54 protein-coding genes and 1 pseudogene (2 of these 55 cut by a window edge) are annotated in these 55,756 nt (G+C 72.6%); 28 read left to right on the top strand and 27 right to left on the bottom strand.

Annotated features, from left to right (window positions below; translation table 11 throughout):
- Positions 1-1,583: the 3' end of a cation-translocating P-type ATPase gene (locus ADK65_RS09280; RefSeq protein WP_053669471.1), read on the top strand. 2,749 nt of this gene lie to the left of the window's left edge; the window shows 1,583 of its 4,332 coding nt (coding positions 2,750-4,332); its start codon lies off the left edge, out of view; its stop codon occupies positions 1,581-1,583.
- Positions 1,584-1,640: 57 nt separating this feature from the next.
- Here the strand turns inward: ADK65_RS09280 and ADK65_RS09275 are convergent, their stop codons facing one another.
- Positions 1,641-2,090 (bottom strand): SRPBCC family protein, encoded by a 450-nt coding sequence (locus ADK65_RS09275; protein WP_053669470.1) that lies wholly within the window; start codon positions 2,088-2,090, stop codon positions 1,641-1,643.
- A 148-nt stretch (positions 2,091-2,238) separates the two neighbouring features.
- Between ADK65_RS09275 and ADK65_RS09270 the strand changes: the two genes are divergently transcribed.
- The 3 genes from ADK65_RS09270 to ADK65_RS09260 all read left to right on the top strand — a co-directional run bounded on the left by ADK65_RS09270 (position 2,239) and on the right by ADK65_RS09260 (position 3,649).
- Positions 2,239-2,679, top strand: coding sequence for a phage holin family protein (locus ADK65_RS09270; protein ID WP_107092249.1), 441 nt, complete (start codon positions 2,239-2,241; stop codon positions 2,677-2,679).
- Positions 2,676-3,107: a DUF3618 domain-containing protein gene (locus tag ADK65_RS09265; protein WP_053669469.1), complete on the top strand. Its 432-nt coding sequence runs from the start codon at positions 2,676-2,678 to the stop codon at positions 3,105-3,107. Before ADK65_RS09270 ends, ADK65_RS09265 begins: the two co-directional genes overlap by 4 nt.
- Positions 3,108-3,196: 89 nt before the next feature.
- A complete protein-coding gene (locus tag ADK65_RS09260) occupies positions 3,197-3,649 on the top strand; it encodes a flavodoxin family protein (protein WP_053669468.1) in 453 nt (150 codons plus the stop codon).
- Between the two features lie 17 nt (positions 3,650-3,666).
- On the opposite strand, the gene ADK65_RS09255 is transcribed toward ADK65_RS09260, so the two are convergent.
- Positions 3,667-4,695, bottom strand: coding sequence for a YihY/virulence factor BrkB family protein (locus tag ADK65_RS09255; protein WP_053669467.1), 1,029 nt, complete (start codon positions 4,693-4,695; stop codon positions 3,667-3,669).
- Positions 4,696-5,017: 322 nt separating this feature from the next.
- Between ADK65_RS09255 and ADK65_RS09250 the strand changes: the two genes are divergently transcribed.
- From ADK65_RS09250 to ADK65_RS09240, 4 genes and pseudogenes are all read left to right on the top strand, one after another.
- Positions 5,018-5,650: a GNAT family N-acetyltransferase gene (locus tag ADK65_RS09250; RefSeq protein WP_053669466.1), complete on the top strand. Its 633-nt coding sequence runs from the start codon at positions 5,018-5,020 to the stop codon at positions 5,648-5,650.
- 88 nt (positions 5,651-5,738) lie between these two features.
- Positions 5,739-5,825: pseudogene (locus ADK65_RS37970) on the top strand (cellulose-binding protein); the annotation flags it as partial.
- 266 nt (positions 5,826-6,091) lie between these two features.
- Positions 6,092-8,125, top strand: coding sequence for a DUF1996 domain-containing protein (locus ADK65_RS09245; RefSeq protein ID WP_053669465.1), 2,034 nt, complete (start codon positions 6,092-6,094; stop codon positions 8,123-8,125).
- A gap of 216 nt (positions 8,126-8,341) precedes the next feature.
- A complete protein-coding gene (locus ADK65_RS09240; RefSeq protein ID WP_053669464.1) occupies positions 8,342-9,091 on the top strand; it encodes a sulfite exporter TauE/SafE family protein in 750 nt (249 codons plus the stop codon).
- 11 nt (positions 9,092-9,102) lie between these two features.
- Here ADK65_RS09240 and ADK65_RS09235 read toward each other — a convergent pair whose 3' ends face one another.
- From ADK65_RS09235 to ADK65_RS09225, 3 genes are all read right to left on the bottom strand, one after another.
- Positions 9,103-11,352: an MMPL family transporter gene (locus ADK65_RS09235; RefSeq protein WP_053669463.1), complete on the bottom strand. Its 2,250-nt coding sequence runs from the start codon at positions 11,350-11,352 to the stop codon at positions 9,103-9,105.
- Positions 11,353-11,410: 58 nt separating this feature from the next.
- Positions 11,411-12,373, bottom strand: coding sequence for a DMT family transporter (locus ADK65_RS09230; protein ID WP_053669462.1), 963 nt, complete (start codon positions 12,371-12,373; stop codon positions 11,411-11,413).
- Between the two features lie 93 nt (positions 12,374-12,466).
- Positions 12,467-13,288 (bottom strand): chitosanase, encoded by an 822-nt coding sequence (locus ADK65_RS09225; RefSeq protein ID WP_078955874.1) that lies wholly within the window; start codon positions 13,286-13,288, stop codon positions 12,467-12,469.
- 250 nt (positions 13,289-13,538) lie between these two features.
- On the opposite strand from ADK65_RS09225, the gene ADK65_RS09220 reads away from it, so the two are divergent.
- Entirely contained in the window at positions 13,539-13,721 is a 183-nt protein-coding gene (locus ADK65_RS09220) for a hypothetical protein (protein WP_053669461.1), read from the top strand.
- 22 nt (positions 13,722-13,743) lie between these two features.
- Here the strand turns inward: ADK65_RS09220 and ADK65_RS39165 are convergent, their stop codons facing one another.
- Complete coding sequence (locus ADK65_RS39165; protein ID WP_234352832.1) at positions 13,744-14,157, bottom strand: ankyrin repeat domain-containing protein; 414 nt, start codon at positions 14,155-14,157, stop codon at positions 13,744-13,746.
- A 449-nt stretch (positions 14,158-14,606) separates the two neighbouring features.
- Between ADK65_RS39165 and ADK65_RS09210 the strand changes: the two genes are divergently transcribed.
- Positions 14,607-16,772: a SpoIIE family protein phosphatase gene (locus ADK65_RS09210; RefSeq protein ID WP_053669460.1), complete on the top strand. Its 2,166-nt coding sequence runs from the start codon at positions 14,607-14,609 to the stop codon at positions 16,770-16,772.
- Here the strand turns inward: ADK65_RS09210 and ADK65_RS09205 are convergent.
- Positions 16,744-17,436 carry a GAF and ANTAR domain-containing protein gene (locus ADK65_RS09205; RefSeq protein ID WP_053669459.1) on the bottom strand — a complete coding sequence of 231 codons (693 nt, stop codon included), beginning with the start codon at positions 17,434-17,436 and terminating at the stop codon, positions 16,744-16,746. The genes ADK65_RS09210 and ADK65_RS09205 overlap by 29 nt on opposite strands.
- 106 nt (positions 17,437-17,542) lie before the next feature.
- Entirely contained in the window at positions 17,543-20,086 is a 2,544-nt protein-coding gene (locus ADK65_RS09200) for a SpoIIE family protein phosphatase (RefSeq protein ID WP_053669458.1), read from the bottom strand.
- Positions 20,087-20,235: 149 nt separating this feature from the next.
- On the opposite strand from ADK65_RS09200, the gene ADK65_RS09195 reads away from it, so the two are divergent.
- Positions 20,236-20,826 carry an AMIN-like domain-containing (lipo)protein gene (locus ADK65_RS09195; protein ID WP_053669457.1) on the top strand — a complete coding sequence of 197 codons (591 nt, stop codon included), beginning with the start codon at positions 20,236-20,238 and terminating at the stop codon, positions 20,824-20,826.
- Positions 20,827-20,896: 70 nt separating this feature from the next.
- Here ADK65_RS09195 and ADK65_RS09190 read toward each other — a convergent pair whose 3' ends face one another.
- The 3 genes from ADK65_RS09190 to ADK65_RS09180 form a co-directional block, all read right to left on the bottom strand.
- On the bottom strand, positions 20,897-22,000 hold the full coding sequence (locus ADK65_RS09190) for a GNAT family N-acetyltransferase (RefSeq protein WP_053669492.1): 1,104 nt from the start codon (positions 21,998-22,000) through the stop codon (positions 20,897-20,899).
- A gap of 748 nt (positions 22,001-22,748) precedes the next feature.
- Positions 22,749-23,816, bottom strand: coding sequence for an LLM class flavin-dependent oxidoreductase (locus tag ADK65_RS09185; protein ID WP_053669456.1), 1,068 nt, complete (start codon positions 23,814-23,816; stop codon positions 22,749-22,751).
- On the bottom strand, positions 23,816-24,322 hold the full coding sequence (locus tag ADK65_RS09180; RefSeq protein WP_053669455.1) for an SRPBCC family protein: 507 nt from the start codon (positions 24,320-24,322) through the stop codon (positions 23,816-23,818). The genes ADK65_RS09185 and ADK65_RS09180 overlap by 1 nt, the downstream gene beginning before the upstream one ends.
- Positions 24,323-24,631: 309 nt before the next feature.
- Between ADK65_RS09180 and ADK65_RS09175 the strand changes: the two genes are divergently transcribed.
- The gene (locus tag ADK65_RS09175) at positions 24,632-25,984 is read left to right on the top strand and encodes a diacylglycerol/lipid kinase family protein (RefSeq protein WP_053669454.1); all 1,353 of its coding nucleotides are present in this window, start codon (positions 24,632-24,634) and stop codon (positions 25,982-25,984) included.
- A gap of 68 nt (positions 25,985-26,052) precedes the next feature.
- On the opposite strand, the gene ADK65_RS09170 is transcribed toward ADK65_RS09175, so the two are convergent.
- From ADK65_RS09170 to ADK65_RS38780, 3 genes are all read right to left on the bottom strand, one after another.
- A complete protein-coding gene (locus ADK65_RS09170; protein ID WP_031113632.1) occupies positions 26,053-26,379 on the bottom strand; it encodes an antibiotic biosynthesis monooxygenase family protein in 327 nt (108 codons plus the stop codon).
- Between the two features lie 131 nt (positions 26,380-26,510).
- A complete protein-coding gene (locus ADK65_RS09165; RefSeq protein WP_053669453.1) occupies positions 26,511-27,383 on the bottom strand; it encodes a hypothetical protein in 873 nt (290 codons plus the stop codon).
- 106 nt (positions 27,384-27,489) lie between these two features.
- Entirely contained in the window at positions 27,490-27,636 is a 147-nt protein-coding gene (locus ADK65_RS38780; RefSeq protein ID WP_199825595.1) for a hypothetical protein, read from the bottom strand.
- A 138-nt stretch (positions 27,637-27,774) separates the two neighbouring features.
- Between ADK65_RS38780 and ADK65_RS09160 the strand changes: the two genes are divergently transcribed.
- The 6 genes from ADK65_RS09160 (at position 27,775) to ADK65_RS09135 (ending at position 33,908) form a co-directional block, all read left to right on the top strand.
- Positions 27,775-28,203: a hypothetical protein gene (locus tag ADK65_RS09160; RefSeq protein WP_107092244.1), complete on the top strand. Its 429-nt coding sequence runs from the start codon at positions 27,775-27,777 to the stop codon at positions 28,201-28,203.
- 230 nt (positions 28,204-28,433) lie between these two features.
- Positions 28,434-30,074, top strand: a complete 1,641-nt coding sequence (pgm, locus tag ADK65_RS09155) for a phosphoglucomutase (alpha-D-glucose-1,6-bisphosphate-dependent) (RefSeq protein ID WP_053669451.1) — start codon at positions 28,434-28,436, stop codon at positions 30,072-30,074.
- 235 nt (positions 30,075-30,309) lie between these two features.
- Entirely contained in the window at positions 30,310-30,597 is a 288-nt protein-coding gene (locus ADK65_RS09150; protein ID WP_053669450.1) for a zinc-ribbon domain-containing protein, read from the top strand.
- A 153-nt stretch (positions 30,598-30,750) separates the two neighbouring features.
- The gene (locus ADK65_RS09145) at positions 30,751-31,236 is read left to right on the top strand and encodes an SRPBCC family protein (RefSeq protein ID WP_053669491.1); all 486 of its coding nucleotides are present in this window, start codon (positions 30,751-30,753) and stop codon (positions 31,234-31,236) included.
- Positions 31,237-31,483: 247 nt separating this feature from the next.
- A complete protein-coding gene (locus tag ADK65_RS09140; RefSeq protein ID WP_053669449.1) occupies positions 31,484-32,491 on the top strand; it encodes a peptidase in 1,008 nt (335 codons plus the stop codon).
- Positions 32,492-32,663: 172 nt separating this feature from the next.
- Positions 32,664-33,908, top strand: coding sequence for a glycosyltransferase (locus tag ADK65_RS09135; RefSeq protein WP_053669448.1), 1,245 nt, complete (start codon positions 32,664-32,666; stop codon positions 33,906-33,908).
- Here the strand turns inward: ADK65_RS09135 and secD are convergent.
- The 4 genes from secD to ADK65_RS09115 form a co-directional block, all read right to left on the bottom strand.
- A complete protein-coding gene (gene secD / locus ADK65_RS09130) occupies positions 33,898-36,165 on the bottom strand; it encodes a protein translocase subunit SecD (RefSeq protein WP_053669447.1) in 2,268 nt (755 codons plus the stop codon). The genes ADK65_RS09135 and secD overlap by 11 nt on opposite strands.
- 78 nt (positions 36,166-36,243) lie before the next feature.
- On the bottom strand, positions 36,244-36,744 hold the full coding sequence (locus ADK65_RS09125; RefSeq protein ID WP_053669446.1) for a hypothetical protein: 501 nt from the start codon (positions 36,742-36,744) through the stop codon (positions 36,244-36,246).
- A gap of 52 nt (positions 36,745-36,796) precedes the next feature.
- Positions 36,797-37,480 (bottom strand): response regulator, encoded by a 684-nt coding sequence (locus tag ADK65_RS09120; protein ID WP_053669445.1) that lies wholly within the window; start codon positions 37,478-37,480, stop codon positions 36,797-36,799.
- 2 nt (positions 37,481-37,482) lie between these two features.
- On the bottom strand, positions 37,483-38,436 hold the full coding sequence (locus ADK65_RS09115) for a sensor histidine kinase (RefSeq protein WP_053669444.1): 954 nt from the start codon (positions 38,434-38,436) through the stop codon (positions 37,483-37,485).
- A 356-nt stretch (positions 38,437-38,792) separates the two neighbouring features.
- On the opposite strand from ADK65_RS09115, the gene ADK65_RS09110 reads away from it, so the two are divergent.
- From ADK65_RS09110 to ADK65_RS09095, 4 genes are all read left to right on the top strand, one after another.
- The gene (locus ADK65_RS09110; protein ID WP_053669443.1) at positions 38,793-39,104 is read left to right on the top strand and encodes a TraR/DksA family transcriptional regulator; all 312 of its coding nucleotides are present in this window, start codon (positions 38,793-38,795) and stop codon (positions 39,102-39,104) included.
- Positions 39,105-39,148: 44 nt separating this feature from the next.
- Positions 39,149-39,523, top strand: coding sequence for a TraR/DksA family transcriptional regulator (locus tag ADK65_RS09105; RefSeq protein ID WP_053669442.1), 375 nt, complete (start codon positions 39,149-39,151; stop codon positions 39,521-39,523).
- Positions 39,520-40,344: a rod shape-determining protein gene (locus tag ADK65_RS09100; protein ID WP_053669441.1), complete on the top strand. Its 825-nt coding sequence runs from the start codon at positions 39,520-39,522 to the stop codon at positions 40,342-40,344. The genes ADK65_RS09105 and ADK65_RS09100 overlap by 4 nt, the downstream gene beginning before the upstream one ends.
- A gap of 179 nt (positions 40,345-40,523) precedes the next feature.
- Entirely contained in the window at positions 40,524-41,036 is a 513-nt protein-coding gene (locus ADK65_RS09095) for a hypothetical protein (RefSeq protein WP_324614258.1), read from the top strand.
- Positions 41,037-41,098: 62 nt separating this feature from the next.
- Here ADK65_RS09095 and ADK65_RS09090 read toward each other — a convergent pair whose 3' ends face one another.
- A complete protein-coding gene (locus ADK65_RS09090; protein ID WP_063788002.1) occupies positions 41,099-42,493 on the bottom strand; it encodes a hypothetical protein in 1,395 nt (464 codons plus the stop codon).
- 213 nt (positions 42,494-42,706) lie between these two features.
- On the opposite strand from ADK65_RS09090, the gene ADK65_RS09085 reads away from it, so the two are divergent.
- The 3 genes from ADK65_RS09085 (at position 42,707) to ADK65_RS09075 (ending at position 44,798) form a co-directional block, all read left to right on the top strand.
- Positions 42,707-43,357 (top strand): LysE family translocator, encoded by a 651-nt coding sequence (locus ADK65_RS09085; RefSeq protein ID WP_053669440.1) that lies wholly within the window; start codon positions 42,707-42,709, stop codon positions 43,355-43,357.
- An 81-nt stretch (positions 43,358-43,438) separates the two neighbouring features.
- Positions 43,439-44,002 carry a snapalysin family zinc-dependent metalloprotease gene (locus ADK65_RS09080; RefSeq protein ID WP_053669439.1) on the top strand — a complete coding sequence of 188 codons (564 nt, stop codon included), beginning with the start codon at positions 43,439-43,441 and terminating at the stop codon, positions 44,000-44,002.
- 280 nt (positions 44,003-44,282) lie between these two features.
- On the top strand, positions 44,283-44,798 hold the full coding sequence (locus ADK65_RS09075; protein WP_078955873.1) for a hypothetical protein: 516 nt from the start codon (positions 44,283-44,285) through the stop codon (positions 44,796-44,798).
- A 101-nt stretch (positions 44,799-44,899) separates the two neighbouring features.
- Here ADK65_RS09075 and ADK65_RS09070 read toward each other — a convergent pair whose 3' ends face one another.
- Positions 44,900-45,607 carry a 2-phosphosulfolactate phosphatase gene (locus tag ADK65_RS09070; RefSeq protein ID WP_053669437.1) on the bottom strand — a complete coding sequence of 236 codons (708 nt, stop codon included), beginning with the start codon at positions 45,605-45,607 and terminating at the stop codon, positions 44,900-44,902.
- 201 nt (positions 45,608-45,808) lie between these two features.
- Positions 45,809-46,348 (bottom strand): MarR family winged helix-turn-helix transcriptional regulator, encoded by a 540-nt coding sequence (locus ADK65_RS09065; protein ID WP_053669436.1) that lies wholly within the window; start codon positions 46,346-46,348, stop codon positions 45,809-45,811.
- A gap of 260 nt (positions 46,349-46,608) precedes the next feature.
- Between ADK65_RS09065 and ADK65_RS09060 the strand changes: the two genes are divergently transcribed.
- Genes ADK65_RS09060 through ADK65_RS09050 form a run of 3 tightly spaced genes read left to right on the top strand, consistent with a single transcriptional unit; the run spans position 46,609 to position 51,797 of the window.
- Positions 46,609-48,840, top strand: coding sequence for an FAD-binding and (Fe-S)-binding domain-containing protein (locus ADK65_RS09060; protein ID WP_053669435.1), 2,232 nt, complete (start codon positions 46,609-46,611; stop codon positions 48,838-48,840).
- A gap of 27 nt (positions 48,841-48,867) precedes the next feature.
- Positions 48,868-50,691, top strand: coding sequence for a thiamine pyrophosphate-requiring protein (locus ADK65_RS09055; RefSeq protein WP_053669434.1), 1,824 nt, complete (start codon positions 48,868-48,870; stop codon positions 50,689-50,691).
- A complete protein-coding gene (locus ADK65_RS09050; RefSeq protein ID WP_234352831.1) occupies positions 50,688-51,797 on the top strand; it encodes an enolase C-terminal domain-like protein in 1,110 nt (369 codons plus the stop codon). Before ADK65_RS09055 ends, ADK65_RS09050 begins: the two co-directional genes overlap by 4 nt.
- Before the next feature lie 21 nt (positions 51,798-51,818).
- Here ADK65_RS09050 and ADK65_RS09045 read toward each other — a convergent pair whose 3' ends face one another.
- The 6 genes from ADK65_RS09045 to ADK65_RS09020 form a co-directional block, all read right to left on the bottom strand.
- Positions 51,819-52,007, bottom strand: coding sequence for a hypothetical protein (locus ADK65_RS09045; protein ID WP_053669433.1), 189 nt, complete (start codon positions 52,005-52,007; stop codon positions 51,819-51,821).
- A 128-nt stretch (positions 52,008-52,135) separates the two neighbouring features.
- Positions 52,136-52,699: a dihydrofolate reductase family protein gene (locus tag ADK65_RS09040; RefSeq protein ID WP_053669432.1), complete on the bottom strand. Its 564-nt coding sequence runs from the start codon at positions 52,697-52,699 to the stop codon at positions 52,136-52,138.
- Between the two features lie 153 nt (positions 52,700-52,852).
- Positions 52,853-53,320, bottom strand: a complete 468-nt coding sequence (locus ADK65_RS09035; RefSeq protein ID WP_053669431.1) for an SHOCT domain-containing protein — start codon at positions 53,318-53,320, stop codon at positions 52,853-52,855.
- Positions 53,317-54,249 (bottom strand): YhjD/YihY/BrkB family envelope integrity protein, encoded by a 933-nt coding sequence (locus ADK65_RS09030; protein ID WP_107092243.1) that lies wholly within the window; start codon positions 54,247-54,249, stop codon positions 53,317-53,319. Before ADK65_RS09030 ends, ADK65_RS09035 begins: the two co-directional genes overlap by 4 nt.
- Before the next feature lie 3 nt (positions 54,250-54,252).
- Positions 54,253-55,620, bottom strand: a complete 1,368-nt coding sequence (locus tag ADK65_RS09025; protein WP_053669430.1) for a hypothetical protein — start codon at positions 55,618-55,620, stop codon at positions 54,253-54,255.
- 123 nt (positions 55,621-55,743) lie between these two features.
- On the bottom strand, positions 55,744-55,756 hold the final stretch of the coding sequence (locus ADK65_RS09020) for an HdeD family acid-resistance protein (protein ID WP_053669429.1). The gene runs 650 nt beyond the window's last position; only the last 13 of its 663 coding nucleotides appear in the window; its start codon lies beyond the right edge, outside the window; its stop codon occupies positions 55,744-55,746.

Below are 55,756 nucleotides of genomic sequence, written 5' to 3'. Positions count from 1 at the left end.
CCGTCCTCGCCACGGACGACGAACGGGCCGGACCGATCGTGCGGCTGGCCGCGCGTGCCTGCCCCCCGGAGCAGACACGGCAGGGCCGCCGCGTCGCGCACGCCACCGACGAGGCCGTCCTCGACGTGGCCCCGCCCGACCAGGGCTGGGCCCCCACCGGTGAGCTGCCGTTCGAGACCCGCCGGGGCTACGCCGCCGCGGTCGGCCGCGACGGCGACCCGGACATGGGCGAAGTCCTCGTCGTCAAGGGCGCGCCCGAGACGATCCTGCCCGCATGCCGGGACCTGCCCGGCCACGCCTCGGACACCGCCCACGCGCTCGCCGGGCAGGGACTGCGCGTCCTGGCCGTGGCCCGCCGCGCCTGCCGGGCCGACGACGCCGAGGCCGCACTCGACGCCCCGCTCGCGGACCTGGAGTTCAGCGGCTTCATCGCCCTCGCCGACGTCCCGCGCGACACCTCGCACGCCCTGCTCGCGGAACTGCGCCGCTCCGGCATCCTGCCCGTCATGCTCACCGGCGACCACCCGGAGACCGCCCGCGCCATCGCCCTGCAACTGGGCTGGCCGGAGGAGACCGAGGCGGTGACCGGCGACGAACTCGTCGCCATGGAACGCCGCGAACGCGTCCGGGTCCTGCGCGGCGCGGGCGTCGTCGCCCGGGTCGCGCCCGAGCAGAAGCTGCACGTCGTGGAGGCCCTGCAACAGGCCGGGCGCGTCGTGGCGATGGCCGGTGACGGCGCCAACGACGCCGCCGCCATCCGCGCGGCCGACGTCGGCGTCGGCGTCGAGTCGCGCGGCTCGGCGGCCGCCCGCAACGCCGCCGACCTCGTGCTCACCACCGGCGACCTGTCCGTCCTCGTGGACGCGGTCACCGAGGGCCGTGCCCTGTGGCGCAGCGTCGCCGACGCGGTGAGCATCCTCATCGGCGGCAACGCCGGCGAGGTCGGCTTCAGCGTCCTGGGCACCCTGCTCGCCGGTGCCTCGCCCCTGTCGACCCGTCAGCTGCTGCTGGTCAACCTGCTCACCGACATGTTCCCCGCCATGGCCGTGGCCGTCACCCCGAGCAGTGACCCCGCGACCGCGGAACACGCGGCGACCGGCCCGATGGGCCTCGACGTCCTCGGCGCGCCCCTGCTGCGCTCCATCCGCCGCCGCGGCATCACCACCTGCTTCGGCGCGGTCGCGGCGTACCTCATCGGCCGCCTCACCCCCGGCACCGAACGCCGGTCCACCACCATGGCCCTGTGCGGTGTCGTCGGCGCCCAGCTCGTGCAGACCCTCTCCGGGCGGCGCCACAGCACACTGGTGTGGGTCACGGCCCTGGGCTCCGCCGCCGTCCTCGCCGCCCTCGTCCAGACCCCCGGCGTCAGCCACTTCTTCGGGTGCACCCCGCTCGGGCCCGTGGCCTGGGCCGGCGTCGCCCTGGCCATCGCCCTGTCGGCCCTGGCCCCCCGCCTCGAGCGGTTCCGGGCCGTCCACACCCTCTACGACGCCGCGGCCCGGCTCGCCCTGCGTTTCGACGACCTGAGCCGCCAGGCCCGGCACCTTTTCCGAAGCGGGATCGCCGCACCGGTGGCGTCGTAGCGCACAACACGAGGAGGCCGCCACCACGAGCAGTGGTGGCGGCCTCCTCACACCCGGTCAGACCTCGCCGCGCCAGGCGCCGGTCTCCGTCCCGCGCGCTTCCATGAACTGCTTGAACCGCTTCAGGTCACCGGAGACCTGCCGCTTCACGAAGCCCAGCTTGTCGCCGACGTTCTCGGCCACGCCACTGGGGTCGAAGTCCATCTGCAGCATGACCTTGGTCGTGTCGTCCTGGATACGGTGGAACGTCACCACACCGGCCTGCCGCGCCTCGCCGCCCACGGTGGTCCAGGCAACCCGCTCGTCCGGGACCTGCTCGGTGATCTCCGCGTCGAACTCCCGCGCCTGTCCGCCGACCTTCGTCACCCAGTGCGTGAGGGTGTCGGTGCGCTGCTCGATGCGCTCGACGCCGTCCATGAACTCGGGGAAGGACTCGAACTGCGTCCACTGGTTGTACGCGGTGTGCACCGGCACGCGGACCTCGATGGATTCCTCTACCTGCGACAAGGCGAAACCTCCCTCTCTCGTGTGTGAGCGACGGACGGGTACCAGATCTCGCGCCGCTCACTCCTCGTCATCACAAGTTGTCCGACCAGGTGTTTTTTCCGCCGTCGCTGGTACTCGGCCAGGAACTACGGACCGGGAGGTGATCGTCATGGCGGACACGCACCGCACGGCCCCCGCCGCTCCCCGCGCGGGGAGCGCGGCGGCAGGGGAGGAGCCTGTGGGCGAACTGGTGCAACGGGCCACCGAGCAACTGACCGACCTGGTGCGCGGCGAAATGCGCCTCGCCCAGGCGGAGATGACCGAGAAGGGCAAACGCTTCGGGAAGGGCGGCGGCTTGTTCGGCGGAGCCGGCGTACTCGGCTTCGTCACCCTCCAGGCCCTGGTCGCGACGGCGATCGCCGCCCTGGCCGTTCCGCTGCCGGTGTGGGCGGCGGCGCTGATCGTCACGGGCGTCCTGGCCGTCGCCACGGGCCTGGCGGCGCTGGCCGGCCGCAAGGAGATACGCAGCGCCACTCCGCCCGCCCCGCAGCAGACCATCGACAGCGTGAAGGCCGACGTGGCCGAGATCAAGGAGAGTGCACAGCGATGACCCAGCCTCCGCACGACGAGCCGACCGCCCGCAGCCAGGAGGAACTGCGCGAGCAGGTCGAACACACCCGCCACGAACTGGGCGACACCGTCCAGGCCCTGGCGGACCGGGCCGACGTCAAGACGCGCGCCCGCGAGAAGGCCGTCGCGGTCAGGGAACAAGCCGGGGCGAAGGCTCAGGAGTGGAGCGGGCAGGCGAGGTCCAAGGCCGCGCACGTCGCCCACACCGTGGAGGAGAAGCTGCCCGAGCCGGTCAAGCAGAAGGGCGCCGCCGCTGCTCAGAGCGCCAAGGAGAAGGCCGCACAGGCCGAGCAGGTCTGGCAGGACAAGGCCCCGCAGCAGGTGCGCGACCACCGTGCCGCCCTGCTCGCGGGCGCCGGTGCCGTCCTCGTGGCCTGCCTGCTGATCCGCCGCCGCGGAAAGCGCTGAGCCACAGCCACACCCCGGGTCCCTGCATCGCGCGCGGTGCAGGGACCCGCGCTTGCGTGGCGGGCTCCCGGACGGCAAGGTCGGGTGCCGTGGCCACCTTGCTGATCGTTCATCACACGCCCTCGCCGAACTGCCAGGCGCTGTTCGAAGCCGTCATCTCCGGCGCGACGGACCCCGAGATCGAGAACGTCCGGGTCGTCCGCGTGCCCGCGCTGTCCGCCACCGCTTCCGACGTCCTTGCCGCCGACGGCTTCCTCCTCGGCACCCCCGCGAACCTCGGCTACATGTCAGGAGCGCTCAAGCACTTCTTCGACCAGGTCTACTACCCGTGCCTGGACGCCACCCGCGGCCGTCCGTTCGGATACTGGGTGCACGGCGGCAACGACGTCACCGGAGCGGTACGCGGCATCGAGTCGGTCACGACGGGCCTCGGCTGGCGCCGCGCCGCCGAGGCCGTGACCGTGACCGGCGAGCCGGACAAGGGCGACCTCGAGCGGTGCTGGGACCTGGGCGCGACGGTGGCCGCCGGCCTCATGGGCTGAACGGCCCGGGCCGGCCGTCAGCTCTCGTCGGTCTCCTCCAGCCGGCGCCGGTCCTGCTCGTCCCACGCCCGGGTGTCCCGCGGCTGGGTGTACGGCTCGGCCTCGGGCGGATGCCCACCGGCGATGGCCCGCTGGCGCACCGTCTCCGCGTCGAACTCCAGGCCCAGCAGGATCGCCAGGTTGGTGATCCACAGCCAGACGAGGAAGACGATGACACCGGCCATCGTGCCGTAGGTCTTGTTGTACGAGGCGAAGTTGGCCACGTAGACCGCGAAGCCGGCCGACGCGACCATCCAGATCAGCAGGGCCAGGCAGCTGCCCGGAGTGATCCAGCGGAACCCCTTCACCTTGGCGTTCGGCGCCGCCCAGTACAGGATCGCGATCATGCTCACGACCAGCAGAACCAGGACGGGCCACTTGGCGATCGACCACACCGTCAGCGCGGTGTCGCCGATGCCCAGGGCGTCTCCGGCCTGCTGTGCCAGCCCGCCCGAGAACACCACGATCAGCGCGCTGATGACGGCCATCACCAGCAGCGCGACCGTCACGCCCACCCGCATCGGCAGCAGCTTCCACACCGGCCGGCCCTCGGGCATGTCGTACACGGCGTTGGCGGAGCGGATGAACGCCCCCACGTAACCGGAGGCCGACCACACCGCCAGCACCAGACCGACGACCGCCATCAGCGACCCGATGCCGGCGTTGCCCTGCAACTGGTCGACGGCCCGGGTGATGATGTCGCCCGCCGAGCCGGGGACGAGCTCGCGTACGTTCTCGGTCACCTTGTCGGTGGTCGACCGGCCGGTGAGGCCCAGCATCGACACCAGCACCAGCAGCGCGGGGAACAGCGCCAGCACCCCGTAGTACGTCAGCGCGGCGGCGCGATCGGTGAGCTCGTCGTCCTTGAACTCCCGCACGCTGCCCTTGAGCACCGCGACCCACGACTTCCGGGGCATATCGGTCGGCGAGTCCGGCGCCGCGCGCTCCACATCGGGACCCGGTCCCGGCTCGTCGAAAGCGGCTGCGGCCTCTTCCCGGCGCTCCATGCCGGTGGGATCGTCCCGGCGCTCCGCCCCGGAAGCGGGCTCCTGCCGATCCGTCGGCGCGGTGTCCTGGCGGTCCGCATCACCGGCGTCCCGCCGGTCCGCCGCGGGCTCCGGCTCCCGGCGGTCCGTCTCGGTGGTCGCCCGCGTCCCTGAGGACGGGCTCTCAGGAGGCGGGGACTCGGATGCGGTGTGTTCTTTTCGTCCCGGAATATGCAGCTTCACCATGTGAGACGGGTAACCCCAGGTCGAACCCTTAAGCCGCGCGCGTGCACAACCGGCCCGGACATCGAGTAGAAAGCGCTCCCACGGGCACGATGCCGCCATGACCACCTCACCCACCGTCCGCCCCTACCGCCCCGAGGACCGTCCGGCCCTGGACGACATCTGCGTCCGTACCGCCCACCATGGCGAGGACAGCCGGCCTCACTACGAGGATCCGGGCGTCTTCCCGGCGACCTTCGCGGCGCCGTACGTCCATCTGGAGCCGGAACTGGCCTTCGTGCTGGACGACGGGCGGGGAGAGGCGGTCGGCTACATCCTCGGCACGGCCGACACCCCGCGTTTCGCGGAAGCCTTCCGTGCCGAGTGGCTGCCCCTGGTGGCCAGCCGCTACCCGGAACCGCCCCACCCCCCGCGCACTCCGGACGAGGCGTTGGCGGGCATGCTGCACCACCCTGAGCGGATGGTGCTGCCCGAGCTGGCCGGCCATCCCGCTCATCTGCACATCGACCTGTTGCCCGCCTGGCAGGGCCGCGGGTACGGGCGCCGCCTGATGCGGACGTTCCTGCAAGCGCTGCAGGACGCGGGGGTCCCTGCCGTCCATCTGGCGATGTCGACGGCCAACACCCGGGCCAGGGCGTTCTACGACCGCATGGGCTTCGAGGAGCTCGACGTCCCCGAGCCGGGCGAGGCCACCTTCCTCGGGCGCACCACGAAGGAGCTCGACCGGCTCTGACCGATGTGTAAGCGGCGCAAACACGCATTGCGGCCCCTGACCGGCGGGCGGTCTGTGCAATGTGAGAGCGCTCCCACATAGGCGCGTGCTGTGCAGCGGTGGCCGGAGCGAGGGCGGCCGGTACAACTCCCTGGACACGGTCGGCGCCTGGAAGACGACGGACATCACCGGCAACTGTGAACTTCCGCAGACCTGCGCCTCCCCGCCGGACGGCGCGTCCGGCGGGGCCCGGCGGGTCCGGGCCTCATGAGAATTTTCCGAAAGTTTTCGAGTGAGTGAACACGGTGCCGCTCCCGTACGTATGGGGCGAGGGGATTTTCATGCCCGGCACGCCACAAGCGCAGGAGAGCACCCTTGGGACGCAACACGCGAAGACGCCCTACAGGCCCACGACGCGCGACCTTCGCCGCATTCGCACTGATCCTGGGCGGAGGCGGCCTGATGGCCGCGAACGTCTACGCCTCCGCCACGGACGGAGGTTCGGGCGGTGACTCAGCCCAGACGCGGTCCGGCACGGGGGGCCGGACCGCGGGCGCCACGATCGACTGCCCGGACGTCGGCGTCAAGCTGACCTCGGTCCCCGAACCGGCGCGGGGGGAGGTCGACAAGGAACTCGCCCTCCTGGACGAGCAGATAGCCAAGGCGTACCAGCGGCTGACCGAATCGGCCCAACAGGTGCAGCGGGACCCCGGCTTCGCCGACAGTGCCGTCGTGAACCCGCTGAAGGAGAAGCGGGCCGCGACCCTCGAGCGCATCGCCATCGCCATCGACCGCGTGGGAGACCGCCCCGAGGGGCTCGACGCCCTCGCCGCCTGCACCCTCCAGGACGGCAACCAGGCTCCCGCCCAGGGCGAAGGCCAGGCCGCCGCCGCAAGCCCGCAGCCCGGCCAGGAGCAGGGCCAGGCAGGCCAGGGGCAGCAGAACGGCCAGGGGCAGGGCGCCAACGGCGGACAGGCGGGCAACGGCCCCGTCGCCGCCGACTTCGCGGACATCAAGAGCGTCCAGCCCAACGTGAACAACCCCCGCGAGGAGGGCGGCGCGTCCCGCGGCTCCTTCGCCACCAGCTGCGGCGTGAACGAGAACGGGCTGTTCAACTCCGACAACATCATCGCCGCGCCGGGTGTCACCAACGGCGCCCACCACTTCCACGACTACGTCGGGAACCAGGGCAACAACGCCTTCGCCAGCGACCAGGAGCTCGCGAAAGCCGGGACCAGCTGTGAGGACCAGGGCGACAAGTCGTCCTACTACTGGCCCGTCGTGCGTCTGCAGAACGGCGCCGCGGAGCAGGACGCCGACAAACCCGGCGGCGGCATCGAGGGCAACGCCGGCGAGATCGTGACGCCGAAGCAGGTCACGCTGACGTTCGTCGGCAACCCGCGTGAGAAGGTCACGGCCATGCCGCGGCTGCTGCGCATCATCACCGGCGACGCCAAGTCGTTCGTCAACGGCCCGGCCAACGCCAACGCCTCCTGGAGCTGCACCGGCTTCGAGGACCGGCAGCTGAAGGACAAGTACCCGCTGTGCCCGCAGGGCAGCGACGTCGTACGGACCTTCAAGTTCCAGAGCTGCTGGGACGGCCGCAACATCGACAGCGCCAACCACCGCACCCATGTGGCGTTCGCGGACGCCTCCGGCAACTGCCCGTCCGGCTTCCGCCCCATCCCGCAGCTCGTGCAGCGCATCGTCTACGACATCGACGCGCCGAGCCTGCAGGACGGCGGCCGTACGACACCGCTGTTCGCGGTCGACTCCTTCCCGGAGCAGCTGCACAAGCCGGTCACCGACCACGGCGACTTCATCAACATCTTCGACGAGGATCTGATGGGGGAGATGGTCGACTGCATCAACGACGGCCGCACATGCGGAGCCGGAGCGGACGGCGGGCAGGACCCGGCACCGGGCGAGGAGCCGGAGGAAGAGCCCACCAAGACGCCGGAGGCTCCGCAGGAGGAGCCGACGAAGGCGCCCGAGGCCCCGCAGGAGGAGCCCACCGCGACCCCGGAGGCCCCGCAGGACGAGCCGACGAAGGAGCCGACGAAGGCTCCCGGGGCACCGCAGGACGGCAACGGCGGCCAGAAGCCCGGCGACCAGGGTGACGACGGCAAGGGTGAGGCCCAGAGGCCCCCGGCGGACAAGCCGGCCCCCGAACCGGAGCCCGGCGACGCGTCCACGGCCCCGGGCAAGGCACAGCCCTCGGTGAAGGCCACCGACTCGGCGGACGGCGGCAAGGCCGCCGGGCAGGGCGGCGGTGTGAAGGACGACGGCGAGGACGCGGAAGGCCTCGGCGAGTCCCAGGCCGTCGGCACGGCGACCAGTGCCGCCCCGACCCCGTCGGCCCCGTCCCGCACCGAACCCCAGGCGGTCGGCGAGGGTGGCCTGGCCGACACCGGAGCGCAGCTCTGGCCGGCCGCGGCGGGCGCAGTCCTGGTCATCGCGGGCTTCGTCGTCCTGCGCCGGGTGCGGCGCGGCTGAGAGCAACGCCAGGACGTGAGCCGTGAACGGCGGCGGGATCCCACCGGATCCCGCCGCCGTCGCGCATCTCGCGCCGAGGCCTCGCCCGGCCCCGCTGCCCCCCGCCGCCCCCTGACACCCTTCGACGGCCACCGAAGGATCCACCCTCTAGCGTGACTCCATGGACCTCACCGGGAACGGCACGAGCGGCGGAGCGGCGGTGCGACGCCGTGGGAGATGGCCGCCGTGCTCGCGGCCGGAACGGGCGCCGGAGCCGTCAACGCCGTCGTCGGCTCGGGAACGCTGATCACCTTCCCGGTTCTGCTGGCCGCCGGACTGCCCCCGGTCACCGCCACGGTGTCCAACGGGCTGGGCCTGGTTCCCGGTTCCATTACCGCGGTCCTCGGCTACCGCGAGGAACTGCGCGGTCAGCGGCAGCGCGTCCTGCTGCTCGGCGTCGGTGCCGTGCTGGGGGGACTCGCGGGTGCCGTCCTGCTGCTGACTCTGCCCGCGTCGGCTCTCGAACGGATCGTGCCGGTCCTGGTGGGCCTCGCCCTCGTCCTGGTCGCGTGCCAGCCCTGGATCGCGAAGCGGGTGCGCCGCCGTCGCGAGGCGGGAGGCACCGTGCGCCGCGCCCGCGGCCCCCTGTTGTTCACCGGGCTGACGCTGGCCGGCGTCTACGGCGGCTACTTCTCCGCGGCGCAGGGCATTCTCTACGTCTCTCTGATGGGCATGCTGCTCGATGAGACGCTGCAGCGGCTCAACGCTGTGAAGAACGTGCCGGCCGCCGTCGTCAACACCGTCGCCGCCGTGCTGTTCCTGATTTTCGCCCACTTCGACTGGACGGCCGTTCTGCTCATCGCCGGCGGATCAGCGCTCGGCGGCCTCATCGGAGCCAGAACGGGACGCCGCTTCAGCCCGGCCGTGCTGCGCACGCTGATCGTGTCGGTCGGCACCGTCGCCCTGGTCCACCTGGTGCTCCGCTGACCACCGGCCCGTCAGGAAGCGGAGCGTGCCCCGGCCTTCGACCCCTCGGCGTCGATGTGCGGCACCACCCGGTCCAGCCACCGCGGCATCCACCAGGCGTGCCGCCCGAGCAGCGTCATCACCGCCGGCACCATGAGCAGGCGTACGACGGTCGCGTCGATGAGCACGCTGACGGCCAGCCCCAGCCCGAGCATCTTGACCACGATGTTGTCGCTGAGGAGGAATGCCGCGAACACGCTCACCATGATCAGCGCGGCACAGGTGATGACCCGCGCCGTGATCTCCAGGGCGTGAGCGACCGACCCCTTGGCGTCCCCGGTCCGGACCCAGGCCTCGTGGACACGCGACAGCAGGAAGATCTCGTAGTCCATGCTGAGGCCGAAGACGATGGCGAACATCATCATCGGCACGTAGCTCTCGATGGGCACCTTGCCGTGGACCCCGAGAGCGGGCCCGCCCCAGCCCCACTGGAAGACCGCGACGACCACCCCGTACGACGCGGCGATCGACAGCACGTTCAGGACGGCCGCCTTGACGGCGACGAGCAGCCCCCGGAACACGGCCAGGATGATCAGGAACGCCAGACCCACCACGACGGCGATGATCACGGGCAGCTGGGAGGCGACGATGTCACGGAAGTCGACCTGCGTCGCCGTCGTACCGGTGACGTACCCCTTGGCGTCCGTGCCCTGGACCACGTCCGGCAGCGTGTCGTCGACGAGACGGTTGGTCAGGTCCGTGGTCTTCGCGTTCTGCGGGGACACGGTCGAGTACACCGTGCCGATCAGTAGGTCGCCGTCCTGCGTGGGCGTCAGGGGAGTGACGGCGGCCGTCCCTTGAACCTTGTCGAGCGACTGCTGGGCCTTCGAGGCCAGGTCGGAGCGCTGCGACTGGGGCACGTTCGTCTGGTCGACGACGACCGTGAGCGGGCCGTTCGAGCCGGGCCCGAAGGCGTCGGACATCAGGTCGAAGGCCCGTCGGTCGGTGAATGAGGTCGGGTCGGCGCCGTCGCCGATATGCCCGAGCTGGATGGAGAACAGCGGGATCGCGAGGACCACGACCACGGCGACGCCCGCCGACAGGAACGACAGCGGTCTGCGCTCCACCCGCTGCGCGTACCGGTGCCAGGTGCCCTGCGGCGTGTCCCCCGCCCCGGCCTCGGTCTCGGCGATGGGCGTGCGCACGTGGAAGCGGTCGATGTGCCGGCCGATGAAGCCCAGCAGCGCCGGCACCAGGGTGAGCGCGCCGACGACGGCCGAGACGACGGTGACGGCGGCGGCGACACCGAGCAGGGAGATGAAGGAGACCCCGGACGCGGACAGGCCCGCCAGCGCGATGATCACCGTGCAGCCGGAGACGAGCACGGCATGACCGCTGGTGCTCGCGGCCTGCCCCGCGGCCCGGACCGGGTCCATTCCGTCGATGAGGTTCTGCCGGTGCCGGGTGAGCATGAACAGGGCGTAGTCGATGCCGACACCGAGGCCGATCATCGTGGCCAGAGTCGGTGAGACCGTCGCGAAGGTGAAGGCCGCCGCCAGCAACCCGAGGATGGCGAGCCCGCCGACGACGCTGATCAGCGCGCTCAGCAGCGGGATGACGGCGGCGATGACGCTTCCGAACCCGACCAGCAGCACGATGACCGCCACGCCGAAACCGATCAGCTCGCTCACCCGGTCGTCGGCGGAGGGCCGGGCGAGCTCGCCGAGCGGTCCGCCGTACTCGACGTCCGCCCCGGCCGACCGCAACGGCTGCACGGCGGTGTCGACGCCGTTGAGGTAGTCGTCGCCGAGCGTCGAGGGCTGCACGTTGAAACGGACGGTGATGTAAGCCGTCTTCTTGTCGTCCGACAGCGGCCCCACGTTCTTCTGACCGCTCGGCGTGGCCGGGGCGGACAGCGGGTTCTGGGCGGACAGCACGTGCGGGAGCTTCTCCAGATCGGCGATCGTGGTCGACATCTGAGAGCTCAGCGCCGTCAGGGGCTGCTGGTCGTCGTGCATCACGATCTGGCTGCTGTAGCCGCCCGCCTGGGGATCGTGCGCCTTCAGCACGTCCAGGCCCTTCTGGGCCTGCGCCTGGGGCAGGCTGAAGTTGTCGGAGTACTCCCCACCGAACTCGCGGCTGATGACCTGCAGCGCCACCAGCGCCACCAGCCAGGCGACGATGACGATCACGAAGTGGCGGGCGCACCACTCGCCCAGCCGCCGCAGCACACCTCCGCGCGCGGCCTTCCGGTCCCCTTCGGCGGTGTGGCTGTGCGGCATGGACGTTGTCTCCTGTGTCGGCCGAGAGGGCAGTGCCGTCCATTAGAGGGGCGCGGGATCACTCCGGCGTTTCAGGCACGCGGACTACGCGGGAGTCAGGGCGCCCGTTCCCCCGAAAGGCCCGCCGGTAAGCACTGCGGTCGCGCCGCACGCCCCTCAGCGCCCCCGAGCCGAGAGCCACGCCGAGCCCCACCAGCGCGCTGCCCGACGCCTGGGCGAGTCCGTAGGAACCCGTGCCGACGAGCGGTGCGGTGCAGGCCGCCGCCACCGGGATGAGACCGGAGAACAAGGTGGCGCGTTCCGCGCCGATCCGCTGCACGCCCATGTACCAGCACACGAAGCCGAACACGGTGACCACCACCGCCTGCCACAGCAGCGCGGCCGTCTCGACACCGTCCGGACGCCGCAGCCAGCCGGTGCCGTCGGCCACGACCCCTGCCGCCGCCGACTCCACGGCCGCGACCGCGCACACCGTCGCGGACAGCAAGCGGGGGCCCAGCGGCCGCAGTACGGGAACGGCGAGTACGGCGAACCCGACCTCCCCGGCCAGGGCGCACACGGAGAAGGCGATGCCCATGCCGTCCGTGCGCCCCCACCCCTGGACGGTGAAGGCACCGACGGCCACGAGCAACGACCCGCGCACAACGGCTCGTTGCGGCCCGCGCCCGTCCAGCAGGGGCACGAGCACGGCGACGGCCACCGGCGCACAGCCCACGAACACGCCGGGCACCGCAGGTTCCGCCGTGCGCTCGGCGGCGATGACGGCCAGGTTGAAACCGACCATGCCGACCGCCGCGAGCAGGGCCAGACGGCCCCACTGGCGGGGTGTCAGGGCCCGGAGCCGGCCGACGGCGCCCTTTCCGGCCGCCGGGACCAGCAGCAGGCAGGCCAGCCCGTAGCGCAGGAACTGGCCTCCCGCGTACGGGTAGTCGCCCAGCACGCTGTTGGCCGTGAAGGACCCTCCGACGAGGACGCAGGCGAGCGCCGCGAACAGGGCTCCGCGCGTGGTCGTGGTGTTCATGGGAGTGACGCTAGGCAGCCGGGCGGCCCGGGAAGGGGTCCACTTCAGCGCGTGCTTGCTGGACCAATCGGCCGTCCCTCCCGGGCTGTGGCGTCAGCCGATGTGGTAGCTGTCGCCGTAGACCTTCCAGTCCAGCGGCGTGTTCAGATCGAGGTTGCGCTGCCGCAGGAAGACGCGCTGGGCCGTGTCCACCCGGCTCGTGTCGCTGTGGGCCTCCTCCTGCTTCATGGCCCACACCCGCGCGTCCAGGAAGGCGTTGAGGTACGTCACCTCGTCACCGCCCTGCGCCGGCGGCCTCGCCGTCCGCAGGGCCCGCTTGCGGATGGCGCGGAAGCTCGTGGGGTCGCCGCCGTCGCCGTGCATGACGATCGCGTCGTAGTAAGCGAACTGGCCCAGCACCCGCAGTCCGTCGGCCTTGCCCTGCCGGACCGCCGGGCCGAAGTACACGCGGTCGCGCTCGTCGTCCTGGGCGCGCCGGAACTCCGCGTCCCGCGCCGCCCGGCGCCAGTCGCCGGGGAATCCGGGGTCGAGTCCGTCGTGCGAGTCGGAGCCGTCGACCTCGCGCAGGGCCGGCAGGTACCCGGCGAGGACGTTGCCGGGCTTGCGGTCGGTGTAGAGCTCGACGAGGTCCAGCATGTCGCCGGTGCCGGAGCAGAACCCGATGATGCCGGCGGTGTAGCCGCGGCCGTCGCCGATGTCCTCGATGTACTGGTACTGCGCCTTCCAGTCGAGCGAGGAGTTCTCCGCGCTCGACACGAGCCGCATGGCGATCTCCTTCTTCGCCGGGTCGTCGAGCCCGATCGCGGTCGCGGAGGCCGAGGCAAGCGGCGGCTTCGGGAACGGGGCGGTGGCGAGGGCCGTCCCGAACAGCGCCAGGACGGTGCGGCGGCCGGTCAGGGCAGAGGGGTGTCTCACGGTGCCTCCAAACAGAGTGGGGTTGGAAGAGCGGGCCGTGCAGAACTGATAGGAAGGTTTCCTATCACTGTCGGGACGCAAGGAGAACAGGCCGGTGGGAAGTTCGTGGGGTCGAACACGCCGGGACCGAGGCAGCGCGACTTCCACGGCTGAGCGGGCGCCGGGGGAACCAACAGCCCCTCTCGCACGTCAACTCAGTGCCCGCCAAGGGCCGAACGGTCGGACCGACCAGCCGGAGAGGGGAATCGCCATGGACGAGGCGAGGTCGCAGCAGGGGAGCGAGGCGGAGAGCGCCGCCCGCCGGGCACGCTTCGGGGCACTGCCGGAGCCGGTGCGCGTGGAGGACATGGTCGAGGAGCGGGCAGCCAGTCTGCCCGACCCGGCGCGCACCGCGTACAACCAGGATGAATGGCTCGTGCGCTACTGCCTGTGAGGCGCCCCGCCGGGGCGGGCCGCTACGACGTGCGCGTGCCCGGGTCGCGCAGCCACCGCACGACGTCGACGGCGTCCTGGGCGCGGGCGATGTCGAGCGGGGTCATGCCGTCGTAGCCGCACCAGTGGGGGTCGGCGCCGTGCCGGTGGAGGTACTGTGCGGTCGCCGGCCGCCCACCGTGGCAGGCGCCCCGGAACGCGCTGGTGATCTCCTCCGGTGACGGCGGCTCGTCCGCCTCGACGAACGCCCGGACCCGGTCGAGCAGCCCGAGCGTGGCCGCGTCCTGCAAGGTGACGCGGGCGCCGTGTTCGATCAGCGGGAGGGCTGCGCGCCACTGGCCGAACCCGGCGTCGGCCGGCGGGGTGCCGCCGCCGATCACCGCACCGGGCGCTTCGAGGTCGGCCCCCGCCGCGACGAGCGCGTCGAATACGGCCACGTCGTTGTTGCTTGCCGCCCAGTGCAGCGGCGTCTCCTCGTGCGCACCGATCCGGCCACCAGGGCCGCGACCACCTCGGGGCCGCGCGGGAAGTGCCCCGGCCAGTCGGCCGCGATGTGCAGCAGACCGCGCGTGCCCGTGCCCTCCTCGCCCTGCTCGGTGATGCGTGCGGTGGCCAGACCGGGGTGCTCGGCCGGCAGCCGCCGGAGCCCCGGCAGATCTCCGCTGCGGATCGCCGGCAAGCCGGGCTCCCCATGCCATCCCAGGGCACCGATTCTGCAAGGAGACGTCCACGCCCACGGACGCAAGTGTGAAACGGTCGGCGCCCCGCCCCGCCCCCGGCCCCTGCTCCGACCCTGCACGTTCCCGCGAGGACCGGGCACCCGTGCGGACGACATGCCCCCGCGCTCCGCCAGGCGTAGCGTCCGGGGTAGGAGCGGGAGGACACCATGCCCGGGAGCAAGGAGCACCCCGGCGGCTCCGGATCGCCGGACGATGCCCTGGGGATCGCGCTGGCCGACACGGTACGCGGTACCGGCGCCTCGATCGGCGGCCTCTACCTGATCGACGAAGCGGAGCCGGTGCTGCGGCTGGTCGCGCTGTGCGGTCTTCCGGTGGCCTTCAGCGCCCCTTGGCAGCGGCTGCCCCTGACCGCACCGGTCCCGGTCACCGACGCGATCCACGACGACGCACTGGTCAGCATCGCCGGCCAGGACGAGATGGCCCGCCGGTATCCCCGGGCCGCCGCCGTCCTGCCTTACCCGTTCGCCTTGGTCGCAGCCCCGCTGACCGGCGTACGGCGCTCCTGGGGCGGTCTCGTGCTGATGTGGCCCGCCGGCCGGCCGCGCCGGGTCACAACCCGCGAACACGATCACATCACCGCCGGCGCCCGGCGCATGGCACGCCTCCTCGACGACGCCGCCCGGCCGCCGTCCCTGCCCGACCTGCCACGCGTCGTCCCCGTCGACGCCGGCCGCCACCCCGTGCAGACCGGTCTGGCCGCCGCCGACTACCTCGAACGCCTCCCCGAGGGTGCCCTGGCCCTCGACCTGGAAGGCCGCATCACCTTCGTGACCGCCGCCGCGGCCCGGCTGCTCGGCCGCGGTGCCGACCGGCTCCTCGGCACCCGGCCCTGGCACTCGCTGTCCTGGCTCGACGACCCCGTCGTCGAGGACCACTACCGCACGGCGGTCATCAGCCGCGCCCCCGTCTCCTTCACCGCGCTCCGCCCACCGGACCAGCCGCTGACGTTCCAGCTCTACCCCGACACCAGCGGCATCAGCGTCCGCGTCCTGCCGAGCGCCGAGCCGACCGGGCACGCTCCGCCCGCAGGTGCGCGGCCGCCCGTCGCGGCGCCGACGGGACGTCTCTACCAGCTCGTCCACCTGGCCGCCGTGCTCACCGAGGTGGTGACCGTGCGGGACCTCGTCGCACTGATCGCCCACCAGATCCTGCCCGCCTTCGGCGCACAGGGGCTGGTGCTGTCCGGTGTGGAGGCGGGCAGGCTGAAGATCACCGGCCACCACGGCTATCCGGCCGACGTCATGGACCGGCTCGACGCCCTGTCCCTGGACACCGACCTCACTCCCGCCGGCCAGGTCCTCGCCAGCGGCGCCCCGGCCTTCTTCGCCGACCCGGGCGAGCTGGCCGCCAGTTACCCGGACGCACCCCAGATCAGCGGGAAGCAGGCATGGGCCTTCCTCCCCTTGATCATCTCCGGCCGGCCGGTCGGCTGCTGCATCCTGTCCTACACCCGGCCGCACACCTTCACCTCCGACGAACGCGCCGTCCTGACCTCGCTGTCCGGCCTCATCGCCCAGGCCCTCGACCGCGCCCGGCTCTACGACACCCAGCACCGGCTCGTGCACGAACTGCAGCGCGCCCTGCTGCCCCGGGCCCTGCCCCGCCTGCGCGGTCTCGACGTCGCCGCCCGCTACCTGCCCGCCGGCCACGGCACCGAGGTCGGCGGGGACTTCTTCGACGTGCTGCGGCTGAGCGACACGAGCGCGGCCGCCGTGATCGGCGACGTCGAAGGCCACAGCGTCGCCGCCGCCGCCCTCATGGGCCAGGTCCGCACCGCCATCCACGCCCACGCCACCGCCGGTGCCGCACCCGGCCAGGTCCTCGCCCGCACCAACCGTCTCCTGGCCGACCTCGACTCCGAACTGCTCGTCTCCTGCCTCTACGTCCACCTCGACCTGGGCCGCCGCCAGGCGTCCCTCGCCAGTGCGGGACACGTGCCGCCGCTGCTGCGCCGGCCCCGCCACCCCGCCGGCGTCCTCGACCTCGAACCCGGCCCGCTGCTGGGCATCGACACCGGCACCGACTACCCGGTCACCACCGTGCCCCTGCTCCCCGGCACGACTCTCGCCCTCTACACCGACGGCCTGGTCGAACTCCCCGGCACCGACGCCACCCGCACCACCGCCGACCTCGCCGGGCACCTGGACTCCGCCGACGGCCACGACCTGGAACGGCTCATCGACAGACTGGTGCGCCACACCACCCCCACGGGACGGCACGCCGACGACATCGCGGTGCTCCTGCTGCGCGCCTCCGCCCCGGGCGGCACCCCGGCCGCAGGCGTCACCCCCGGCCCGGGGAGTCCGCCCTGACCCGCCGCGCCACGTCGCGCAGCTTGAGGTTGTGCTCCTGGGAGATGCGCCGCAGCACATCGAAGGCCTCGTCCTCGCCCAGCTGATGGCGTTCCATCAGGATCCCCATGGCCTCGCCGATGGCGTGCCGGCTCTCCAGCGCGTGCTCCAGCTGGTCCACGGCCCGGGCCGTGGCGAGCGCCACCGCGGCATGCGAGGCGAGCAGCCAGCCCGCGGCCTCGATGTCCTCACCGAAGGCCCCGGGCCGGCGCGAGTAGAGGTTCAGCGCACCGAAGTCCTCCTCGTCGGTGTAGAGGAGGACACCGGTCATGCTGCCGATCCCGAGGTCGCGGGCAGCCCGGCTGTACCGGGGCCAGGACGGCTGCGGGCGGGTCATGTCGGCGATCCGGAACAGCCGCTCCCCGTCCACGCGGCGCGCCGCGTCGAAGCACGGGCCCTCGCCGAACTCGCCCTGCAGCCGGTCCGACTCCGCCACCATGTCACCGCACACGGACAGCGTCACGGCCCGGCCCTTGGAGACCGTGAGGATCCCGGCGGCGTCGCAGCCCTCGATCAGCTCCACCGCCGACGACGAGACCGCATCGAGGGTCGCCTGGACCGAATCCTGCGCGGCCAGGTTCCGGGCGAGCCGGGCCATCTGCTCGGCGTACCGCCGCCAGTCCACCGCAATCACCGCCTCGCTCGCCGGTCCCGCCCACCGTACTCCGCCGGGCCTCGTACGGCTGCCCGCCCGATCGTCCGGGCAGCCTGCCCGGAATGCCGAGCCGCACTCACCGGTACGCCGTGAGCAGCAGAGCCACGTCGTCCGGCCGCTCCCGGGCCCGGCGGGCCACCCCCACCAACCGGTCGGCGAGATACTCCACCGAGTCCGCCGGAGTCTCGGACAGACGGTGACGGACCGCGTCGATGCCCGTCTCGATGTCGTCGCCCGGCCGTTCCACCAACCCGTCGGTGTACAGGGCGAGAACGCTGCCGGGGGACAGGGTGAGCGCGGTGACGGGATACACCGAGTCGGGCTGCACCCCCAGCATGACGCCGCCCGCGAGATCCAGCGTCTCGGCGCGCCCGTCGGGGTGGCGCAGCAGCGGCGGCGGATGGCCGGCCCGCACCGCGAGGGCCCGTCCGGTGGCCGGGTCGAGCTCGATGTAGCAGCAGGTGGCGAAGACGTCCGACTCCAGCTCGCTCAGCAGCCGGTTGGTGTGCGTGATGACCTCCTGCGGCGGGCGCTCGCTCGCCGCGAAGGCGTGCACCGCGCTGCGCAACTGCCCCATCACCGCGGCGGCGCCGACGCTGTGGCCCTCCACGTCCCCGATGACCAGGGCCACCCCGCGCCCGGTGGTGATCACGTCGTACCAGTCGCCGCCGATCGCCATGCCCTGCGTGCCGGGCAGATAGCGACCGGTGGTGCGCAGCCCCTCGACGGTGGGCAGCCGGTGCGGCAGGAGTCCCTCCTGGAGGCCGCGGGCGACGGCGGACTCCGAGTCGTACAGCCGTGCCCGTTCCATCGCCTGGGCGGCCAGGCCGCTCAGTGCGGTGAGGGCGGACCGCTCGTCGGGGGTGAACCGGTGCGGGGCGTCCCAGCCGAGGATGCAGGACCCCACGGAACGGCCGGAGGCGATCAGCGGCAGGAACGACCAGGCCTGCATGCGGTCCAGGGTGATGCCCGGATAGGCGAGGGAGAGGTCCTCGGGCGACTCGAAGAACAGCGGCAGCCGCGTGGTCAGCGCGTGGACGCCGGGCAGCTGCGTGTCGAGGGTGACGCCCTCGAAGGGGGTGAGGAAGCCCTCCGGGTAGCCCGACTCCCACAGCAGGTACATCCGGCCCTCGTGGACGGTGTACAGGGCCAGCTCCCGGGCGCCGAAGGCGGGCAGCAACTGCTCCGACACGGCCCGGCAGACGTCCTGCACGGTGACCGCCTCGGTGAGCACGCTCGCCATCTGCACCACGTGGTAGAGCGCCCCGGCCCGCGCGGCCGCCACCGGGCCGGGCGGTGGCGCGACGACGGCGGGGCCGGGGGCGGCGGCGGAACCGGCTCCCGGCTCCGGTTCGGCCCCGGTGGGCGGCCCGGTCGGGAAGACCCGGCCGGTCAGTCCGTGCACGTCCGGGAACAGCACGAAACTCAGCCAGTTGCCGTCGGGCCGCCGGACGAGGAAGGACACCTGCTCCTGCGAGAGCATCGCCGCCCGGTAGCGGTCCTCGTACGCGGGATCGCGGAGCCAGGTGACGACCTCCCACGGGTAGCGCCCGAAGAGGTCCTCCCGGCCGTTGCCCAGCAGTTCCTCGCAGCGGCGGTTGGCGTACGTCAGGCGGCCGTCCTGGTCCAGGGAGAAGAGCCCGTCGGGCAGCCGCTCGGCCGCTTCGGCCGCGGTGAGTCCGCCGCCCGCGTCGACGAGGGCGCCGACGAGGATCCGTGCGGATCCGGCGCCGCCCTGCACGAGGTGGCCCCACAGCTCGACCGGCCGGTAGCCGGTCTTCTCCTCGCCCCGCGACTCGTCGAGGACCCGGAAGTGCCGGGACCTGACCCGGCCGTCGGCCAGCGCGTCGTGCCGGCTCTCGCGCAGTTCGTGCAGGTCGTCGGGGCTGACACGGGCCTCGACGTCCGCGATGGTGCCGCCGTAGGACGACCGGTCCAGGCCCAGCAGCGCGAGGGCGTCGTCGTCCGCCGCGCAGCGGTCGCTGTCCAGGTCCCAGTCGATGAGTCCGACCCGCACCGGGTGGGCGGCCGCGGTGGGCAGCCGCACGCTGATCGGCTCGTCGTCGTACTCGATGTGGTGTGTGGCGGGCTCCGTGCCCGGCCGGCCCGCCACGAGGCGGTCCAGGCGTTCCTCCATGGCCCGCTCGGCGGGGCGCAGCGCGAGATCCACCGCTTCCCCGTCCATCGGGCTCCGGGCCGCCGAGCGCAGCACGACCAGCACCCCGACCGCCTCGCCGCCGGTCCGGACGGGCTGGTAGGCGGAGCCGAAGGAGTACGGGAGCCCGGCCGTGAAGTGGGGGAAGCGGACCATGGTGGCGTGCTCGTCCGGCAGCCACAGCGTCTCGTCGCGCCGGTAGGCCTCCGCCATGGGCAGGGCACCGCCGACGGGCACCCGCCACCAGCTCCGGAGCAGCGAACGGGGCACCCCGGTGATCATCGCGAGCACCAGCGAGCGCCGGTCGCGGGAGCGCAGGTAGACCAGCCCGCCGTAACCGTCGAGGTCCCGCACGGCCTCCACCAGCGGGTCCGTCAGGGCGTCCTCGATTCGGCCCCCAGCCCCGTCCCGGCTCCGGCCGGCGGCTGACCGCGGCCCGTCCGGTACGGCGGCTGCCTCATCCATGTCGCGTCCTCCCGGTACGGACGCACCGGACACCAATCGCTTCCCACCAGGATGTGCCATGGTCGGCGCTCCGGCGCGGCAAGTGCAACCTTTCGGTCGCCCCGGTCGTCTCATCCTGCATCAGCCACATGCAAGCCTCGGGGGCGGCAATGGTACGAATCAGAAGAGCATGCGCGACTCTCGCACTCGTGGGCGCCACGGTGGGCGTGATGGCCGTCCCGGCCGGCGCCGCACCGGTGGCCGGCCCGCAGTCCACCGCGCGGGCCACGACGTGCCCGACCGGCTGGGGAAGCCTCGCCAAGACCGACGCCGGCACCGGCGTCGCGCCGATGACCGACGTCAGGACCGGTCGTCACACCTGCTTCGACCGGATGGTCATCGACGTGCCCGGCGCGGGCAGCGGCGTCGGCTACACCGTCCAGTACGTTGACAAGCTCTACCAGGACGGCTCGGGCCGCTACATCGCCGTGTCCGGCGGCGCGGTGCTCGAGGTGCGGGTGACCGCGCCCGCGTACGACCCGGAGACCGGCGCGGCCACATATCCCGGCCAGGTGGCCCGCCCGCTGCCGGGCGTGGACCTCACCGGCTACCGCACCTTCCGGGACACCCGGTTCGCCGGCAGCTTCGAGGGACAGACCCAGATCGGTCTGGGCGTCCGCGCGCGGCTGCCCTTCCGGGTGCAGCAGCTGGAGGACCGCGTCGTCGTGGACGTCGCCCACAGCTGGAGCGCCACGGGCTGACGGCCACGGACCCGACGCACGGCGCCCGGCTCCACGGAGCCGGGCGCCGTGCGTCGTGGCCGGGCCGGCCTCAGCCGCCGCGCAACCGGCCCAGTTCCTCGAGCGTCCGGGCCGCGGCACCGGCCAGCCCGGGCCGGCCGCGGACGAATCGACGGGCGGCCCGGGCGGGCTCGCGGCCCAGCCAGTGGGCGGCTCCGCCCGGCACCGGCCGCACCACCGCTCCTTCGTACACGCGCAGGTCACGGGTCTTGAGCGACTCCTTGTAGCGGGCCGGGCCGCTGCCCAGGTCGACGGTCTCGATACCGTCGCCCGCGGCGGCCTCCAGCATCCGCAACTGCAGGAGCAGGCCGGGGGAGTACTTGGCGTAGGCGCGGTCGTACGCCGGGAACCACCAGGACAGCACCGTGCGCGAGCGCAGCCCCAGGTGCGCGGCGACGGGGCGCCCGGCGGCGTACAGCACGGACAGCACGCCGCGGCACTCCGGTTCCTCGCTCTCCCCGAGCAGCCCCACCAGCCGGGTGATCCACTCCTGCGCGAACCGGTCCCGCCGGCCGGTCCGCCGGTACTGCGCCGACTTCCACTCCATGAGCGCCCGCAGCGCCGCCGGGTCCCGGGCGTCGTACACGAACCGCACCTCGCCGACCTGCCGGGCCAGTCTGCGTTCCTTGGCCAGGATCTGTCTGAGGAAGCCCGGCGACCGCACCCGCAGACGGTCCGTGTACGCCGCGAAGCCCCCGCCGATGTCGACGACCGGTGAGGCGAGTTCCTCGACCGCGTGCGGCGCGAACACCCCCTGACCGGCTTCCAGATTGTCGAACTCGAAGGACGACAGGCCGCAGACCCGCAGCAACCGCCGGGCGTCCAGCCCGATCCCCGGGCGTAACACGGCCCCCTGGCTGTCGGACACCCCCAGCCCGATGGCCCGGCCCCGCCCCAGCAACCCCCTCTCGTAGGGGAAGAACCCCACCGGGGAGCCGTCGTCCTGCAGCACCGCCACTCTGGCTCCCGGCCTGACCCGCCCGACCGCCACGGTGAACGCCGGATCGAGAAAGGGATTCGCCGGTGCCCCGGACTCCGTCCGGATCTCCCGCCACATCTTCCGGTCGTTCGGGCCGAGTTCGTCCGGCCTCAGAACGAGAACGCGCTTTCCAGGCAACTGTGCCTCCTGTGTCATCGGCATGGGGACACACGAAGGCCTGCACATCACCGCGAATCGGCACCAGGGCAGTACTCAGGGCGCACGGCGCAGGCCCTTGTCGGTACCGGCGTCGCTCAGCAGCGGAACGTCTGCAACCGTTCGGCGCTCGGGGCGGATCCGGCCACCCCCGGACACGGGCTGGTTCGGGCCGGACGCCCCTCCGTACCGCCCCTGCCCACCGTGGCCGCCCCGGGAGAAACCGGGCCCGCCCCGGCCGCCCCCGTGGCCCGCGGCGTACGCGCAGCCGGCTGCCGGGCCGACGGCTCGTCCTCACCAGGACACGGCTCTCCGGTCCCTTCGGCCCCTTCGGCCCCGGCACACGAAGCGGAGCCCGCAGCCGTGGCGCCCGCGGCCCTCGCGTCCACCGCCACCGCGCCCGTCGCGGCCGGACGGCCGTCACCCGCGAGTCCCGGAACGACGAGCTGCAGCACCAGCAGGCAGGCCAGCAGGCCCACCACCGCTGCCCATGGTCGCCGCACCATCAGACCCCTGACCTGTGTCCGGGCGGGGGAGGACGGAGTGGACTCGCCCGAGGGCCGGCACCGGACCAGACCCCCGACACGGCCGGCTGCGCTTCCAGTAGGCCGAGCGCGGCTCCGCCCCGTCAAGCCCTGGTGTGGCGATTCGTCCCTCTCGGCCGGTCGGCGCCGGAAATCCAACGGAACGCGCTCCCTTCTGACGGGGGTTCAGCCGCCGATGCTCAGCACGTCACTCGGTGGGGTGTTCACCCGCCCGCCCCGGTGGCCTCGGTGCCGTGGACCAGCTCGATCGCCCTGCCGAGCGTGTCGAGCCGGTCGTCGAGGGTCTCGCCTGCCGGGTAGAGGCGCACCGTGTTCACACCGGCGTCGCACCAGACCCGTAGGCGCCGCCGCACCATGTCCTCCGTGCCGATGAGCGTGGTGGCCAGCACCATCTCGTCGGTGACGAGGCCGGCCGCACCGTCCCGGTCGCCGGCCTGCCAGCGCCGCCGGACCTCGGCCGCGACCTCCGCCCAGCCCTGGCGGCTGTAGGCCCGGTTGTAGAAGTTGGTCGACGCGGACCCCATGCCGCCCAGACTGAAGGCGAGTTCCTTCTTCCGGCCCTCGACCATGGCGGCCAGCGCCTCCTCGTCCCGGGCGAACGCGACCTCGGCGCCCTGGCAGACGTCGAAGCCGGCGCGCTCACGGCCGGCGGCGGCCAGACCCTCGTCCAGGGGGGCGAAATAGGCCTCGGCGGCGCCCTCGGGGACGAAACTGGTGCCGAGCCAGCCGTCCGCGACCCGGCCGGTCAGCCGCAGCATGGCGGGCGACAGCGCCGCCAGGTACACGGGAACGGGATGCTCGGCGCGCATGGACAGGCGCATCGGCACCGCCTCACCGCCGGGCAGCGGAATGCCGAACTCGGAGCCCGAGTAGGCGATTTTGTCTCCCGCGACCACCTGCCGCAGGATCTCCACCGTCTCGCGCACCCGGGCCAGGGGGCGGGCGAACGGTACCCCGTGCAGGCCCTCCATCACCTGCGGACCCGATGGTCCGAGCCCCAGCAGGAACCGCCCCCCGGACAGATTGGACAGGGTGATCGCCGTCTGCGCGAGGGCGACCGGCGTGCGCGTGCCGACCTGCATGACGCCGGAGCCGAGCAGCATCCGCTCCGTGCGGGCCGCGTAGAACCCGAGAGCGGACGGGGCGTCCGAACCCCAGGCCTCGGCCACCCAGCAGATGTCCAGCCCCAGTTTCTCCGCCTCCACGACGAAGTCGGCCTGCCGGGGCCAGGAGCCCAGAGCCGCCGCCTCGACGGTCGTCGCCGCGCGCATCACGCCTCCAGCCGGTGTTTGATGTGCTCCAGCGTGGCCGTCATGCCTCGCTCGAACTCCCGCAGCCGCACGAACACGATCTTCTGCTCCTTCTCCGGCATGGCGTCGATCGCGAACGACAGTCCCGAGCGTCCGGGCCCCATCCGCATCCACTGCGACAGTTCGGTCCCGCCGCCCCTCGGCTCCAGCCCGAACCGCCACACCGCGCTCGGCTCAGCCGGATCCCCGACCGACCAGGCGAACACCCGCTCCGGATCGCACGTGACCACCGTCGAGGTCGTCTCCCATTCGCCGAACCGCTCGTGCCGGTTCCGGCCGACGAACCGGGCGCCCAGGGCCGGTCCGGCGGCACCCCCGGTCCACCACGCCGACTGGAGCTCGTCGCTCATCTCCGGCATCCGCGTCACGTCCGACACCAGCGCCCACACCTTCCCCGGCGGGGCGGCGACCCACGTCGTCACCTCGACCGTCGGTTGGTCCGCGTACCGTGCGCCCGTCCACTCCATCGCGTGCCGGCCTCCTCGTCGACAGGACTGTCGCCACAGGGTTGCGTAATGAGACTCACCAGGTCAAGCGGTTGTCGGCTGAGAACAGGTGGGTGAACGTGCCGATGTGGCCCGGTGCGCGGATCCGAGCCCGCAGGGCCGCGTACGCTACCGGTGGCTCCGCCCTCCGGGATCTTCACGTCCGGCGTGACCGGCGACGGGGGAGCCGTCCAGGACGACGGTGGTCGAGCCGGCGTGCCGGCGGGCACCATGGTCACGGCGGGGCGGGGCTCCAGGGCCCGTCCGCGCCGACTCGAGCGGAGGGACGACATGGGATCGGCGATGGACGAGCGGTTTCACCGCCGGCAGCGATGGGCCGCCCGGGGTGCCCTGGCCGCGGCCGCGCTGGCGGCCCTGCTGCCGCTCGTCTCCGGGGGCCTGCGAGGGCTGCTGCTGCTCGTGGCGGGCCTCGCGGGCCTCGCCGTGACCGCGGCCGCGCTCTGGTGGGTCCTGTCCCGGCGCGGAGTGGTCCGTATCGCGTCGGCAACGCTCGCCGTCGTCGCGCCCGTCGGCCTCATCACCCTCTTCGCCGCCGCGAATCTGCTCTGGGTGGTCTTCCTGTCCCTGCTCCTGTGGTGCGGGGCGGTCTGGAGCGGCCGCTACGCCCTGCGCAGCACGGGCCTGAGGACCGTACGGGTCAAGGAATACCGCACGCCGCCGCCGCTGCGCCCCTTCCTACTGCTCAACCCGCGCTCCGGCGGTGGCAAGGTCGAGAAGTTCAACCTGCAGGAGAAGGCCGAGGCGCTGGGCGCCCAGGTCGTGCTGCTCGACCCGGACCAGCACCAGGACGTCACCGCCCTGGCCAAAGCCGCCGTGGCCGACGGAGCCGACCTCCTGGGCGTCGCGGGCGGCGACGGCACCCAGGCCCTGGTCGCCGCCGTCGCCGCGGAGCACGGACTGCCGTTCCTCGTCATCGCCGCCGGTACACGCAACCACTTCGCCATGGACCTGGGCCTGGACCGGGACGACCCCGCCAGCTGCCTCGACGCCCTGACCGACGGGGTCGAACTCCGCGTCGACCTCGGGTTCGCCGACGACCGCCCATTCGTCAACAACGCCTCGTTCGGCGTGTACGGGGCCGTCGTGCAGAGCCCCGGCTACCGGGAGGGCAAGGTGGGCGCCGCCCTGGACCGGCTGCCCGACCTGCTCACCCGGCAGAGCGGTCCGCGTCTGACGGCCACCGCCGACGGCACCACCGTCACGGACCCGCAGGCGATCCTGGTCAGCAACAACGCCTACCGCATGGACGACCCCTTCGGCTTCGGCCGGCGCGAGCGGCTCAACTCCGGGCGGCTGGGCGTGCTCGCCGTCCGTGTGGACAGTGCCGTGGAAGCGGCCGAACTGCTCCTGTCCCCCCGCCCGGAGGGGCTCACGGTGCTCACCGCCCAGCACGTCGTCGTCGACGCCGACCAGCCGGAGCTGGAGGTGGGACTCGACGGCGAGGCGCTCACCATGCCCGCCCCCGTCCACTGCCGCATCGCACGCCGCGCCCTGCGTGTCCGGGTGCCCCGCGACCGTCCGGGAGTGCCCGAGGCGCCCCCGCGGCTCGACTGGCGCCGGCTGCGGAAGCTGGCGGCAGCGGTCGGCCGCACCGCAGTCCCCAAGCGCTCCCGGCGCACCTGAGCACGGCCCTCACGCAGGAGGCCCCCCGCGCCACTCGGCGCGGGGGGCCTCCTGCAGCTGGCCTTCGGTCACGCCTCCTTCGGCCCGGCCTGCTGCACCACCTCGAAGGACCACAGCGTGGAGCCGCTCGCCGCGGGCTTCGGCCGTTCGCCGCCCTCACCGCCGCCCTGGTGGGCGCTCTTCATCGGCCCCTCCATCCAGGCCTGGAACGACTCCTCGTCACGCCACCGGGTGTAGACGAGGTAGGTGTCGGTGCCCTCCACCGGGCGGAGCAGCTCGAACCACTCGAACCCGTCGGAGTTCTCCACGGCGTGCGCCCGGGAGGCGAACCGCTTCTCCAGCGTCTCCCGCTGCTCGGCCGGCACGGTCAGTACGTTGATCTTGACTACGCTCATGGGCCCCATCTTGCCCGATGGTCCCCACGCACCGGCCGGGCCCGCCCTGCGCCTCGGGGGTCGTCCGGAGCGTGTCGACCCAGGAGCCCGAACGACCCCCTGCGGCGCCCGCGCGGCGGGGCGGCCTCGGGTCAGCTCCGCCGCTTGCCCTGCTCCAGGGCCTTGCCGGTCATGTCGGTGACCTGCCCGGCCGGTGGCTCGTCCGCCTCCACCTCGGTGCCGAAGTCGGTGAAGTCCATGACCGTGCGCACCGTGACCTTGCCGGGCGCGGACGAGGCCCCGGAGGACGACCGCTGCGTTCCCTTCGGGGCCTCGACGGTCATGTCGATCTGCTGACGGCGCATCCGGCCCTCGTCGTCCAGCCAGACGTCCATCGGCAGGGTCGGACCGACCTGCTTGCGCAAGGTGTCGCCGTTGGGGAGGTCGGCCACGTCGACGGAGACGCGGTAGTGCGTGGTCCGCACGCCGTTGACCGTGGCCTCGCCCTTCTCGGTGACGTCCTTGTCGGTGATCGCCTTGGCGTAGGCGGCCGACCGGGCCGGATCGCTCATCGACCCGTCACCGGCGCCCTGCTGCGCGGCGACCTTGCCCAAGTCGATCCTGATCCAGGGCTTGCCGCCCGGCGCCTGCCCCTTGGGCAGCTTCTGGTACAGGACCTGATCGACCACTCGCTGCTCGATCTGCTGTCCCTGCACCGTGAGCGTCATGACGCTGTCGCCGTCGTCCAGGTCCACGGCGCCCTGCCCGTCCGCCGTCTGCGAGGCGCCCTGGGCCGAGGTCCGCACCCGCAGTTTCACCTTCGCGGTGTCCTCCTCGGCAGTCCTGTCGTAGGCCGAGCGCACCGCCTGCGTCCCCTCTTCCCGGGCACCGGCGCCCGATTTCGCCGAGGTGCCCTGCGCCCCGTCGCCCGAGTCGTCGTCGCCGCAGCCGACCAGCACCGTCCCGGCCAGGACTCCGGCGACACCTAACGCACAGACCCGCCTGCCGTTTCCCGCCCTGCTCATCGAACCAGCTCCCCTCAGGTGTGTGATGCGACCCAGGTGCCCAAGCCGGGCATGAACACACCTGTGGGGCCGAGGAGTTGCCTGCCGGGCGGGACAGGCTTCACGGTCAGTGGCGGCCCTTGAGCCTGCCGAGCAGACGCTGGGCCTGGGCCCGCTTGCGGGGGTCGGCCGCGGCCCGGCGTGCCTGTTCGACGGCCCGCCGCCCCTGCGGACTCCGGGCGAACTCCTTGAGTCGGTCCAGCATTCCGGCCATGACGCACCTTCCTTCCTGTCGCGATGTCACGTGCCTGCAGTGCGCCTACCCCTTCGGCGAGGTGCTCAGGCACACGTCTGCCCGGCCGGTGCGCGAGCGAATGTGTTTGCGGCCGGAGTCAGAGGCAAGTCGGTGTCCATGACTGAACAGAACAAGCGCACGAATCAGAAGGCGAGCACCGTACGGACCGCCGGGTCCAAGGCCCGCAGCACGGCGGACAAGGCCACCGCACCTGCCTCCCAGGCGGCGAAGGGCGCCGCGGACAAGGCCGGTGAGGCGGCGTCGGCGGCCAAGTCGGGTGCGGAGCGCTCCGCCGAGACGGCCAAGGCGGCCGCCCAGGCCGCGTCCAAGGGTGTCGAGGCGGGCCGCCAGGCGGTCGTCACGGCCACCGGTCACGTCGCCACCACGGCGAAGACGGCCTGGACGGTCATCGCCCACCGCAAGCTCGTGGCCGCGGGTGTCGGAGCGGGCCTCACCGCCCTGAGCGCCGCGTCCTACGCCGTCGGGCGCCGTGCGGAACGCGGCGCGCACGGCCCCCTCACGCGCCTCACCGGCGGGCGGATCTGAGCAGGGCCGGCGCGATGGACGTGCCGGCATCGGGGGAGCAGGCGGCGCGACGCGCCACCGGGTGGTCCGGTGGCCCGTGGCGCCGCCTTCCTCGTGCTCCGGACCGCCCCCTCCCACGTGGCCTGGCGCACATCCGACCCTCGCCGGGGCGCGCCCCTCGCGCCGCCCCGCAGTGACGGGAAAAGATGGGAGCGCACACGAAGGACCAACCCATGTGGAGGAGCGGGCCCATGCAGCACGAGCGAGCGGGAAGTCCGGCCGGACCCGAGGATCTCGTCGACGTCGCTCGGCTGGTCACCGCGTACTACGCGCGCCGCCCCGACCTGGACGACCCGGGCCAGCGCGTCGCGTTCGGGACCTCGGGACACCGCGGCTCGTCCCTGGCGAACGCGTTCAACGACGACCACATCGCGGCGACCAGCCAGGCCATCTGCGAGTACCGGGCCGGCCAGGGAATCGACGGCCCCCTCTTCCTGGGGGCCGACACCCACGCCTTGTCCGAGCCCGCGCGCGTCACCGCACTGGAGGTGTTCGCCGCCAACGAGGTGACCGTGCTGATCGACGACGCGGACGGCTACACACCGACCCCGGCCGTCTCGCACGCCATCCTCGCCCACAACCGGGGCCGCACCACCGGCCTCGCCGACGGCGTCGTCGTCACGCCCTCCCACAACCCGCCCGCCGACGGCGGGTTCAAGTACAACCCGCCCAGCGGGGGTCCCGCCGCCTCCGACGCGACCTCGTGGATCCAGGACCGGGCGAACGAGATCATCCGCGGCGGCCTGAAGGACGTACGGCGCGTCTCGTACGCCCGCGCCCTCGCGGCCCCCACCACCGGCCGTTACGACTTCCTCGGCCGTTACGTCGCCGGTCTGCCGGACGTCCTCGACCTGGACGCGATCCGTTCGGCCGGGATCCGGATCGGTGCCGATCCGCTCGGCGGCGCGTCGGTCGCCTACTGGGGCCGCATCGCCGAACAGCACGGCCTCGACCTGACCGTGGTCAACCCCCACACCGACCCCACCTGGCGGTTCATGACACTGGACTGGGACGGCAAGATCCGCATGGACTGCTCGTCGCCGTACGCGATGGCCTCGCTCATCGAGCAGCGCGACCGCTTCGGGATCTCCACCGGCAACGACGCCGACGCGGACCGGCACGGCATCGTCACCCCGGACGCGGGCCTGATGAACCCCAACCACTACCTGGCCGTCGCCATCTCCTACCTCTACGCGCACCGCGACCGCTGGCCGGCCACCACCGGCATCGGCAAGACCCTGGTCTCCTCCGCCATGATCGACCGGGTCGCCGCCGACCTGGGGCGCGAGCTGGTCGAGGTACCCGTCGGCTTCAAGTGGTTCGTGGACGGCCTGGCGGGCGGCACCATCGGCTTCGGCGGGGAGGAGTCCGCCGGGGCGTCCTTCCTGCGCCGGGACGGCTCCGTGTGGACCACGGACAAGGACGGCATCCTCCTCGCGCTGCTCGCCTCCGAGATCACGGCGGTCACCGGGAAGACCCCCTCCGAGCACTACGCGGCCCTGACCGCCCGCTTCGGCGAACCGGCGTACGCGCGCATCGACGCCCCCGCGACCCGCGAGGAGAAGGCCCTGCTCGCCAAGCTCTCCCCGGCCCAGGTCACCGCCGACAGCCTGGCCGGGGACGCGGTCACCGCGGTGCTCACCGAGGCCCCCGGGAACGGCGCGGCCATCGGCGGCATCAAGGTGACCACGGACAACGCCTGGTTCGCGGCCCGCCCCTCGGGCACCGAGGACGTCTACAAGATCTACGCCGAGTCGTTCCTCGGCCCGGACCACCTCGGCCGGGTCCAGGAGGAGGCCAAGTCGGTGGTGCTGACGGCCCTGTCCGGCTGACCCCGGGCACACCACGGCCCGGGCCGCTCTCCCGTGGCCCGGGCCGTGGTGTGCCCTCGGCAGCGCACGTGGTCAATCCGCGGAAGTGTGTCGACGCCCCGTGGGCGTTCGCGTTCCGCGGTCACCCGACCGGACCGGACCGCGCCGGGCGCTCCACCCGAATGAGGGGCCCGTGCCCCCACGGTGCCCGCGATGCAGGAGACTGGGTGAAGATCCGACCGGGAAGGACCGACACGTGATCATCTTCGGCACCAAGGGATATCTCTACCAGCTGGCGATACTGACGCTGGTGTGCGGTCAGTGCGGAAACCCCGCCGCCCACACGCTCAGGAAGCGCGTCACGAAGTTCAGCCTGTTCTTCGTACCGCTGTTCCCGATCTCGACGAAGTACCTGACGCAGTGCACCTTCTGCGGCGCGGAGCAGAAGGTGACCAAGGAGCAGGCGGAGCAGCTGCAGACCCAGAGCACGAACGGCCCGAGCGGCCAGGCGTACGGGCAGCCTCAGCAGCACGACCGGTTCTGACGCGGCCGGACCGTCCGGGCACGCATCTCGACGACGGCCACTGATCACAGCCGATGTGGCAACCGGAGCATCCCGGGTACTCGGCCTCCGGGCCCGGACCTGAGTGGGCCGATGGGCCTCCTGCAGTCGATCAGTGAATACGGAGGCAGTCAGATGAGCACCATCAAGGAAACCGTGGAAGTCGACGTCCCCGTCCACACCGCCTACAACCAGTGGACGCAGTTCGAGGAGTTCCCGAACTTCATGGAGGGCGTCGAGGAGGTCAGGCAGCTGGACGACCGCCACAACCACTGGACGACCAAGATCGGCGGAGTACGGCGCGAATTCGACACCGAGATCGTCGACCAGCTGGCCGACGAGCGGGTCACGTGGCGCACGACCAGCGGGGACACCCACCAGAGGGGCTCCGTCCGCTTCGAGCGTCTCGACGACACCCACACCAGGGTGGAGCTCGTGATGGATGTCGAGCCCAGTGGTGCCGTGGAGAAGGCGGCGGACATGATGGGCACGATCGACCGCCGGGTGAAGGGCGACATGAAGCGCTTCAAGCAGTACATCGAAGAGCGCGGAGTCGAATCCGGCGCATGGCGCGGTCGCGTCGAGCCGGGCGGCCCCGGCGGCGCCGGCCCCGTCCTCTGACGCCGGCCGCACTCCTCCGCGGCGGCGGAACTCCCCGAACCCGGCCTCCTCCGAGGCCGGGTTCTTCTGTGCCCGCATGTCCGCCCTCGCTCGGCGACGCGTTGAGTTTCGGCCAACGTCATGACATGCACCTGTCCATCTCGGCCTCCTGGTGGCACGCTGCCCCCTGACCGTCCGCAGTGACACCCCTGCCTGACCGGGTGGGCGGGCTTCCCGCCGCCCGGCCCCCACAGCAGAAGGAGACCGCGTGATAGGCCGACCCCGCAGCCCGTATTCCTCCGGTGGCAGCACCCGCGTCCGCCGCTCCGTCCTCGGCGTCCTGGCCGGCGTCGCCGCACTCCTGGCGACCGGCGTCACCGGCACACCCGCGAGCGCCGCACCGGACCCCGGCGTGACGACCGCTTCGGCGCAGGAACGCGCCCTGGCCTTCTGGACCCCGCAGCGGATGCGCGAGGCCACCCCGCTCGACCTGCTGACCGTCGACCGCTCCGACGTCAGGACCCCGGCACTCCGCAAGGGCAGGGCGACGATCGTGGCCCCCAGCGCGCCCGCCTCCGCCGCGGGGCCGATGGCCTTCCCGCACGGCGGCGGCCCCTGGTCCGGCGGGGGAGCGGTGACCAAGACCGCGGGCCGGGTGTTCTTCAGCTACCAGGGCCGCACCGCGTCCTGTTCCGGCAACGCCGTCACCAGCGCCAACAAGAGCACCGTGATCACCGCCGGCCACTGCGTCAAGCTGGAGGGCGCCTGGCACACCAACTGGGTGTTCGTACCCGGCTACCACGACGGCCAGCGCCCGTACGGTACCTGGGCCGCCTCCAAGACCCTGTCCACCCCGCAGTGGACGGCCAGTGAGGACATCAACTACGACATCGGCGCGGCCGTGGTCGCCCCGCTGGACGGCAAGAAGCTGACCGACGTCGTCGGCGGCCAGGGTCTGGCGTTCAACACCGGTTACAGCAAGGCCATGTACTCCTTCGGCTTCCCGGCCGCCGCGCCGTACGACGGCGAGAAGTTCATCTACTGCAGCGGCACCACCACCCGCGACTTCCTGCTGTCCAACGACCACGGTCTGACCTGCAACATGACCGGCGGCTCCAGCGGCGGCCCGTGGTTCACCCAGTTCAGCGAGGTCACCGGGACCGGCCTGCAGTCCTCGGTGAACAGTTTCAAGTACAACTTCCTGCCGAACGCCATGTACGGCCCGTACTTCGGCGCGGACGCCCAGAACCTGTACCAGAGCGCCCAGTCGTCCTGAACCGGCGCTCCACGCGAGCCGTTTCCCCCGTCGTCCCATGGCGGGCGAAACGGCTCGGGTCATCGCGCCGACAGGGTGAACAACCGGCCGGAGCACGCCCACAGCGGCGATTTTCGTCCACCTGCGGCCATGCACCGTGTGTCGTCGGCCCGGCCGGTCCACACTGGGACCCATGCGCGTGGTGATCATGACGGCGGGATCGCGCGGCGACGTCGCGCCCTACACCGGGCTGGGCGCCGGACTGGCCCACGGCGGGCACGGCGTCACGCTCGCCACCCACGGCCTGTTCGAACCCCTGGTCGCCGGATCGGAGGTGCGCTTCCACCCGACCCCGGTCGACCCGCATGCCGTGTCGCACTCCGACCGCGGCCGCGATCTGCACGCCAGCACCAGTGGTCCCGGCAAGCTGCTGAGGGCGGTGTCGATGGCCCGGTCCGCGGCCGAGGAGATGACCGACGCCCTGGTCGAGGCGGCCCGCGGCGCGGACGTCGTCCTGGCCGCGGGAGCCGTCGCACCACTGGGCCGCGCCATCGCCGAGGGCCTGAGCCTGCCCAGCCTCGGCCTGTTCCTCCAACCCCAGCACCCGACACGCGAGTTCGGCGCCCCCATGCTCGGCGGACGCTCGCTCGGCGCGGTGGGCAACCACCTGGGCGGACGAGCCGTGATCAGTGCCGTCGACCGGGTCTTCACCCATGCCGTGCACCGGCTGCGCACCCGGCACGGCATGGCTCTGCGCGGTCCGTCCGCCGGCCGCCGGGCCCACGAGCGAGCCCGCTGGCCCGTGCTGCACGGATTCAGCGAACGGGTGGTGCCCCGCCCGAAGGACTGGCGCCCCGGACTGGAGGTCGCCGGGTACTGGTGGCCGCACGACGCCCGCGCACTGCCCGGAGACGTGGAGGAGTTCCTGTCCGCCGGACCCCCACCGGTGTTCGTCGGTCTGGGCAGCGCCACGGTGCCGGATGCCGGGCACCTCAGCGCCGAGATCGTGCGTGCGCTGCGGACGGCAGGCCTGCGAGGCATCATCCAGCAGGGCTGGGCGGGCCTCGCCGCCCATGGCGACGATGACGTGATCACCGTGGGCGATCTGCCGCACGCGCTGCTGTTTCCCCGTACCGCCGCCGTGGTCCACCACGCCGGCGCCGGCACCACCGCCGCCGTCCTGCGCGCGGGCGTGCCCACGGTTCCGGTACCGGTGCAGTTCGACGGCGGCTTCTGGGCGGCGCGTCTGGTCGCCCTGGGGACGGCACCGCGCGCCGTCCCCCTGCGCGGCCTCACCGCCGCCGCACTGGCCCCCGCCCTGCGCCGCGCCACGAGCGACCCTCACCACCGCGACCGTGCCCAGGAGTTGGCGCGCGGTCTGGCCGAAGAGGACGGCGTGGCCCCGGTCCTGGCCGCGTTGGACCGGCTCACGTCGTGACCGGTCGCCGGCGGGACGGCTCCGCGCGCGGGGAACGCCGGTGCAGCCCGATCGCCAGGGGAGCGGCGGTGAACACCGAGGAGTACGTCCCCACGACGAGGCCGACCAGCAGCGCGAGGGCGAAGTCCGCGAGCGAGGAACCGCCCAGCACGGTGAGAGCGGTGAGGATGAACGCCGCGCCGATGCCGGTGTTCACCGTACGGGGCAGGGTCTGCAGGATCGCCTGGTTGACGAGGCCGTTGAACGGCGCCGCGGGGCTGCGCCGGACCAGTTCCCTGACACGGTCGAAGAGGACGACCGAGTCGTTCACGGAGTAGCCGATGACAGTGAGCAAGGCAGCCAGGAACATCCCGTCGACGGGCTTGCCGAGCCAGGCGAAGATCCCGAGCAGGATCACCACGTCGTGGACCAGTGCGACAACCGCCGCCGATCCCAGCACCCAGCGGAACCGTGCCTCGAGGTAGACGAACTGCGCCCCGAGGGCCACGGCGAGTGCGATCAGCGCACCCCGGCGCAGCTCCTCGCCGAGGCTGGGACCGATCAGTTCGTCGCGGACCTTGTCCGCCCGGCGGTCGACATCGCGCACAGTGCCGGTGACCTCCGCCTCCTCGGAGTCGGTCAGCGGTTCGGTACGCACCGTCAGACCCGTGTCGCCCGAGGACTGCACGACCGCCCGGGGGAATCCGGCGTCGGCGAGGGCGGCACGGATCCGGCCGGGGTCGACCGGACCGCTGGTGCTGTACTCGATGAGGCGGCCCCCGGTGAACTCCACGCCAAGGTCGACGCCGCGCACCGCGATGCCCGAGCAGGCCAGCGCGAGCACGGCCGCGGAGGTGGCGAGCCAGCGGCGCGGGCGGCGCATCAGGAGGGGGGCGCGGCGGGTGAGGCGGTCGCGGACCGCGCCGATGCCGGCGATGCCGGTGAGACCGGGGCGGCGGCGTACGCCCGGACGGCTCGCTGCGAACTCGGCCAGCGCCCGGCTGACGACCAGAGCGCTGAACATGGAGGCGAGCACGCCGATGCCGAGGGTGACCCCGAAGCCCCGGACGGGCCCGGAGGCGAGGAGGAACAGCAGGGCCGCCGCGATCAGCGTGGTGACGTTGGAGTCGGCGATCGCGCTGAATGCCCGGCGGAATCCGGTGGTGAGCGCCGAACGGACACTGGGACGGCTGCGCAGCGCGTACTCCTCGCGCGCTCTCTCGAATACCAGCACGTTGGCGTCCACGGCCATGCCGACGGCCAGCACGAAACCCGCCAGGCCCGGCAGCGTCAGCGTGGCGCCGAGAGCGGCCAGGGCGGCATAGGAGATCAGGCCGTAGCAGGCCAGGGCGAGAGCGGCCAGGCCCCCCATGAGCCGGTAGACGGCGATGATGAACAGCGACGTGAGCGCGGTGCCGATGGCCGCCGCCCAGGCGCCGGCCGTGATGGCCTGCGCGCCGAGGGTTGGGCCGACGGTGCGCTGCTCGACGGTCTCGACGGGCACGGGCAGGGCCCCGCCGTTGATGAGCAGGGAGAGTTCGCGGGCCTCCTCGGCGCCGAAAGAACCCGTGATCCGGGTGGCGCCGTCACGGATGCCGGTCCCGCAGGCGACGGACGGGTCGACCTGCGGGGAGGAGACGACCTTGTCGTCGAGGACGATGGCGACCCGCCGTGCCGGGTCGCCCGGGGCCCGGCAGGCGGCCTCGCCGGTCAGGCCGGCCCAGCCGGTCCGGCCGGATCCCTCGAAGCCGACGGTCACGTGCCATCCGGTGCCGTCCTGCTGGTCGAACCGGGCGGCGGCCTCCTCGACGTCCTCGCCGGTCAACGAGGAGGGCCCGAGGCGCAGGCGGGTGCCGGACTCGTCGGGCAGAACGCGCTCCCGGGGGCTCTCCGGCGGCTTCCCGGAGGTGCCGGCGGCTCGGTCCGCGAGGCCGAGCACCGGGTGGAAGGTGAGCTGCGCCGTGCGGCCCAGGACGTCGGCGGCCTTCTTCGGATCCTGCACACCGGGCAGTTCGACGATGATCCGGTCGTCGCCGGAGCGCACCAGGGTGGGTTCGGCGACGCCGAGCGCGTCGATGCGGCCGCGCAGCACCTCGAGGGTGCGGTCGGTGGCCGCGCGGTCGGCGTCGGCCGTGGGGGTGGAACGGGTTTCGAGCACGATCTGGGTCCCGCCGCGCAGATCCAGTCCGAGCCGGACGGGCACGGTGGCGGCGATGTACAGGGACAGGGCGAGCACGGCGAGGGCGAGCAGCGCTCTCACACGCGGGGAACGGTTCAACGGGAGCCTCCGGCAGGCACACCACGGCGGCGGCCGGCATGGGCCGCCGCGGGGTGTCGGGGTGAAGGGGAAGGGGCGTCAGGTGCCGGAGGACACCGGGGGCGCCCGCCCCTGGTCCTGGGCCACGCGTGACGGTGAGGCCGGCACGCGCAGGGTCGCAGGCCCGCGTGGGCCGGGAAGCAGCCGTTGGGTGGCGTGCGTGCTCCGGTCGCAGGTGCCGGAGTATCCGCGGGGTGCCGGGTGATCGCCGTGCGCCGGCTCGTGACGGGTGGCTGCCCGGACGACGCGGGCGGCATCGCATCCGTCGTCGCCGCGCGCCTCGTGGTGCCGGAGGTGGTCCGGCGCCGTGTGCGTGCCGTCGTGCCGGAGGTGGCCGACCGCCGCGTGCGTGCCGTCGTGCTGGAGGCGGTCGGCCGTCCGGCGCTCGCCGGACGCCCCGGTGCCGGGTGCGCCGGGTGGCGGGGAGAGGAGGCCGAGGACGGCCAGCACGGCGGCGACGACGACCGCGAGCACCCAGGCGGCGGGGGAGCGCGGCCCAGTGGTGGCGACGACGGGCGCCGGGCGCGCGATGGGTTGCACCGTGCCTCTCTCCTCGTGATGGACGGCCCGGGGACGCGGGCCGGGACGCGGGTCAGGGCTCGATCAGTCCGGCGCGGATGGCGTAGCGGGTGAGGTCGAGACGGTCCCGCAGGCCGAGTTTCTGGAGCAGGTTGGCGCGGTGCCGCTGGACGGTCTTGATGCTGATGAACAGCAGGTCGGCGATCTCCTTGGACGAGTGGCCCTCGGCGACCAGCTTGAGGACCTCCTCCTCGCGAGGGGTGAGGATCTGGTCGGGGGTTTCCTGGCCGTTGCGGGCCCGGTCCAGGTAGTTGCGGATCAGGGCGGTGACCGCGCCGGGGTACAGGAAGGGCTCGTCCCGCATCGCGGCCCGGCAGGCGGCGACCAGGTCCCGGTCGGCGACGGACTTCAGCACGTACCCGCTCGCGCCGGCTTTCAGGGCCTGGAAGAAGTACTGCTCGTTGTCGTGCATGGTGAGCATCAGGATCCGCAGGCCCGGGCGGAGGACGGCCAGTTCGCGGGCCGCCTGCAGGCCGGTCAGGCGCGGCATCGCGATGTCGAGCACGGCCAGGTCGACGTCACGGGTGCGGGCCAGCTCGATGGCTTCGGCCCCGTCACCGGCCTCGGCGACCACCTCGAGGTCCGGCTGCTGGTCGAGGATCAGCCGCACGCCGCGGCGGACCAGGGCGTGGTCGTCGGCGAGCAGGATGCGGATCGTGCTCGGTTCCGCGGAGGCGGGCGTGGAGGTTCCGGGCATGGTCAGGGCTGCTTCCTTGCGACGGGCGCGGTGAGCTGGACGCGGGTGCCGGCCCGGGGCGCCGGGGTGATCTCCAGGGTGCCGCCGACGAGCAGGGCGCGTTCGCGCATGCCGCGGATGCCGGCGCCTTCACGGGGGGCCTCGATGCCGCTGCCGTCGTCGGTCACCGTCAGCACCACGCCCTCGTCGGCGCGGCACAGGGAGACGGTGACCCGCCGGGCGTCCGCATGGCGGGCGACGTTGGTCAGCGACTCCTGGGCGACGCGGTAGAGGACCAGCTCCGCCTCCGGCTCCAGGGCGGGCAGATCGGCGTCGAAGCGGCGGGTGACCAGCAGCCCGGTGTGGGTGGCGAAGTCCTCGCCGAGCGAGGTCAGCGCGCTCACCAGGCCCAGGTCGTCCAGCACACCCGGCCGCAGCCGGCGCACCAGCCGGCGGACCTCGTCCAGGCTCTCCCGGGTGATCTCCTGCAGTTCCTGCAGCTCCCTGCGCAGCGGCTCCGGGGCGTCGTCCGCCGAGCGCTTGAGGCCCAGCAGGATCGCGGTCATGCTCTGCCCGACCTCGTCGTGCAGTTCCTGGGCGATGCGACGTCGTTCGCCCTCCTGGGCCAGCAGGGCCCGGGTGCTGCTGGCGACCCTCTCCTGCTCCAGCCGCTCCAGCATGGCGTTGAAGGTACGGATCAGCTCCGCGACCCCGCCGCCGCCCGAAGCGGGCAGGCGCTGGCCGGGCCGCAGCAGGTCGACGGTCGTCATCAGCTTGGTGAGCCGGTCCAGGGGAGCAAGGCCCCACCGCAGCAGCGCGGCGTTCGCGACGAGCATCACGGCGAGACCGCCGACCAGGATGACCGCCTCGGTCAGCAGCACCGGCACCGAGACGGTCACCGGAGCCCACAGCAGCAAGGCCGTGGCCGTCCCCAGCACCACGGCGTTGAGCGCGAAGATCCGCCAGAACAAGGACACCGTCCCTGCGCCTCCCCTTCTACGACCTGGGTCTCACCTCCACAGTCGGGCATCGCGGAGCCCACCGCCTTCGCGGCCCGGGCGCTGAGCAAGCCTGCCGATCAGGCTGCCGCGTCCCCACCGGTCCCGTCCATGGGCCCTGACCCCCATTTCCCCGGGCGCGCCACACCGGGAGCGCGGGCACATGGGTCTCCCGTCCCGCCGCAAATGGGTTCCGCGCCCGATGGGTATCCGCCGCCGGCGGCGCCAGGGTGGAGGCACACGACCACCCGACAGCGGACGGGCGGCCCGGCAACGCCGCCGGGCCGCCCGCCGCGCATGACCGACCCGCGCACCCGCGCCGAAAGGGACCGACCATGTCGCTCGATGTCACCCGGGCCGAGACGCACGCGCACGAGGCCCGTCGGCGTCTGGAACACGCCCGCACCTCCCGGCTGGCCCAACTGCGCGCCCTCGACGAGAGCGAGCGCGGACCGGAGGATCACCTCCTGTCCGCGCAGCGGACCGCGATGCGGCGGGTCCTCGCAGAGATCGAGGAAGCCTTCACCCGCATCGACGACGGCACCTACGGAGTCTGCGTGTCCTGCGCGAAGCCCGTCCCCGCCGAACGACTCGAGATCCTGCCGTACACCCGCCACTGCGTCGCCTGCCGGCGCCGCACGGCCTGAACCCGTCCGTACCGACCTCCTACGCCCTGCCGCAAAGGGGTGACGTGGTGAACCACCGGACCATCGACGACAGCACGACGAACCTGTCGGCCGACGACCTCGCCGCGCTGCGCGAGAGCCTCCACGAGCAGCGACTGTTCCGCCAGGAGCAACTGCGCCTGCTCGCCGGGCCGGTCACCTCCCGGACCGAGGACCGGCTCCGGCAGCGAGCAGCCGCGCAGATCGAGGTCCGCGTCAAACTCGCCGCCTCCGCCCGCATGGTCCTCGCCGACGTCGAAGCGGCCCTCATTCGCATGGACGAGGGCTCGTACGGCCGCTGCGACCTCTGCCGGCGCCCGATCGAACGGGAACGGCTCATGATCGTGCCGCAGGCCCGCTACTGCGCCCGCTGCCAGCAGGTCAAGGAGGCACAACCGTGACCGGCGCCCGTGAGCTGCCCAAAACCGCCGACCGTCACCGGCCGTGGCCCCGGTGCCGGCGCTGCTGCGGCGTCGCGCTGGACATGGGCAGCGCCCGCACCCGCGTCTGGATCGCCGGCCGGGGCACGGTCGTCGACGTACCCACCGTCGCCTTCCCCGGCGCCGGCGCGGTGTACCCCGTCCGGCGCGGCACCATCGTCGACACTCCGGGATGTTCCCGGATGCTGGAGCGCCTGCTCGGGCACCGGCTGCCCCGGTTCGCCCGCCCCATGATCATCGTCACCACGCCCGTCCTGGACGGCGTCGCCTACCGCACCGGGGCCCGCGCCGCCGTCGAGGTGCTGCGGCCCCGCAGTGTCCTGACCGTCCCCAGCGCCCGGAGCATCGCTCTGGCCGCCGACGCCGACATGTCGCGGCCGCTGGTGGTGGTGGACGTCGGAGCCCACCTCACCGAGGCGGTGCTGCTGTGCGACGGCGCCGTCACCGACGCGCGCCGGACGGCCGTGGGCACCAGCGACCTGGGTGAGACGGCCACGGCCGAGCAGATCGCCGAAGCGGTGGTCGCGATGCTGGCCGCGATCCGACGCGACGACCTCACCGCCCGTGCCGCAGGAGCCCTGCGGCGTGGCATCCTCCTGGCCGGCGGGGGAGCCCTGCAACCCGAGATCACCCGCGCCCTCGCGGCCCGGCTGAAGGCACCGCCGCGCATCGTCCCGGCACCGCACACCGCGGCCGTCCGGGGCGCCGCGAGGTTCCTCCAAGCCGCGCACACCCATCCCTCGGCCACCGGGCCCCCGCCACCCGTGGCCCGCCCCCACTAGGCCGTACACGTCCCACCACCCGGCCGGAATCCCGCCCGCCCCGCGTCCAGCGCCGAAAGGAGGACCATGCCCGGTCACACGCCCCCACCTCCACCACGGCCGCCGCGGGAGCTGCCCCGGGTCATGTTCTGGCGCCTGCGGCGCAACCCCCTGCGTCGGCGCAGCGACGTGGTCCAGGCGTGGGTCGGCCTCGGCGTGACGCTGGTGGTGCCGGCGGCCACCCCCTCGTCCTCTTCCTCGTCGGCGAAGCCGCCCACCGCCATCACGCCCGCACCGCCGCGCACCAGGCAGCCACCCGTCACCACACCACGGCCGTACTCGTCGAGGACGCCCGTGCCCACCCCGAGCCCGGCTCGGCCGAGGCGAAGCGCACCCTCTACCCGACCGAGTTCCGCTTCACCGACTCCGAAGGACGCACCCACACGGCCTACACCGATACCCGGCCCGCCCTGCCCAAGGGCCGCACCGTCCGCGTCTGGGCCGCCACCGACGGGAAGCTCACCGACCCGCCCCTGACCGCCGATCAGGTCCGCAGCCGCGCCATGGGCTCCGCCTTGATCGCCGTCCTCGGCCTCCACGCCGCGGCAGCCGTCGCCTACGGCACGGTCCACCGCGTCATCCAGCACCGCAACCTGGCGGCCTGGGAATCCGCCTGGGCCGCGACAGCCTCTCGCTGGACGACGTCTCCCTAGCCGGAGTCAGGCCGGACGCACGTCACCGACACGGTCGCACGCCGCGGCGAGGGCCGCCGGTGTCAGCGCGGGATGCCCAAGGTGTCGAGGCGCTGGTGCATGACCGCTGCCGGAAGGCCGGGGTTGCCGAGGGCCCGGGCAGCGAGCTCCGGGTCGTCGCAGCTCTTCAGAACGAGGTCGACGGGCAGGGCGGGGTGGGCGGCGGCCATGCCACGCACGCGTGCGTCGGGATCGGCGAGCAGCCGGACCATCACATCGGCCGGAGCGTTCGGGTCGAGTCCCGTCAGCCACCTCTTCTCCGGGTCCGGGTCGTCGGCGAAGCGCCGCCCGGCGTCCGTGCGCGGGAAGTTGGCGTGGCGGAGCAGATCGCTCCGGGTGATGACCTGGCAGTCCAGGTAGGTCTGCAGCACGACCTCGCCGTCCACGGTCGACTGGTTCTCGCACAGGAGGAGTCGCACGGCAGGGTCGTCGTCGCGCGAAAGAAGCTCGACGGCGTCGGCGGGCAGATGCGGGCTGCAGGCGGCGCTGCGCCGCAGCAGGATGTTGGCCGACCGGGCGCATCGGCGCAGTACGTCGGCATCGGTGCAGAGACGGACCCATTCGACGGGATACAGCCGGTCGGACGGGCGGATGGTGATGTCGACGGCGGCCCGTTCGGTCTCCGTCAGCTCGGGCCGGACCGACACCGCCAGCCGGACGCTGTGCGCGTCGTCTTCGGCGAGCCTGCGGACAAGGTCGACGGACAGGTGGGGATTGGCTGCCAGTTCGCACCGGTCCGGCTCCGCGCCGTCGGCCGCGATCCGTTCGGCGGTCGCCGTGCTCATGGCCCCGTAGCGGATCACCTCCTGCCGGGAGAGGGAGTCGAGGTCCGCGTCGAGCAGGAGGTCGGTGCAGCGCGCGTCGTCGCGGCAGGCCTTCCGCATGGCGGCTTGGCGTACATCCTCCACGGGGTCATGGAGGAGGCCGTCGCGAGTGTCCGGGGAGAGCATGGTCCACTCGCGGCACGCCGCCCTCCGGAGGTTCGCGTCCTGGTGGCCGGCGAGACGGGCCACCAGCTCCGCGGCCGTGTGCCGGGACTCGGCCGCGCTGCGGCGGACTCGTGCGTCCTCGTCGGCGAGCAGACGCTTCTGAACGGAGACCGGGAGCGGCTCCACGGGGATGCGGAACCAGTCGGGGCCATGGGCCAGGGTCACGCGCACCCGTGGGTCGGGATCGTCGATGAGCCGGGCGCGTTGTTCCGGTGTCACCGAGGGGTTCTCGGCGAACGCCGAGCGCAGCCGTCGATCGGGGTGCACGACGATCGCGTCGACCACCTCGTCCGGCAGCGCGCGCCAGGCCAGGGTGTTCCAGGCGGTGACGGCCTGCTCCGAGAGCAGCCTGAGCAGTACGTCGACCGGTGCCGCCGGGTTCCGTGCTACGGCATTGATCGTCTCGCGGTCAGGACACGTGTGGCACATGATTCCCCCTGTTCGCCGGCGGATGACGCAGGCCCGCAGATTGTGCTGATGACGTGCCTGTGAGGTCAACGCCGGCGAACACATGCGCCCCCGGCACCCGTTCACCGGCCCGGCTGTCCGGGGGCCCCGCACCGGGGTACCCGGCACCGGTGCACGAGGTGTGTCAACGAGCCCCGGCCACAGGCGGATTCGGGGCGCAGGAGTGGAGGGCGGATGACGGTCGACCTGCTCGGCTTCCTCGGAGTGGTGCTGGTGGCGTATGTGGTGCCGGGTCCGGACTTCCTCGTGGTGCTCAGATCGGCTGCCGAGGATCCTTCGAAGGGCAGAGCGGCGGCACTGGGTGCCCAGACCGGGCTGTGTGTGCACATGCTGGCCGCCGCGGCCGGCCTTTCGGTGATAGCCGCGCGCTCGCCCGTGGTCTACGACGCGATCAGACTGCTGGGGGCTGCCTACCTCGTGTATCTCGGTGTACGGGCCGTGCTCGCCGCCCGCCGGACCGCCCGGGGAAGGCACCACACGAACGAGGCGACAGCCGATGCCCTGGCGGAGGGCGGGCCGGCCCAGGGGCGTCTCAGGAGCGGTTTCATCCAAGGGCTGCTCACCAATGTGCTCAACCCGAAAGCCGCCCTGTTCTTCCTCAGCGTCCTTCCGCAGTTCGTCGACGGCGACGGATCGATGGCACGGCAGATCTTCTTCCTGGGCATGCTCGACATCCTCATCGGCGTCGCCTACTGGTTCGCCCTCGTCGTGGTCGCCGCGCGCCTGCGAGCCCTGCTCGCCAGGCCGGGGGTCCGCCGGCGCTGGGAGCTGACCACCGGCTGGTTGTTCATCGCCATCGGCGTCTCGGTGGCGGCCGTCGCCTGAGGGTTCAGGGGTGACGCGGCTGGGCAATGGGCTAGGGAATGTCATGAGCACGACTGCCCTTCCCCCACAAGGAGGTCGATCATGCACGTCCGTATGCTGACCGGCGGTCTCGCCGCCGCCTGTCTGGTGTCCGTGTCCCTGACGGGCGGTCAGGCCGCGGCCGCCGCGCCCGCAACGGCCGACGGGCCTCCGGCCGCCCGTGTCGTGACCTACGACGCGAGTGGCGCCGCGGAGTTCAGGAGTGCGGTCAACCGGGGCGCGGCGATCTGGAACGAGAGCGTCGACGCCGTAGAGCTGCGGCCCGCCGCAGCCGGGCAACGCGCCAACATACGGGTCCTCGCGGACAACGGCTGGCCGCGTGCGCTGCCCACCACTCTCGGCAACGGCACCGTGTACATCGGGCGCCAGGCCGTCGACCAGGGGTACGACACGATCCGCATCTCCGCGCACGAACTCGGGCACATCCTGGGCCTGCCGGATCGCAAGCCCGGACCGTGCTCGAGCCTGATGTCCGGCTCCACCGCGGGCACGTCCTGCACGAACCCGTACCCGAACGCGGCGGAGAAGGCGGAGGTCGAGGGCAACTTCGGCGGCGCACCGGCCGGGCTGGCCCAGGCGGCGGGTACCAGGGTGATCGTGGACTGAGGCGGGCGACGCCCCGGGATGAGAAGGCCCCGCACACCGCGGGGACGGCTTGCCGCCGAACGGCGGCGGTGGCGCGCCGACGGCTCCCCCGCCGCAGTCCGGTGCCAGGGGAGCCGGATGCCTCCCCAAGTGCGGTTCCACCGGGAGCGGTCGGGGCAACGCCCCCTTCACGTCCGGCGTGGAAGCAGCCGGCCCGCACCCTCGGGGGGCATGCTGATGTGATGACCGGCGCACGCGCGTAACGGCTGCCTGCGTGGACCACAGGTGAGGTGCATCAGCGGTGGACGACCGTCGAGCGGAGGGGCCGCCCGGGGTGGAGGCCGGTCTACTGGCCGACCGGCTGAAGGAGCGGATCTACGCGACCATCACGATGATCGCCGTGGTGGTCGGCCTGTCCTTCGGTGAGGTGGGCTCCCTCGGTGCCGTCGCCACTGTGCTGACGACCGCGCTGGGCCTGTGGCTCGCCGCGCTCGTCGCCGACCAGCAGGCGCACCGCACCGTCCACCGCCGCCTCGCCACGGGCCATGAGCTGCGTCGCATGCTGTACGTCAGCAGCCCGCTGCTGTCGTGCGCCGCGGGACCTGCCGTTCTGATCGCGCTGGCCGCGCTGGACGTCCTCAGCGTGCACGCCGCGTTGCTGGCAGCGGCGGGGGTGGGCGTCGTGTCGCTCTTCCTGTGGGGCTGTCTGGGCGGGCTGCGCATGGGCGGCGGCACGGTGACAGCGGTGGTGGCGGGGCTGCTGGACGCGGCGATCGGGGTAGCCGTCGCCCTGGTGAAGGCAGCCGCCGGACACTGACCGGACGAGGGGACGTTGCCCGTCGGCCCGGCCCGGCGGGCAACGTCCGGCAGAGGCGCGCCGGGAACGCTGCCGATCCGCTCGACCGGCCGGGGGAGCGGTCAGAGTGAGAACCCGTCGGCCGGCGAAGGCACGGGATAGGGGCGGAGGATCATGAGTGAGTCCTCCAAGGCCGCCACCATGGCAAAGGGGAAACGGTCGAGCTCGAGACAGAGCGCGACGTCATCAGGATGGACTCCTTTGCGCACCCCCTGCGCCAGCTCCGCGGCGGCCCGCGAACGCCCGGCGCGGCGGAGGAAGCCGGCCGCATCCGTCTCTTCGCCCACGGCCCTGCGGGCGATGTACTGCGCGCACGCCAGATCCTCGTCGGCCTGGCCGTCCTCGCCCGTGACCACGAACGTGACACGGTCGAGGCCGCGGGTCCGCAGGAGCCGTGCCGTCGCCCCGGCCACCACGAACCCGGCGCACAGCACCAGCGACGCCTCCTTGACGGCGAGGGCGCCGACCGTCCCGGCCGTGGTCTTCTGCACGACGGTGCGTCCGCCGAGGTCGAGAGACCGCAGCAGACCGGGCGAGTTGACGGTGTCGAACCCCGGAGCCGGCGGACCGTCCTTGAGTGCGACCCAGTCCGGGTGCCGCGCCTTGAGCTCCCGGGCCTCGTCCAGCGACTCGGCGAGCACGATCCGCTCAGCCCCCTGGCCGAAGACCCAAGCGGCCACCGTGAAAGCGCGCATGACGTCGACGACGACCGCCACGGACGGGACTTCGTTCACGGCCAGCTCGGCGATGCCGACGAAACGAGTGTTCATCCCGTCATGATCGCGCATGCCCGCCCCGAGGCACTTCACATGACGAAAAGCCCGTCCGGCCAGGACTCCCCGAGCGAGCCGGTGACGGGAAGACCGGGGCGGTGAACCGCGGCAGCTGCACGGCGGGCTCGATCGGCCCGGGGCGGCACGAGATTGGGCTCCCTGCGTCCGGCCCGCGCCGCCCTGCGGCCCGCGATGTCCTCACCGGGAAGCGTCGGGCGGGGTGGGGTCGAGTGGGTCGTCGATGAGGCCTGCGTCGCGACGCACCTCGTCGACCGGGTCCACGGCCAACTCGTCGGCTGCCCCGGTGAGGGCCTTCAATGCGGGAACGAGCCCGGCACGTGCCTCGGCGGGCAGCCGTTCCACGAGCGCGCGGATCTCGGTGCGCCGGTGCGCGAGGACGCGCTCCACCACGTCCTGTCCCGTCGGGGTGAGGCGCAGGATCACCTCCCGCCGGTTGGCGGGGTTGGTCCGGCGGTCGACGAGGCCGCCGTCCCCGAGCCGGACGGCCATCCTCAGAGCGGTCGAGGGGTTGACACCCAGGGTCGATGCCAGGGCGGCGAGCTTGACGGGCCCGCACGTCCGCAGCACGACGAGCGCGCGCAGCTGGGGCAGGGTCAGCGTGCTGCCGGTGGACGCCAGGGCCCGCGCGGAGATGGCGACGAGCAGCCGCGACGCCGCCATGACGGCGAGCGTGACCTCCTCGGCCTCCTGGTCGGGATCTCCGTGGGAGCGCGTCATGGTCTCCGTTCCCCCTCTCCGGCCGGCGATCTTGCCGCCGTCCTCGGCGGCGAACCCTTGCAGAACGCAATGGTAAGGGGGTGAGACCCGGGGGATCCGGCTGAAAAGTCTTCCGGAAATCACCATTGCAGAGTGCAAGGGTGGGTACGCGGAGGCCGGAGGCTCTCGGCTGCCCGGAGCGGCCCGGCGCTGTGGCGGAGGAGACCTCCAGCACAGGATCCCGCACGCACGCGGGGCACGCCAAAGGAACGGTTTTCCCGATGACTCGTACATCGCGACACGGCACCCGCGGCCCGGCCGGCGGAGCGCACGAGAGGGTCGACGTGGCGGCGCTGGAAGCCGCGCTGCGCGACGCGGTCGACGGTGAGGTCCGCTTCGACGCGGGCAGCAGGGGCGCCTACGCCACGGACGGTTCCAACTACCGTCAGGTGCCGCTCGGCGTGGTCGTTCCCCGCAGCCTGGACGCCGGAGCGCGGGCGGTGGAGGTGTGCGCACGGTTCAAGGCCCCGGTGCTCTCCCGGGGCGGCGGGACAAGCCTGGCAGGACAGGCGACCAACACCGCCGTGATCATCGACTGGACCAAGTACTGCCACGCGCTGGTCTCGGTGGACCCCGGCGCGCGCACCTGCGTGGTGGAGCCCGGGATCGTCCTGGACGAACTCAACCGGCGGCTGTCCGGGCACCGGCTGCAGTTCGGGCCGAAGCCGTCCACGCACAGCCACTGCGCGCTGGGCGGCATGATCGGCAACAACTCGTGCGGAGCGTCGGCGCAGGCGTACGGCAAGACCGTGGACAACGTGCGCCGCCTGGAGATCCTCACGTACGACGGCACCCGCATGTGGGTGGGGCCGACGTCCGAGGCCGAACGGGCACGGATCGCCGCCGAGGGCGGCCGCCGGGCCGAGATTTACCTCGGTCTGGAGCGCATCGTCGCCGCGTACCTGGCGGACATCCGCACCGGGTACCCCCACATCCCGCGCCGGGTCTCCGGCTACAACCTCGACTCCCTGCTGCCGGAGCACGGCTTCGACCTGGCCAAGGCCCTGGTCGGCAGCGAGGGCACCCTGGTGACGGTGCTGCGCGCCGAACTCGACCTGGTGCCGGTGCCGCCCCACCAGTCACTGCTGGTCCTCGGCTACGACGACATCTGCGCCGCCGCCGACGACGTCCCCGAGCTGCTGCGGCACTGTTCTCCCGGCCAGCTGGAGGCCCTCGACGGCAGGATGGCGCAGCTCATGCGCGAGGAGCACGCCGAAGTACGCGACGCTCTCGATCTGTGCCTGGCGTGCAAGGGCTGCAAGTCGGACTGTCCGACGGGCGTCGACATGGCGACCTACAAGGCCGAGTTCCTGGCCCACCACTACGACGGCCGCCCGCGTCCCGCCGCGCACTACTCGATGGGCTGGCTGCCGGTATGGGCCCTGCTGTCCCGTCTGGCCCCGTCACTGGTCAACAGCGCGCTGCACGCCCCTGGTCTGGCCCGCGCCGGCAAGTGGCTGGCGGGCGTGGACGCGGCGCGCCGGGCACCGGTGTTCGCGCCGCAGTCGTTCGTGCAGTGGTGGCGGGCCCGTGCCGTGGACGAACCGGATCCCGCCGACGAGCGGACCGTCGTCCTGTGGCCCGACACGTTCAGCACCTACTTCCACCCGTCGGTCGCGATCTCGGCCGTTCGGGTCCTGGAGGACGCGGGCTTCCGCGTCGCCGTGCCCACCGAGGCCGTGTGCTGCGGCCTCACGTGGATCTCCACCGGGCAACTGGACACCGCCAAGAAGGTGCTGCGCCGCACACTCCGCGTGCTGCGGCCGTACATCGAGGCCGGCACCCCGGTCATCGGGCTCGAACCGTCCTGCACCGCCGTGTTCCGCGCCGACGCGCCCGAGCTGTTGCCGGACGACCAGGATGTCCGGCGCCTGGCCGGCCGGTTCCGTACGTTCGCCGAACACCTCGTGCGGCACGCGCCCGAGGGCTGGCAACCGCCCGCCCTGGCCCGGCAGGCCCTCGTGCAGACCCACTGCCACCAGCACGCGGTCCTGAAGGACGACGCCGACCGGGAACTGATGCGCCGCGCCCACCTCGACGCCGACGTGCTCGACGAGGGCTGCTGCGGTCTCGCCGGCAACTTCGGCTTCGAACGCGGTCATCACGAGCTCTCCCTGGCCGTCGCGGAACAGGGCGTCCTGCCGGCCGTGCGCGCGGCCGCCCCCGGCAGCCTGCTTCTCGCGGACGGCTTCAGCTGCCGCACCCAGATCGAACAGAGCGACACCGGCCGCCGGGCCCTGCACCTCGCCGAGGTGCTGGCCCTGGGCCTGGACACAAACCTGCCCGGTGAGCATCCGGAACGCCTGGCGGGGCGGCCGCCCGAGCCGTCCCGCGCGAGCCGCTGGGCGATCACGGCGGGCGCCGCGGCCCTCACCGCCGGAGCCGCCGTCCTGACCGGCCGCGGCGCCGCGCGACGCCTGCGCCGGGCCCAGCCGGGCACCCGGGACACCTGACACACCCCCACTCGAAAGGTCAGCACCATGTCGATGAAGGTCTCCGACCACCTCCTGCAGCGCCTGCGCGAGTGGGAGGTCGAGCACGTCTTCGCCTACCCCGGAGACGGCATCAACGGACTGCTCGCCGCCTGGGGACGGGCCGACAACAAGCCCGAGTTCATCCAGGCCCGGCACGAGGAGATGGCCGCCTTCGAGGCCGTCGGCTACGCGAAGTTCTCCGGCCGGGTCGGGGTGTGCGCCGCCACCTCCGGGCCCGGCGCCATCCACCTCCTCAACGGCCTGTACGACGCCAAGCTCGACCACGTGCCCGTCGTCGCGATCGTGGGGCAGACCAACCGCAGCGCGATGGGCGGCTCCTACCAGCAGGAGGTCGACCTGCTGAGCCTCTACAAGGACGTCGCCTCCGACTTCTGCGAGATGGTCACCGTCCCCGAGCAGCTGCCCAACGTGCTCGACCGGGCCATGCGCACCGCCATGGCGCGCCGCTCGGTGACGGCCGTCATCATCCCGGCCGACGTGCAGGAACTTGACTACTCCGCTCCCGGGCACGCCTTCAAGATGGTCCCCTCCAGTCTGGGCATGTCCCACTACGCCCCCGTGCCCGCCGAAACCGACATCGAGCGTGCCGCCGAGGTGCTCAACGCGGGCGAGAAGGTCGCCCTGCTCATCGGCCAGGGCGCTCGCGGGGCCCGCGAGGAGGTCATGGAGGTCGCCGACCGGCTCGGTGCCGGCGTGGCCAAGGCGCTCCTCGGCAAGGACGCGCTCGACGACGACCTCCCCTACGTCACCGGCGCGATCGGCCTCCTCGGCACGCGCCCGTCGTACGAGCTGATGCAGGACTGCGACACCCTGCTGGTCATCGGATCCAGCTTCCCCTACACGCAGTTCATGCCCGAGTTCGGTCAGGCGCGGGCCGTCCAGATCGACATCGACCCGCACATGGTCGGTCTGCGCTATCCGTTCGAGGTCAACCTCGTCGGTGACGCCCGCGCGACCCTGCAGCGGCTGCTGCCGCACCTGAGGCCGGCCGCGAACGACGGCTGGCGCAAGAAGATCGAGAAGAACACCGCCCGCTGGTGGGAGGTCATGGAACGGCGCGCCGCGGTGGACGCCGACCCGATCAACCCCGAGTACGTGGCCCACACCCTGAACGGCTTGCTGCCCGAGAACGTCATCCTCGCCGCCGACTCCGGCTCGGCCGCCAACTGGTACGCACGCCACCTGAAGCTGCGCGGAGACATGCGCGGCTCGCTGTCCGGCACGCTCGCCACCATGGGCCCCGGCGTCCCCTACGTGATCGGAGCGAAGTTCGCGCACGGCGACCGCCCCGCCATCGCGCTCGTGGGTGACGGGGCGATGCAGATGAACGGACTCGCCGAGCTGATCACGATCGCCAAGTACTGGCAGCAGTGGGAGGACCCGCGCCTGGTGGTGGCGGTGTTCAACAACCAGGACCTCAACCAGGTCACCTGGGAGATGCGCGCCATGTCGGGCGCCCCGCAGTTCCTTCCCTCGCAGTCCCTGCCCGACGTCGCCTACGCGGACTTCGCCCGCTCGGTCGGGCTGAACGGGATGCGCGTGGAGAAGCCGCAGGACGTGCAGAGCGCGTGGGAGGCGGCGCTGGCGTCCGACCGGCCCTTCGTCCTGGACTTCCGCACCGACCCTGCCGTGCCGCCCATCCCGCCGCATGCGTCCCTCGACCAGATCGAGGCCGCGGCGGCGTCCGTGCTCAAGGGCGACAGCGACCGCACGGCGATGGTCCGCCAGGGCTTCAAGGCCAAGGTCCAGGAGATGCTGCCCGGCAGCCGGCACCGCGAGGACCGGCCCGGTGCGGGAGAGGAGCGGTGACGGACGCGGCGGTGGTGGAACGGCTGGACACCGCCGTCTACACGGTGCCCACCGACGCCCCCGAGGCGGACGGCACCCTGAGCTGGGACAGCACCACCCTCGTCGTCGCGACCGTGCGGAGCGGCCGGGTCACCGGAACAGGCTGGACCTACGCTCCGGCGGCTGCGGCACGGGTCGTCGCCGACCTGCTCGCCGACATCGTCGTCGGCTGCCCCGTTCTCGACGTTCCGCGCCTGAACGAGGCCATGCACCGTGCCGTGCGCAATGCGGGCCTGCCCGGCATCGCCGCGCAGGCGATCGCCGCCGTGGACATCGCGCTGTGGGACTGCAAGGCCCGCCTGCTGGACCTGCCCCTCGTCGACCTGCTCGGCGCCGCCCGAGCGGACGTGCCGGTCTACGGAAGCGGCGGCTTCACGACGTACGACGCCGGGCGACAGGACCGCCAACTGCGCGGCTGGGCCGCCGAGGAGGGCATTCCGCGCGTCAAGATCAAGATCGGTGAGTCGTGGGGACGGCGGGAGGAACGCGATCTGAGACGGGTCGCCGAGGCCCGCGCGAGCATCGGCGACGCCACCGCCTTGTACGTGGACGCCAATGGCGCCTACGGCTCCAAACAGGCCGTCCGGGTCGCCGGCGCGCTGGCGGACCACGGCGTGACCTGGTTCGAGGAACCCGTCTCCTCCGACCACCTGGACACCCTCGCCGGCATCCGCGACCACGTCACCATCGACGTGGCCGCCGGCGAGTACGGCTACACCCTGCCCTATTTCGAGCACATGCTGGCCGCCGGCGCCGTGGACTGTCTGCAGGCGGACATCACCCGGTGCGGCGGCATCACGGTCTGGATGCGCGCCGCGGCTCTCGCCCAGGGCCGCGGCCTGGAGATCTCCGGGCACTGTGCTCCTCACGCCCACGCCCATGCCGCCGCGGCGGTGCCCAATCTGCGCCACCTGGAGTGGTTCCATGACCACGTCCGCATCGAACGCATCCTGTTCGACGGCGTCCTCGACCCCCGCGGCGGCAGCATCAGCCCCGGCAGCGGCGCGGAGCCCGGCCTGGGCCTGGCCCTGAACCCGGGGCGCGCGGAGCGGTACCGGGTGGGCTGACGGGGTCTACGCGGTCACGACTCAGCCGCGCTGGTCGAGGAGCCGGCCGAACGAGGTCATGCACGACGGGCAGTGCCGGTCCGTCTCCACCGGCTTCGTCACGCCCGGTTCGAGTGTCAGGCCACAGAGGGCTACGGTGCCGTTCTTCGCCTTCACGTGCCAGACGAAGGTCGTACCGGGTTCATCGAGGCCGGGGCACATCTCGTACATGCTTCCCCCTGGGGACGGACGACTGCTGTGTCCAGGACACAGCAGGGGCAGCGCCGGCACATCACGGCGGGGCCCGTTCGGGTGAACGGGCCGGCAGCCTCACCGGTCCGGTCGCGGCGCCCTGTGTCCTAGCGCACCACGCGGTGACGGAGGTAGACGACTTTCGAACCGAAGGTGCGGGTCTCGACCAGTTCGAGGTCGACCCGGCGCTCGTGCCGAGGAAAGAACGGGGTGCCTCCGCCGAGCAGGACGGGGTAGACCATCGCCCGGTACTCGTCGATCAGATCCGACGCGGCCGCCTCGGCGGCGAGCGTCGCACCGCCGATCGCGATCTCGCCCTCCGCAGGCTCGGCCCGCAACCGTTCGATCTCCTCCGCCAGGCCCCCCGAGACCAGGCGGGCGTTGCCCTGCACCGCCGAGAGCGTGCGGGAGAACACCACCTTCGGGAGCGGATTCCAGAGCGCGGCCCACTCGAGCTCGGAGTCGTCGAGCGAGTCATCCTGATCGGCGGTCTCCCAGTACAGCATCGTCTCGTACAGCCGGCGCCCCAGCAGGTGGACCCCGACCCCCCGGATCTCGTCGATCCAGAAACGGAACACCTCCTCGTCGGGCGCGGTCCAGTCGAACCCGCCGTCCGGCCCGGCGATGTAGCCGTCGAGAGAGACGTTCATCGAATAGGTCACGCTGCGCATCGGCGGTCCTCCTCGGTCACGGGGTTCGACCGTACGGCGCCGGCGCCGCAGGCCCTGCCGCGGCTCGCGGACTCCTGCCGCCGCCACCGCAGTTCGTGACCGGCTCGGGACGGAAATCGTGTGCGGCCCCCGATGCGGGAGACGTCCTCGGCGTCAACGACCGGACGCCGGCGGCGTGAAACCCGAAGGCCCGCCCGGAGCATGGCCGGTCAGGACGAGTTCCTTCGCCCGGCGGTACTCGTCGTCAGTGATGGCCCCGCTGTCGCGGATCTCCGACAGCCTGGCGAGTTCGTCGACGCTGCTGGACCGGCCCTCACTGCCCGCGGCCTGCCTGATACGGGCGTCGAAGGCCTCCTGCTGTGCCCGGGCCTGCGCCATCTCACGGCGGCCCATGTTCTTGCCGCGGGCGATCACGTAGACGAAGACGCCCAGGAACGGCAGCAGGATGGTGAGCACCAGCCAGCCGGCCTTCGCCCAGCCGCTCAGGTCGTCGTCACGGAAGATGTCGACCACCACACGGAAGAGCAGGATGAACCACATGATCCACAGGAAGAACAGGAGCATGCTCCAGAAGACACTCAACAGGGGGTAGTCGTAGGCCAGATAGGTCTGCGCGCTCATCTCTCTCCTCCGTCCAGACGCCCGTCGGGCCACCGGCGGGTGCTGCCTTCAGCTTCGGTCCGGACCGAACGACCGACCTCACCCGGCGAGGGTGAACGTGCCGCGGTCCGGTACCACGGGGTGGAGGCGACGTACTCGCCGAGTGCCAGGCCCGAGACGGCCACGAGGAAGACGGCGATGAGCCAGGAGAGAAAGGTGAACACGGGGCCGAGGGGGCCGAACTCGGCCAGGCTGCGCTCCATGATCGTGGGCATCAGCACCCGCGCGGCCAGACTCAGCAGCACCGTACCGGTGGCGGCCAGCAGTGCCCCCGGCAGCAGGCTCCGCCAGCCGATCCGGCCGCCCAGCAGCAGATGCTGCGACCACCACCACAGCAGCGTCCCCGAGAACAGGGACAGCACCAGCCCGGTCGCCGTGCCCGCGCCGAAACCGTTACGCAGCGGCGCCTGAAGCAGGAGGTAGGCGAGCCAGACCAGCAACCACAGCAGCCAGCGCCAGAAGACGGCCCGTATCGGTGCCCGCGGCAGGCGCCAGCAGCGCTCGAACACCGCCTGAAGGGCCCGGCTGAACGCAGTGGCCGTCACGAGTGTCACCACCGCGCTCACGACTCCGGCCGTCTCCCGTGCCGCGCCCGTCGCGGAGAAGACCCGGCGCAGCTCGTCGAGAGTCTCGCCATGCATACCCAGAACCGCCCGGAGCGAGTCGGTCAGCAGGTCCTGCATCCAGCCAGGAGCGAACGCCGCGACGGTCATCAGCAGCGGGAGCGCGGTGATGAAGGCCTGGGCGGCCAGCCGTACCGAGCCCTCCACGATGTTGAGGGCGGACAGGCGGGACAGCAGCCGGGCCGCGGCTTCAAACCTTAGCCTCGCGGCGACCCGCGCAGTCGTGCGCTCGCGTGTCCTGCCTTTGAGGACGGGTTTCACGGTCATGACTCACGGAACCGCCCGCTGCCCGGCCTGGCCCGCCGCCCGGTCGGCCGGTCCGGCGGCGGACGCGAGGATCGCCAGAAGGATCAGGGCGGCCAGAGCGACACCGACGACGAGCGCCACGGCTCCGACGGTCGGGTGGTTCCACAGAACCAGGGCCAGAGCGGCGGCCGCCATCACCCCACCGGTGACCCACTGGCGGTGGTCGGCCAGCCCGCGTCCCACGGCGCCGGTGCGCATTCCCGCGTTCCCGAGCGCCCTGCCGGTGGCCGTCGTGCCCCGGTCCGCCGCCGTCCTGACGCCACGGGCGAGGCGGCCCGGACCGTACAGGTACGCGACCAGTGCGGTGATCACCGAGACGACCAGCACGGTGAGGGTGCTGTCCCGCAGGAAGCGGACGAACGTGTCGTAGACGGTCGCGGCGGCATCGGCGGGCAGCGCCTCCGGTGGCACCGAGTCCAGATAGACGCGCCGGACCAGGGCAAGCGCGACCAGCAACCCCACCATCATCACGCCTATGCCGGTGGCGGTGATCATGAGCATGACCCGGTGTGCGGGAGCGGTCCACACGGCGAGCGCGGCCAGTACGACGGTCAGGACCGGCAACCATGTGCCGACGATGTCCAGCAGCCGCATCGCGTCCTGCGCCTTGCCCAGCTGTTCCGTCTCGAACAGGGTGACCGTCCGGTCGGTGTCCGGGATGGCGGCGGCCTTCTCGAAGCCCGCGTCGACGAGCCGCTGCTGTACCTGGTCGACGACTTCTCCCACATCCAGTTGCACGGTGCCGTTCACGGCCCCCACGGCACCCTCGCGGTCGCCGGTCAGCATGTTCACCACTGCGGCGTGTGAGCGGCGGTTGGCGCCCTCCCACACCTGCTGGAAGGCGTCACTGGTGATCACGCGGGTGACGGCGCGGTCCACCGCGGTCCTGACCGCGTCGCGCAGCGGACCCTCGAGAGACTCGGCCCCCGCGACGGCGCGGGGCGGTGCCCCCGCGTCCCGAAGGGTCCGGGCGAGTGAGTCCGTCACCGCCTGGACGTCGACGTTCTCCACCACACGGTCCGTGATCCGGTTGATCACGACATTCTGCACGGGTGGCGCGGATGCCAGCGGGGCCACGGTCGCCACATACCGGTCGGTGTCCGAGACCGTGTCCTGGACCCAGGCCGCGACGACGGCCAGGGGCGCGAGCAGCAGGGCGAGCAGGAGCAGGACCGAGGAGCCGGCCCGTCGCACCCGCCGGTGGCGTACCGTCGCGTGGCGGCGCAGCTGCTCGTACTCCGCCCGTTCCTCCGCGGTCATGTCATGCCTCGGGTTCGCGGCTTCGCCGTAGTCCGGGGAGTCCGGGGAGTCCGGGGTTGCGGCCGGGTTCATGGGTGCGCCTTTCCGCGTGGTTCCGCGTGCGCGCCGCACCCCGGCGCTGCGGTCGTCGCAGCTCGGGATGACGGAGGGGGCGTCGCACGGGCCGCGGCGCTTCCGTCGCGCCGGGGCAGGGGGTCAAGCAGCCTCG

The organism is Streptomyces sp. NRRL B-1140 (assembly GCF_001280065.1).
Lineage (GTDB): Bacteria > Actinomycetota > Actinomycetes > Streptomycetales > Streptomycetaceae > Streptomyces.
Note: the sequence above shows the minus strand (reverse complement) of the source record. Positions and strands in the feature narration are given on the sequence as shown.

Bases quoted from the DNA above. Each gene is read 5' to 3' on its own strand.
- ADK65_RS09270 (WP_107092249.1), top strand. From the start codon at position 2,239: ATGGCGGACACGCACCGCACGGCCCCCGCCGCTCCCCGCGCGGGGAGC.
- ADK65_RS09265 (WP_053669469.1), top strand. From the start codon at position 2,676: ATGACCCAGCCTCCGCACGACGAGCCGACCGCCCGCAGCCAGGAGGAA.
- ADK65_RS09255 (WP_053669467.1), bottom strand. From the start codon at position 4,695: ATGGAGCGCCGGGAAGAGGCCGCAGCCGCTTTCGACGAGCCGGGACCG.
- ADK65_RS09250 (WP_053669466.1), top strand. From the start codon at position 5,018: ATGACCACCTCACCCACCGTCCGCCCCTACCGCCCCGAGGACCGTCCG.
- ADK65_RS09245 (WP_053669465.1), top strand. From the start codon at position 6,092: ATGGCCGCGAACGTCTACGCCTCCGCCACGGACGGAGGTTCGGGCGGT.
- ADK65_RS09240 (WP_053669464.1), top strand. From the start codon at position 8,342: ATGGCCGCCGTGCTCGCGGCCGGAACGGGCGCCGGAGCCGTCAACGCC.
- ADK65_RS09235 (WP_053669463.1), bottom strand. From the start codon at position 11,352: ATGCCGCACAGCCACACCGCCGAAGGGGACCGGAAGGCCGCGCGCGGA.
- ADK65_RS09230 (WP_053669462.1), bottom strand. From the start codon at position 12,373: ATGAACACCACGACCACGCGCGGAGCCCTGTTCGCGGCGCTCGCCTGC.
- ADK65_RS09220 (WP_053669461.1), top strand. From the start codon at position 13,539: ATGGACGAGGCGAGGTCGCAGCAGGGGAGCGAGGCGGAGAGCGCCGCC.
- ADK65_RS09210 (WP_053669460.1), top strand. From the start codon at position 14,607: ATGCCCGGGAGCAAGGAGCACCCCGGCGGCTCCGGATCGCCGGACGAT.
- ADK65_RS09200 (WP_053669458.1), bottom strand. From the start codon at position 20,086: ATGGATGAGGCAGCCGCCGTACCGGACGGGCCGCGGTCAGCCGCCGGC.
- ADK65_RS09195 (WP_053669457.1), top strand. From the start codon at position 20,236: ATGGTACGAATCAGAAGAGCATGCGCGACTCTCGCACTCGTGGGCGCC.
- ADK65_RS09190 (WP_053669492.1), bottom strand. From the start codon at position 22,000: ATGACACAGGAGGCACAGTTGCCTGGAAAGCGCGTTCTCGTTCTGAGG.
- ADK65_RS09185 (WP_053669456.1), bottom strand. From the start codon at position 23,816: ATGCGCGCGGCGACGACCGTCGAGGCGGCGGCTCTGGGCTCCTGGCCC.
- ADK65_RS09180 (WP_053669455.1), bottom strand. From the start codon at position 24,322: ATGGAGTGGACGGGCGCACGGTACGCGGACCAACCGACGGTCGAGGTG.
- ADK65_RS09175 (WP_053669454.1), top strand. From the start codon at position 24,632: ATGGGATCGGCGATGGACGAGCGGTTTCACCGCCGGCAGCGATGGGCC.
- ADK65_RS09170 (WP_031113632.1), bottom strand. From the start codon at position 26,379: ATGAGCGTAGTCAAGATCAACGTACTGACCGTGCCGGCCGAGCAGCGG.
- ADK65_RS09165 (WP_053669453.1), bottom strand. From the start codon at position 27,383: ATGAGCAGGGCGGGAAACGGCAGGCGGGTCTGTGCGTTAGGTGTCGCC.
- ADK65_RS38780 (WP_199825595.1), bottom strand. From the start codon at position 27,636: ATGGCCGGAATGCTGGACCGACTCAAGGAGTTCGCCCGGAGTCCGCAG.
- ADK65_RS09160 (WP_107092244.1), top strand. From the start codon at position 27,775: ATGACTGAACAGAACAAGCGCACGAATCAGAAGGCGAGCACCGTACGG.
- pgm (WP_053669451.1), top strand. From the start codon at position 28,434: ATGCAGCACGAGCGAGCGGGAAGTCCGGCCGGACCCGAGGATCTCGTC.
- ADK65_RS09145 (WP_053669491.1), top strand. From the start codon at position 30,751: ATGAGCACCATCAAGGAAACCGTGGAAGTCGACGTCCCCGTCCACACC.
- ADK65_RS09135 (WP_053669448.1), top strand. From the start codon at position 32,664: ATGCGCGTGGTGATCATGACGGCGGGATCGCGCGGCGACGTCGCGCCC.
- ADK65_RS09120 (WP_053669445.1), bottom strand. From the start codon at position 37,480: ATGCCCGGAACCTCCACGCCCGCCTCCGCGGAACCGAGCACGATCCGC.
- ADK65_RS09110 (WP_053669443.1), top strand. From the start codon at position 38,793: ATGTCGCTCGATGTCACCCGGGCCGAGACGCACGCGCACGAGGCCCGT.
- ADK65_RS09090 (WP_063788002.1), bottom strand. From the start codon at position 42,493: ATGTGCCACACGTGTCCTGACCGCGAGACGATCAATGCCGTAGCACGG.
- ADK65_RS09085 (WP_053669440.1), top strand. From the start codon at position 42,707: ATGACGGTCGACCTGCTCGGCTTCCTCGGAGTGGTGCTGGTGGCGTAT.
- ADK65_RS09080 (WP_053669439.1), top strand. From the start codon at position 43,439: ATGCACGTCCGTATGCTGACCGGCGGTCTCGCCGCCGCCTGTCTGGTG.
- ADK65_RS09070 (WP_053669437.1), bottom strand. From the start codon at position 45,607: ATGAACACTCGTTTCGTCGGCATCGCCGAGCTGGCCGTGAACGAAGTC.
- ADK65_RS09065 (WP_053669436.1), bottom strand. From the start codon at position 46,348: ATGACGCGCTCCCACGGAGATCCCGACCAGGAGGCCGAGGAGGTCACG.
- ADK65_RS09060 (WP_053669435.1), top strand. From the start codon at position 46,609: ATGACTCGTACATCGCGACACGGCACCCGCGGCCCGGCCGGCGGAGCG.
- ADK65_RS09055 (WP_053669434.1), top strand. From the start codon at position 48,868: ATGTCGATGAAGGTCTCCGACCACCTCCTGCAGCGCCTGCGCGAGTGG.
- ADK65_RS09045 (WP_053669433.1), bottom strand. From the start codon at position 52,007: ATGTACGAGATGTGCCCCGGCCTCGATGAACCCGGTACGACCTTCGTC.
- ADK65_RS09040 (WP_053669432.1), bottom strand. From the start codon at position 52,699: ATGCGCAGCGTGACCTATTCGATGAACGTCTCTCTCGACGGCTACATC.
- ADK65_RS09035 (WP_053669431.1), bottom strand. From the start codon at position 53,320: ATGAGCGCGCAGACCTATCTGGCCTACGACTACCCCCTGTTGAGTGTC.
- ADK65_RS09030 (WP_107092243.1), bottom strand. From the start codon at position 54,249: ATGACCGTGAAACCCGTCCTCAAAGGCAGGACACGCGAGCGCACGACT.
- ADK65_RS09025 (WP_053669430.1), bottom strand. From the start codon at position 55,620: ATGAACCCGGCCGCAACCCCGGACTCCCCGGACTCCCCGGACTACGGC.